This window comes from Streptomyces sp. NPDC055189 (genome assembly GCF_053606765.1).
In genome coordinates this window covers 169,939-227,609 of the sequence record NZ_JBSGSG010000003.1, presented here as the reverse complement: position 1 = coordinate 227,609, position 57,671 = coordinate 169,939, and the positions used below count along the sequence as shown (strand labels likewise).

Below are 57,671 nucleotides of genomic sequence, written 5' to 3'. Positions count from 1 at the left end.
GAAGCGGTGTACTGGGCGATCGAGTCGGCGCAGCGGGCTGCCGTGTCCCGCAACGGACTTGCCCGCAGCGGCGCTGCCGCCGGCGGCGAGATCCGAGCCGACGCAACATCATTGAGTGGTGCCTGAGATGACGTGGGTCGCCGCGGTCGCGCGGTTGCGAGCACGCCGGGAGCCCGGCGTCCTTGTGACCGTCGCGACCGTGCGCGGACACGCACCGCGCGACGCGGGCGCGAAGCTCGTGGTGGGGGAGAGCGAGTCGTGGGGCTCGATCGGCGGCGGCAATGTCGAGGCCGTCGCGATCGACCGGGCCCGGGAGATGATCGCCGCGTCCAAGCCGGATCCGGAGCTGATGGATTTCGCCCTGAACGACAAAGTGGTCAACCAGCACGGCGTGCAGTGCTGCGGCGGCACGGTCTCGGTGCTGCTCGAACCCCTGCCGGTGGTACGGGCGGTGGCCATCTTCGGCGTAGGGCACGTCGGTCTTGAACTGGCGCGCATCCTGGCACGTCAGGACCTGGACCTCCATCTGATCGACACCCGCTCCGACATCCTGACCAAGGAGCGGCTCGGCGTCCTCGCGGACGCGGTGGGGCAGGTGCACGTGCATCACACGCTGCTGCTGCCCGAGGAGGTCCTCGCGGAGTTGCCGCGCGGCACCCACGTCCTGATCATGACCCATGATCACGCCGAGGACGCCGCGCTGTGCGACGCCGCTCTGCGCACCTCCCATCTCGGCTCCATCGGCCTGATCGGGTCGGCGGCCAAGTGGGTGCGGTTCCGCAAGCGCCTCGCCACCGAGGGCGGCCACGACGAGGCGACCATCGACCGGATCAAGACGCCGATCGGCCTCGCGGACGTCACCGGCAAGGAACCGGCGACGATCGCGGTGAGCGTGGCGGCGGACCTGCTGCGCACGTTCGAGGCCGAGGGGAACTGACGAGGCCGAGGGGAACTGACCGGCTCTGCGGCCGGATGAGCGAAATGCCCCGCACTGGTGCCTACGCACGGGTGCGGGGCATAGTACTCCGCCGCCCGATGGCCGAAGTTGCCCCCTCTGGGACCGTGACATGTAACCGGCATGTTTGCATGTGTCCATGATCATTAACGCGCAGCAAATATCTGAGCCCCGCACGTACGTCGACCACATCCTGGAGCACTGGCACCAGGACGAGGACGCCGAGGCGCTCGTCCAGGGTGTGCAGCGCCTGACCCGCGGGCAGGCCCGGCGGCGGCTGTTCCGGCTGGGGCACGCGCTGCGCGCGCAGGGGCTCGAACCCGGCGACGGAGTAGGGCTGTTCCTGGCCAATCGTGTGGACTCCGTCCTGGTGCAGCTCGCGGTGCACCTCATCGGCTGCCGCGTCGTGTTCCTGCCGCCCGAGCCGGGGCCCGGCGAGCTCGCCGCGCTGGTGGAGCAGTCCCGGGTGCGCGCCGTGGTCACCGACCCGCTCTTCGCCGACCGGGCCGCCGACGCGGCGGGCCGCAGCGTCCACGGCCCCGCCCTGCTCAGCCTCGGGCCCTGCGAGCAGCAGTGCGCCGACCTCCTCGCCCTGGCGGCCGACTGCCCGGACGTGCGCCCCGAGGGCGTGCCCGCGCCGGGAGCCGACGAAGCCGTCACCGTCCTGTACACCGGCGGCACCCTGGGCCGCCCCAAGCTCGCCGCGCACAGCCACCGGCTCTACGACGCGCTGGTGGACCTGGCGCAGGACTCTCACGACGTGGTCTTCCCGACCGTGAACCCGGGAACGGAGCGGGTGCTCGCCGCCACGCTGCTCACGCACGGCAGCGGCCACCTCATGTCGGTCCAGGCTCTGGTCACCGGGTCCGCCCTCGTCGTGCTGCCCGAGTTCGAAGCGAGCGCGGCGCTGGCGGTGCTGCGCGAGGAGCGGATCACCGCCACCATGTTCGTACCGCCGATGCTGTACGCGCTTCTCGACCACCCGGAGTGCGTGCCGGGTGCCCTTCCCGCGCTGCGGCGCATCGTCGTCGGCGGCGCGGCCTCCTCGCCCAGCCGGCTGCAGCAGACGGTCGAGGTTTTCGGGCCGGTGCTCAGTCAGGGCTACGGGCAGTCGGAGGCGCTCGGCATCGCCGCGTTCGGCGCGGAAGACCTCGTCTCCAAGGGGGCCCGGCAGCCCGAACTCTGGCGCAGCTGCGGTCGCGCGATATCCGACACCGAGATCGAGATCCGCGGTGAGGACAGCACGGCGGCGCTGCCCGCCAGGCAGGTCGGCGAGGTGTGCGTCCGGGGCAAGACGGTGATGCTCGGCTACTACGAGGACCCCGAGCGCACCGCGCAGGCGCTGCGCGACGGCTGGCTGCGCACCGGAGACCTGGGCTATCTCGACGCCGAGGGCTACCTCTACCTCGTCGACCGGGCCAAGGACATCATCGTCACCGGCAGCACCAGCGACAACGTCTACTCCAGGGTCCTCGAGGACTTCCTGCTCACGCTGCCCGGCGTACGCAACGCGGCGGCCCTGGGCATGCCGGACGAGGAGTTCGGTGAGGCCGTACAGATCTTCCTGGCCACGGCCGATGACGCCGACGTCGACCCGGACGCGGTCGGCGCGGCGGTGACCGCCGAGCTGGGCGAGCTGTACACGCCCCGCAAGACGGTCCTGCTCGGCCGGCTGCCGACGACCAAGGTCGGCAAGGTGGACAAGAAGGCGCTGCGCGCGGCGTGGACGGACGCGGCTGTGGCCACGCCGTAGGCGCTGTCGGCCCGCCCGGTGCTACGCGGAGGCGGCCCGCTGCGGGGAGCGGAGCACCAGCAGCGTGATCTCGCTGGGTGCGAAGACGCGGAACGGCGGGCCCCAGAAGCCGGTGCCACGGCTGGTGTACAGGAGCGTGCGGGCGCCGTGGCGGGTGAGGCCGGCGAGGGCCGGCTGGTCGAGGCGGACCAGGTAGTGGAAGGGCCAGATCTGGCCGCCGTGGGTGTGGCCGGAGAGCTGGAGGTCGACACCGCCTGCGGCTGCCTGGTCGACGAACTTGGGCTGGTGGGCCAGGAGCAGGACGGGCAGGTCGGGGTCGGCGCCGTCGAGGGCTCCGGTGAGGTGGGCGCGGTGTCCTGCCAGGCCGGAGGACTCGGCGGTGACGTCGTCCACACCGGCGACCACGAGGGTGTCGCCGCCGCGTTCGAGCAGCAGATGGCGGTTGCGCAGCGGCTCCCAGCCCAGCTCGTCCATCAGGTCGACCCAGCCCTGGGCCTCGCTGTAGTACTCGTGGTTGCCGGTGACGTAGACCTTGGCCCGGCTGGCGCGCACCGTGGCGAGTGGGGCGGCCTGGGCGCGTCGGCGTTCGGCCGTGCCGTCCGCGATGTCGCCGGTGTGGCAGACCAGGTCGGCCTCCAGGGTGTTCACCGTCTCGCAGACCCGTGCCGACCAGCGGGCGCGGTCGAGCGGCCCGTAGTGCGTGTCGGTGATGAGGGCGACGCGGGTGCCGTCCAACCCGGCTCCCAGACGCGGCAGTTGCACGTCCAGGCGGCGCACGCGCGGCACCCGGCGGGCCTCGGCGTATCCCCAGGCGAGCAGCACGGCGGCGGTGCCGAGGATCGCCCAGGTGACGATCCGGGCCCGCTCCTGGCCGTCGCCGACACCGGCCGCGGTCAGGGCGAGCCGCAGCAGGAGGCCGAGCACGACGGACCAGGTGAACAGGACCCAGCCGATGCCGAGGAGGCTGTCCCCGACGATCGCCGCCCGGTCCTGCTGCCGCTTGCCGTGGCCGCGCATCATCGCGAGCGGCATACCGATCAGGCCGAGGACGAACAGGGCGGTGCCGGCAAGGGCGACGGGCAGCGGCCAGTGCTGGCCGGTGTGCAGCAGCACCAGGCAGGGTACGGCCCACAGCAGGACGGGTGCGATCAGCGGGATGTAGCGCATCACGCGGCGCAGCCGGCTCTGCTCGGTGGCCTGTGCCGCGCCGTCCGCGGGTCGGGTCTCGCTGGTGTCGGCCACGCTTCCCCTCCTTGAGTAATCGGGCTGCCGTCTCCTGGAGTAGGCAGGCTGCCGTCGCGCGCATTCTCGCAGGGCGGAGGAGCCCGGATCACGCTGGGTGTTGCCCGAAGGCGACCCGGACCGGGCCCGCGACCGGATCGGCCCCGAACGGCCGAGACGCCTGAACGGGCACAAGCCCGTTCAAGCGCCCGGCGTCCGGTCACCGGCAGCGTGGATCAGGACACCCAGGGTGCTTCCACGGCCCAGGTCGTGTCCTCGGTGAAGTTGCCGGGGTTGTCCGCGCTGCGGGACCCGCCGGGGACGGCGAGGTACACCTCGGCGTTGTAGTGGCGCAGATACTGGCCCGGATAGTTCTGGGCCATCAGACGGACGCCGCCCTGCCCCGGCACCGCGCAGAACGTGGCGTCCGCGCGGAACAGCGCCGAGCCGTCACCGGCCTCCCGGTGGACCCGGAACTCGCGGTGGCGCAGGTACTCGCCGGGGTAGTTGCGGGACTCGAAGGAGTAACAGGAGCTGTCGGACAGACCCGGCACGATCTTCCAGGTGGCGTCGTTCTTCAGCAGATCGCTGCTGCCGCTGTTCACGACCTCGGTGTAGGCGAGGGCGTCCTTGTGCCGGAGATAGCGGTCCGTGTATCCGGGGGTGGTGACCCGCAGCGACTTCAGGCCGGTGGGCAGGGTCGTCGGCGCCGGAGGGCTCTTCGAGGCGTTGATCAGGGCCTGGTTCGCCGCCTTGACCCGCGCCGCGTCGACCTTGACCACCTGACGGTCGTACGTCAGCAGGCCGTTGACCTCGTTCTCGACGTCGGTGATCTCGGTATAGACCGATGCCGACAGACCGGCCGGCATCTGTTGCAGGCGCAGTGCGTCGATCAGGCCGATGAAGCGGTTGTTCAGGTGGGCGGCGTCGGCCTGGTCCTCGTACGAGAAGCCGTTGCCCGGCGACCACTCGTGGCCCGGCACCCGCAGCCCGAGGCCGCCGTACTCGCCCAGGACGGCGGCCCGGGTCGAGGACGGTTTGGTCACCCCCGGCCCCACATAGATGTGGTTGTCGATGACGTCACCGTTGCCGCCGTCGACCGAGCCGCAGCAGTTGATGCCGCTCATGTTGTTGACCAGGCGCGAGGGGTCGGCCGCCTTCACCTTGTCGGCGATGCGGGCCTGGTCGTACTGGCCCCAGCCCTCGTTCTGGTTGACCCACATCACGAGCGAGGGTGAACTGCGGTGCTCGTCGATGATCTGGTCGTACTCCGCCTCCCACTGGGTGCGGGCGGCCGAATCCGGCGTGCGGGTGTCCATCGCGGGCATGTCCTGCCACACGAGGAGCCCGAGCCGGTCGGCCCAGTAGAACCAGCGCTGCGGCTCCACCTTGATGTGCTTGCGGACCATGTTGAAGCCGAGGTCCTTGTGCTTCTGCAGGTCGTACTTGAGGGCGTCGTCGGTGGGCGCGGTGTAGATGCCGTCCGGCCAGTAGCCCTGGTCCAGGGTGCCGTTCTGGAACACGAACTTGCCGTTGAGCAGCAGGCGTTGCTTGCCGTCGACCGTGCCGCGCGAGATCGACCGCATACCGGCGTAACTGCCGACGGAGTCCGACACCGTGGAGCCCGAGACGAGTTCGGCCTTGACGTCGTAGAGGAAGGGGTCGTCCGGCGACCACAGATGCGGGTTGGTGATGCGGACCGTGAGCTGCGAGCCGACCGCGCCGGTCGCCGTGCCCACCGTGGTGCCGCCGGAGCTGACCGTGACGCGCGCGCTCTGACCGCTGATCCCGGTACCCCGGACGGTGACCCGCAGGGTCGAGTCGGAGAGGTTCGGCACCGTGTCGAGGCGGGTGATGTGGGCCGGGGACGTGGGCTCCAGCCACACGGTCTGCCAGATGCCGGAGGCGGCGGTGTAGAAGATGCCGCCGCCGGGATGCGGCGTCACGTCGTTGATGCGCTGCTTGCCCACGGCCTGGCCGCCGGTCTGGGAAGGGTCGAACACCGACACCACGATGGTGTTGGTGCCGCCGTTGAGCAGGGACGTGATGTCGTAGCCGAAGGCGTCGTAGCCGCCGCTGTGGACGGCGCCCGCCTGCTGCCCGTTCACCCACACCGTCGTACGCCAGTCACTGGCGCCGAAATTGAGCTGGACGCGGCGGCCGTTCCAGTTCGACGGCACGGTGAACGTGCGCTTGTACCAGAGCTTGTCGTTCTGGGTGATCTTGCGCTGGATGCCGGAGAGCGCGGACTCCGCGACGAACGGGACCCGGATCTGCTCGGTGAAGGACGCCGGCTGCCCGGCGTTCGCCGAGGTGACGGCGAAGTCCCAGATGCCGTTGAGATTGGCCCAGTCGGGGCGGGTCAGCTGGGGCCGCGGATATTCCGGCAGCGGATTGTCCTTGGAGACCTGGTCGGTCCACGGCGTGGTCATCGGCGACGGTTTGGGGGTCCAGGCGTCGGGGGCGGCCTGGGCCGCGGGCGCCAGTGCGGTGGTGCCGCACAGGAGCAGGGCGAGGGCGCTCAGCAGGATGCCCAGGGGGTGGCCTGGTCGTAAGACCGAATGCGGACGCGCGGGGCGCGTCGATCTGAGTCGCGTGGGCTGATGCCGCGTGGGCTGGTGGTGCATCGGAGCTCCTCGTGTCGCAGGGCACGGCCGGGTGGCCGCTGGACGACGGAACGGAGGTGCTGGAGCACGTGGAGTGCTCGGTGTGCTTTACAGCGCTGTACAGGAGCGGGGCACATAAGGGGGCAAGGGGTGGATCTGCCCGCCGACTCCGGCGGCTGCCGGGGATGACGGGGCCACTGGGGCCTTTGGGGACGGATCGTGCGCCGCACTCTTACATCGTTGTAAGGAGAGTTCTTAGACACTTGACGAAGGTGCGTCAACGCCTGGAACGCGCCAATCTGCCGCACGCGCAAAATCGATCACTGCGCTGTTTCGCGCAGAAATGAAACTCGCTGTCCGCCCCCGAGCCTCCGGCGAAGCTGCTCGGCACGCGACAGACGTCGTGCACGGCCGACAAAACGAGGACATGACATGGCACTGACGAGTATCAAGCGGCGAGCGACCGCGGTATCCGTTGCCGGCGCGGCGGCTCTGGCGCTGGGCGCCGGCATCGCGCCGGCCGAGGCATCCGCGCCGGCCAAGACATCCGCTCCGGCCGGCGTATCGGTGCAGAGGGACTGCGACTACGGCGCCCTGTGCGTGAAGCTGCGCAACACCGACACCGGGAAGACCAAGTGGAAGGACCTCTACTACTGCAAGAACTGGTACATCAGTGCCAAGTGGGTTCCCACCCGGTACATCAACAACCAGACGCCGGGGACCAAGGGGAAGTTCAAGAATCATGACAGGAAAACGATCATGACGACCAAGGCCCCGTACGCCGACAAGACGGTCAAGAACAGCATCGGTGTCAAGACCTGGTACATCAAGCCCTGCTGATGTCGCCTTCCTGGACGGGCCGTCGCCGCATTCGTCGCGGCGGCGGCCCGCGCCATGAAATCAGTCGGTCTTTCGCGCCACGCCCGCGTAGAAGCCGATCTCCCGGGACCCGTCGGGAAGCGGGCCGTCGGGGCGCCAGAGCGGTGCCTGAGCCAGACCGGGCTCGACGAGGTCGAAGCCGTCGAAGAATCGCTCGATCTCCGCCCGCGTCCTCAAGTTCAACGTGGCGGTGGCATTGTTGTAGACCGCTTGAGCGCCGCTGCGATCGGCGAAGTCGGCCGTGGCGTGTGAAAGCACGAGGAGACTTCCCGCGGGCAGCGCATCGCGAAGGGCGGCGACAATGTGCTCGGGCCGTTCCTCGTCGGTGACGAAGTGGAGAATGGCGACGAGGAACAAGGCCACTGGTTCGTCGAAGTCGATGAGCCGACGGACATCGGGGTGGTTGAGGACGTCCTGCGGTTTACGCAGGTCGGCGAGGACGATGTTCGTCGTGCCGGAGCGGCTCAGCAGGGCATCTCCGTGAGCCTTCACGATCGGATCGTTGTCCACGTAGGCAACGCGCACGTCCGGGGCCACGCTTTGAGCGATCTCGTGGATGTTCGGTGAGGTCGGCAGCCCGGTTCCGACATCAAGGATCTGGCGGATACCGCTGCCGACGGCGAATCGCACCGCGCGTTCCAGGAAGGCGCGGTTCGCCCGGACGCCTATGCGTGCCTCCGGCGCCGCGGAAACGAGTGCGTCACCGGCCGCCTGGTCCACCGGGTAGTTGTCTTTCCCTCCGAGCAAGTAGTCGTACACCCGCGCCGGATGCGGCTTGCTGGTATCGATCCCCGGGGTCCTGGCACCGTCACTCACGCTCTGTTCCTTTCCGCGACCGGGACAGCCACCCGGCGAAATGCCGACAGCATGCCACAGCAACTCACCCACGTGACCGGGGAGTAGCGCGTGATCCCGGAGGCATCGCCTGCTCTGGAGCTGGCCTGGTCGGAGGAAGCCGGCCGCCTGGTCGGAAGAACCCGCCGACCGGCCAGGAAGCCAGGCCGGGCGGCCGACGCGGAGCCGGAGAACGCGGGGTTAGCTTCCTTCTCGCCAGGTGACACCACGGAGAGGGACATCCCATGGAGCAGCGAACGTCCGACCGCGAGGCCCGCGTGACCACCGAGTTCGAGAGGGACGTCGTCGCGTTGTTGCGGGAGACGATGAAGACGGTGGCCAAGCAGGAACGCGAGGACGTCGGTACGGAAAGCGTGCTGTACGTGCTCGTGTCGGGTGACTCGGCCGCGGGTTCCGTGATTGCCCCCGGAATGAAGGCCTCCGGCACGCTCGCCGCTTCGATCGGGTGCCGGGGGACGTCGGTGTGGGTCAGTGGCGACGCAGGTGACGACATCACGGGAACCGAGGACGACGAGCGGGAGATCGACGCCTTCTGGCGGGAGGTCCGGTACGAGGAGGCCAAGAGGCTGCGCTGGAAGAATCGGAAGGAGGAGAAGGGAGACAGGGAGGGAGATGCGGAGGGGGAGGAAAAGCAGGCGAGCGTTGAACTCCCGCCTATGACAAATGCGTTGCGGTCCTGCCTGCGCAAGGCGCTGGAGGCGGCACGGGAGGAGGGCGCCGTTTCGGTGCGCGTCCGCCATGTGGCGCGTGCGATGTTCGAGCTGCCCGATACGCGTGCCCGCGAGGCCATGGTGGTGCAGAAGGTGGATGTCTCGGCTGCCTCGGCCGCGCTCGACGCGTTGCGGGGGAGCGACGAAGCGCCTGAGCCCGCCACAGTGTTGGGACTGCGCAAGGCGGGGACGTTCGGCAAGAGCGGTAATCCGCTGACCCGGAAGTTCATGGCGTGGATCCTCGGGGGTGGCGCGGGGTTCGGCTCTGCGGTCGTGGGCATGGTGCGCTCGGAGGCACGACGAGGGGTGGTGCGCCGTGGGGCCTCGGAGATGGAACCCGTCGATGTGCTCCTGGGTATTCTGGCTCTTGACCGGTCGTTGACCGTCGCGGGGCGAGAGCTGCCCGAGAAGCTGGCGGGAGCGAACCAGGGTGCGGAACTCCTGCGCCGACACGGCGCACGACAGGACGCTGTCGCCCGAGCGCTGCTTCCCTCCACCGGGGTCGTGGAGGAGGAGCCCCGGGAGATCCCCAGCACGGCCGGCTTCGACCAGCGGCTCCTGCACGTCACGCAACTCACCGCCTCCGCTGCGGGCTCGCCCACGGTCGGCACGACCCACCTGCTGGCCGCCCTGCTGGACGAGACCGGGACGGACGCGGCGTCCGCGGCAACGATCGAGCGTGTGCTGACCGAGAGCGGAGTGGACGTCGCCGGGCTGCGGGCAGAGCCGGATCTCCAGGTCCCGGGAGGCACGGCGCACGCTGCCTGAGGTCGCCGCGGTTCGCCGGCACGCAGGACAAGAAGAGCCCACGTACGACAAGAAGAGCCGTTGAGAAGGAAGCCCACGCGTGAGAACGGCACCCACACGGAGCGAGACATTGAGCCCGGCAGTGCGACCGTGGAGGCGGATGCGCCGTGAGGCCGCCGCGATTCGGGATGCGGTGCGCGCCGCGCCCCGGCGGACGGTCGTCACCGAGTCCGTACTGACCGGCCTTGTCCTGCTGTGCGGGCTGGCGCCGTTTCCGCTGGTTCCGCCGGCTCATCCGGTGTCGGCGGCCCTCCTGGGGGTGTGGGCGGCGCTGCTCGTGCCCGCCCGGCGGATGTATCCGGCTCTCACGGTGCTGTGCTGCGTGCCGGTGATCGCCGGAGACAATGTGTGGGCCACGGTGGTGGTGCCGTGCGTCGTGTGGTCCGCCGTGCGCCGCATCACGCCCGCACGGCGTGCCCGGGGGATAGTCGCGGCGAGCTGTGGCGGCGCCGTGCTCGCGTTCATTGCCGCCCAATCCATCAGCGGGCTCCCGACGATGCCGTACGTGGTCGCCGGCGCCGCCGTGGCCGCGCTGTTCATCCTGCTGCCCGCGCTGTCCGGCCTGATGCTGGGGCGTCGCCGTCCGCTGACCGGGTTGCTGCGGGAACGCAACGCCTACCTCGAACAGGCCCGCTTCCTCACCGACGAGGCGGCCCGCATGGAAGAACGGGCGCGTATCGCCGCCGAGATGCACGATCTGCTCGGCCATCGCATCGGCCTCATCTCGGTGCACGCCGGAGCTCTCCAGCTCGCCGCCGAACGGCACTCACCCCCGCTGGCCCCTCAGGCCGAACTCCTGCGCACCACCGCGGCAACGGCCATGGACGAACTGCGCGGCATCCTGGGCGTCCTGCGCCACCACTCCGGCGAGGAGACCGCCGAGCGGGGAAGCCGCGAGGATCTCTCGGCCCTGGTCGCGGACTCCCGGAGTGCGGGGGCGGACGCCGAACTGCACTGGAACGCGACCGGGCCGGTGGACGCGGACGCCCGTACCCGGCAGGCCGTCCACCGTGTCGCCCGCGAAGGACTCGCCAACGCGCTGAAGCACGCGTCCGGCGCGCCTGTCCGTGTGGCGTTCCACGACGAGGGGGACACGGTGGTGGTCGCCGTCGTCAACGATGCCCCGCCGGTGCACCGTTCGCCCGGTGACGGGAGCCGCAGCGGACTCGTCGGCCTCCAGGAAAGGATCAGCCTGCTCGGCGGCACGCTCTACGCCGGACCGCGTCCGGAGGGCGGCTTCGCGCTCCACGCCCGTATACCCGCCCGGCCCGAGATTCCGCCCGTGTACGCCACCTCGTCCAAGCCGGTGTCCGACGGGGCGGGTTCCCGGCCCCCGCTGTCCACGGAGGTCCTCACGTGGCCCCGTCTCCTGGGCGGGGGCTGCGCGGCGATGCTGGTGTTGCTGCCGACGGTCGGCGGCACCATCCTGCTGCTGATCATGGCGGTTCTACACTGAACCGATGATTCGCGTGCTGATTGCCGACGACGAGGCGCTGATGCGCGCCGGGATCCGACTGATCCTCGAGAACGCCGACGAGGTCCGAATCGTCGCCGAGGCGCAGAACGCACATGAGGCCGTGGAGGCCTGCCGCGCCCACCCCGTCGACGTCGCCCTGCTCGACATCCGCATGCCCGGCGACGGCATCACCGGCGCCGCCGAGATCACCCGCCTGTCACCCCGCACCCGGGTGGTGATGCTGACGGCCTTCGGCGAGGAACCGAGCGTCACCCGCGCCCTGCGCGCCGGAGCCCACGGCTACCTCCTCAAGGACACCGGCCCCCGCGACCTCATCGACGCCGTACGCCGCGCCGCCGCCGGAGAACCCGTCCTCGCTCAGCAGGTCACCCGCCAACTCATCGACTTCCGGACCCGGTCGGGCCACGACAGCGAAGCCGCGTCACGTCGGATCGCGGACCTGACACCGGCCGAACGGGACGTCCTGCGGCTGCTCGGCAGCGGTCTCTCCAACGCCGGGATAGCCGCACAGCTCCACCTGAGCTCCGGCACGGTCAAGGCCCACATCAGCAGCATCCTCACCCGCACCGACTGCACCAACCGAGTCCAGGCGGCGGTGCTTGCGCAGGAGGCAGGTCTGCTCCGCTGACGCCCGGCAGGCCGCACGCCGCGGAGCCACACCGGCCCCCGCCCGCGCGTAGGATGCGAAGCCGAAACTGTCGTGACCTGACGGGGATCCTGTGATGAGCGAGAAGGCTCGCAAACTCTTTGACGCTCTCGACCTCAATGGCGACGGGCAGTTGACTCGGGACGAGGTGATCACTGCGCTCCGGACGAAGGGGCCCACGCTTGCCGCCCGGGGGGATCTGCCGTTCTGGGGTGTCCAGGACGCGGAGACTTCGTCGGCTCTGTTCGATGCTGCGGACAAGAATGGTGACGCTGTGCTGACCTTCGAGGAGTTCGCCCACGAGGTGAACCGGAAGTTCGGCTGGTAGGTCCGGCGGGCCGAGCGGTGACGCTGCGGGATGGCATGACCAGGGAAATGAGCGTGCTGGCTCTGTCAACTGCCCCGAAGGCGCCCGGGCGGGATCGCGTTCCTCCTCTTCACGTCCAGGCGGCCGTGGTTGAGCGCGTCGTGCAGCGCGCCGCCCGGCGGACAGGGACAGCTCCACCGGGGCGGCCGCATGGCTTCGGCGGCAGGTGGTAGACGAGCGGAGAGCGCCACGGGTACGGGTGTTCGGCCATGGAGCCGTTGAAGAACCCGGCCGCGGAGCCGTCGAGTCACCGAACCACGGAAACGGAGCACTCCATGCGGGAAGCCACCCAGACCGAAGTACGCCGTGCCTTCGACAGCGGGTTACCGGGGATGCGGCCCCCGCGGTCGGTCATCGTCGTCGGCGCCGGACTCGCCGGACTTGCCGTCGCCCACGAACTCGCCGCCCGGAACTGCGAGGTGACGGTCCTGGAGGCCTCCGACCGGCCCGGCGGGCGCGCGTACACGCTGAGGGAGCCGTTCGCGGACGGCCTGCACGCCGAGGCCGGCGCGATGACGCTCACCCCGCACTGCCACTACGCCATGCACTACCTGCGCGAACTCGGCGTCGAGACGGACACCGCCGACCTCTTCGGCACCACGTTCTCCTACTTCGCCCGGGGCCGCTTCTTCACCCCCGACCCGGACGCGGTCGCCGGAGCCGGGCTCGACCTGCACCCGCACGAGAAGGACCTCGGCGTCAACGGCATGATCGAGCGCTATGTCTCCGCCGTCGCCGACAGCCTCCAGCCCGATCTGAGCGCCCCCGACTGGGCGGTCACCCAGCGCCTCGGCCCCTACGACCACCTCTCCGTGCACGAGGTTCTCACCGACCGGGGCGCCTCCCAGGCGGCCATCGACCTCATGGAGCCGCTCTTCCTGGAAATGCGCGGCGGCGACCTGAAGGCGGCATCCGCGCTGTCCTGGCTGCGCCACGAGGCGAGCCCGCACTCGCTGGGCAACGCCGACCCCCGCTGGGCCAAGGTCAAGGACGGCACCGACCGCTTCCCGCTGGCCTTCGCCGAGCGGCTCAAGAGCCGTATTCACTACCGCCGTCCGGTGGTCCGCGTCGAACAGGACACGGAGCGGGCCCGGGTCACCGTCCTCGCCCACGGCCGCCTGGAGACCCTGGAGGCCGAACGCGTCGTCGTCACCGTCCCGTTCAGCACGATCCGGCACATCGACTTCACCGACGCGGGCCTCTCCGACGCCAAGCACGACGTGATGCGCCGGGTGAAGTACGCCTCGATCGTCCGCGTCTACCTCCAGATGCGCCGCCAGTTCTGGCCGCAGCACAACGCCAGCTTCTCCACCGACCTGCCCATACGCTGGATACGCGACGCCACGCCCCAACTCCCCGGCCCCCGGAAGATACTGGAGTGCCTGATGACAGGATGGCGGGCCCGGGCGGTGTCGGTGATGACCGAGGAGGAGCGCCTCGGCTTTGTCCTCACCGAGGTCGAGCGGATGCTGCCGGGCGCCCGCGACCACTTCGAGACAGGCACGTCCGTCTGCTGGGACCAGCGCCCCTACGCCGAGGGCGCGTACATCCTGCCCGAGCGCGGACACAGTGCCCTGATGCCGGCGATCCGCAGGCCCGAGGGGCGGGTCCACTTCGCCGGTGACCACGCCGGGTTCGAGCCCAACGGCGGCTCGATGACCTTCGCGTTGGAGTCCGCGGCCCGCACCCTGGTGGAACTCGGCGCGGCGGCCGACGTGTCCTGAGCCCGCGCGTACGGGGCCGGGGGAGTCAGCCGAGCAGTCGGCGCAGGACCCCGGCCCCATCGGTGGTCAGCACCGACTCCGGGTGGAACTGCACACCCCGTACGGCCTGTTCGTGCACCGCGATCAGCTCGTGCCGGTCGGGTCCTGAGACGATCGTGAAGGTGTTGCGGAAGGCGGCGGTGACCGGTCGTCCGAAGAAGTCCACCTCCCGCGCCAGTCCGGCGCCGCCGGACCTGGCCACGACCCGGGCGTCCGGCAGGGCGGCCAGCGCCAGCAGCTGGAAGCCGAGGCCCACCCCGGCCACCGGAGGCCCGCCGGGCGGACGGCCCTGGACCAGGAGTGCGGCTGTCCGGCGCAGCGCCGCCATACGCGCGCAGCCGGGGTCGTCGGGGCGGCCGGGACCGGACGCCAGCAGCACGGGCCCCGGGTGCCGGAGCAGGGTGCCGGCCGCGCCGGGGTCGTCGTGGCGGATCACCTCGGAGCGGCCGTGCACGGCGGTCACCAGCTGCAGCAGGGGGTCCAGTTCGGCGCGGGCGTCGCCCCCCGGGTCGAGCACCAGCACGGCCGGGCCGCCCGCGGACGGTGCGGCGGTGCCCTTCGTCCAGAACGACGACAGCGCCGCGTGCCGCCGGGCCAGCGCCTCCTGTACGGCGCTGTGGAGGTCGTCAGGGTCCGGTGCGGCGGGGGTGGGCGGTGTGTGCGCCCGCTCGGCGGATGGCTCTCGCGCCGTGAGGGCGCTCAGCACGGCCCGGGCCTTGGTCCGTGTCTCTGCCGCCTCGGCCTGCGGCGACGACCGGCCGCTTACGGTCGCTCCCACCGACAGGCGTGTCTCGCCCCGGTGATCCACGACCAGGGTCCGGATCACCGCCGCCGAGTCCAGTTCCTCCGCGCCCGCCGCGTCGCGGCCGATCAGCGCGAGGAGACCGCCGTAGTAGCCGCGCCCGGTCGTTTCGTAGCCGTGGATGGTCTCGCACGCCTCCGCGAACGGGCTGCCCACCACCGTCGATGCGGACAGGGCCCGTGCGAGGGTCTCCCGCGCCCCGGCCGCCGCGGGTCCGCTGATCCGGCACTGTGTGTGCAGCAGATGCGCCATCCCGCGCAGGAAAGGCCCCTCCACCCGCACCCCGGGCCCGGCCAGCCGGCACAGCACCGCCAGCTCCGCGTCCACCGTGGTCGCCAGCTCCTCCGCCTCCTTGCGATCGGCGAGGAAGGCCAGCAGGTCCGCGGCGCGCGGCCCTTCTCGCGGGCGCCGGTAGGTGCCGCACAGCGGATTCATCACCACCCGGCCGCCCTCGACGCCCACATGCCCCTGCGGGGTCGCGCCCACCAGGGTCACCGGCCGCGGGCCCCCGGTGTGCACGACGAAGGTCCAGTACGCGCCCGACTCCGCGGTCAGCAGCCGCCGGAACAGCTCCACGGCCACCGCGGGCCGGAATCCCGGCAGTCGCGCGGACCAGTCCCGGCGCAGCAGGACGTTCAGCCCACCCCGGGCGGCGTCCGAGTCGATGAACTCCCGCACCAGGTCCTCGTACTGAGCGTCGCTCGTCGCGAACCCGGCGTCCCGCCAGTGCACCGGCGGTGCCGCGGCGGGGCGCCGGCCGGTGAACGCGTCCTGGGGAAGGACGTGGTGCTCGTGTACCCGCAGCAGCCGCAGCGGCGTGCCGTCGTCGTGGCACGGCAGGCCGTGTTCAGCCAGGTGCCGGAAGGGCAGCAGGGCCAGCAGCCCCGGACCCGGCGCGTCGTTTGGTGCAGCCGCTTCGTCCAGCGACCGGACCGTTTCCATGTCCCCGAACAGCAGCTCGACCGGAGCCCGTCCGCGCAGGCCGGGACGCTGCCTGTGGAGCAGCGCGAAGGGCGGCACGTCCGCCCCGTACAGCCGCTCCAGCACGTCCGCGTCCGTCGTCGGCCTCATCGACCGCGCTCCCTTCGGTCGGCCGCGCGGCGGCGGCCCGCCCGGGGCATTGGGTCCTGGTGCGGCTCATAACTTCGGCCCGACGGGCAACAAGTAGACGATAGGAGGGGCCACTTGACGTCCCCCTCGCACACCCCGCCACCCGACCGAGTACCCGTGAGGTGTCATGCGAATCGCGATCAGCGGAGCCGGACCCGGCGGCCTTTACACGGCTGCGCTCGTCAAACGGCTGCGGCCGCGAAGCGAGATCGACGTCTGGGAAGTGAACGCCCCCGATGACACCTTCGGCTTCGGCGTCGTCTTCTCGGAGGGTGCGCTCGGCGGTATCGAGGCGGCCGACCCCGCGCTGTTCGCCGCGCTCGGCGACGAGTGCGCCCACTGGTCGAGGATCGACGTCCACCACCGGGGCCGCACCTCGCGCAACGGCGGCTACCGCTTCTCGGCGATCGGCCGCCGCGCACTGCTGGCCATGCTGCGCGACCGTTGCGCAGACCTCGGCGTCACCATCCGCCACGGCACCCGCGCCCCCGAGGCGGACGTGCTGGCCCGGACGTACGACCTGGTGGTGGCGGCCGACGGCGTCAACTCCGCGATCCGCGAGGCCCGTCGGGAGGAGTTCGGTACCGAGACCACCCGACGCGGCTCCCGCTACCTGTGGCTCGGCACCGAACGGCCCTTCACCGCCCTGACCTTCGCCGTCGCCGAGACGGAGCACGGCACGCTGCACGCCCACGCCTACCCCTACGCTCCCGGCCTCAGCACCTTCATCGCCGAGGTCGACGACCGGGTGTGGGAGGCCGCCGGGTTCACCGAAGGCGACACCGGCCTGCCGGACGCCTCCGGCAGGAGTGACACGGACCGGCTCGCCGACCTCTTCGCCGACGTCCTGGACGGGCACGGGCTGCGCACCAACCGGTCGCGCTGGGGCCGCTTCGTCTCCGTCCGCAACCGGCGCTGGAGCCACGGCCCCATCGCTCTCCTCGGCGACAGCGCGCACACCACCCACTTCTCCGTCGGCTCGGGCACCCGGCTCGCCATGGAGGACGGCCTGGCGCTCGCCCTGGCGCTGGACGACCACGGGTCGGTTCCCGAGGCGCTCGCCGCCTACGAGGCCGCGCGCCTGCCGGAGGTCGAGGACATGCAGCGCACCGCACGGACGAGCCAGGAGTGGTTCGAGGAACTGGATCGGTACGCGGACCTCGAACCGGAGGCGTTCAACGCCCACCTGATCACCCGCAGCGGCCGCCTCACCCGCGACGACCTGGCCTCCTGGTCCCCGGAGCGCGTCGAGCGGGTCCGGGAGCGCTTCGCCCGCGCCGACCGCAGCTCGCGCGGGGCCTCCGTCCGCTGAACCGGCGGCTGCGGGGAGCGTCACGAGGGGGAGGCGCGCCGCTCGGCCATGGACCGGCCCCCCACGAACCAGTGGCTCGCGGGCGCCTCCTCCACGATCACCCGGACGGCCTCCGCGGGTGTTCCCAGCGCCTCGTGCGCGGCGGCCGTGAGTGCCTCGCCGAGCGCGGCCACCTCCTGCGGGGACCGGCCCTCCAGCAGGGTGACCCGGATGAGCGGCATGTCCGACTCCTTCCGATTTCCGTTGCGGTCCCGGGACGACGTCTCAGGACGGGAGTTGACTGCGGGCGGTCCGCAGGTCGGCCGCGAGGCTGCGGCCCGTGTGCGAGTCCTTCGCCCCGGCCAGTTCGGCGGGCGTGCCCTCGAACACCACCCGGCCGCCCTGGCTGCCCGCCTCCGGGCCGAGATCCACCACCCAGTCGGCGTGCTTGACGACGTCCAGGTCGTGCTCGATCACCAGCACCGTGTTGTCTCCGTCCACGAGACGGTCGAACAGGCACAGGAGCCGGCGCACGTCGCTCATGTGGAGCCCCGTGGTCGGCTCGTCGAAGACGTAGACGGTGCCGGTCTCCTTCAGGCGGTGCGCCAGCTTGAGCCGCTGCCGCTCGCCGCCGGAGAGCGTGGACAGCGGCTGGCCCAGGGTGAGGTAGCCGAGTCCGACCTCGGAGAGCAGGGCCAGCTTGCGCCGTACGGGCGCGTCGTCGAAGAAGTCCGACGCCTCGTCGGCGGTCATGGCGAGGACATCGACGACCGTCCGGCCGTGCACGGTGTGGCGCAGGGCCTCGTCATTGAACCGGCGCCCCTCGCAGCGTTCGCACACCGTGGTCACCGGGTCCATGAAGGCGAGGTCGGTTTCGATGACGCCCTTGCCGCCGCACGCCGGACAGGCGCCCTCGGAGTTGAAGCTGAACAGCCCCGGCTTCTCGCCCGAGGCACGCGCGAACCGCTGGCGCAGGCTGTCCATGATGTCGGTGTACGTCGCCGGGTTGGACCGCGTGGAGATGCCCACCGACGACTGGTCGATCACCACCGCATCCGGGTGCTGCGCGAGGAACACCTTCGATACGAGCGTGCTCTTGCCGGAACCGGCCACGCCGGTCACCGCGGTGAGCACCCCGGTGGGGAAGCCGACCGTCACGTCGTGCAGATTGTGCAGATTCGCCGCCCGGACGGTCAGCTCGCCGGTGGGGGAGCGGACCGCCTCCTTGAGTCCGGTCACGCTCCGCAGTTGCTTCCCCGTGACGGTGCCGGAGCGGCGCAGCCCCGCCGGGGTGCCCTCGAACGTCACCTCGCCGCCGTCGCGCCCGGCCCCCGGACCCATGTCGACGACACGGTCGGCGATCGCGATGACGTCCCGGTCGTGCTCCACGACCAGCACGGTGTTCCCCTTGTCGCGCAGGGCGAGCAGGATGTCGTTCAGCCGCTGTACGTCCCGCGGGTGCAGGCCGACGCTGGGTTCGTCGAAGATGTACGTCAGCCCGGTCAGGCTGCTGCCCAGGTGGCGCACCATCTTCAGCCGCTGGGCCTCGCCGCCGGACAGTGTCCTGGTCTGCCGTCCGAGGCTCAGATAGCCCAGTCCGACCGACCGGACGCGCTCCAGTGCGGCCCGCGCGCCCATCACGGCCGGCTTGACGGAGGGCGCGTCGATCCGGGCGAGCCGCTCGATCAGGTCGGTGATCTCCATGGCCGAGAAGTCCGCGATGTTGTCGCCGTCGATGCGTGAGGCGAGGGCGGCCTCGTTCAGCCGTCCGCCGTGGCAGACGTCGCAGGGGCCCTGGGTCACCACCCGCTCGATCTCCGCGCGCTCCTTGCTCTTCGCGTTGTCGAGGCCGGGGGTGATGTACCGGCGGGTGAAACGCTCGACGATGCCCTCGTACTCGTTCTTGTAGACGCCGTTGCGGCCCGCCCGGTCGACCGTGAACCCCTTTCCGTGCAGCAGGAGTTCGCGGTCCTTCGCGGAGAAGTCGCGCACCGGCCTGTCGGGGTCGAAGAGCCCGGACTCGCCGTACAACTGCCATTGGAAGGTGCCGACCGCGAACGACGGGAAGCGGATGGCGCCTTCGTTGAGGCTCTTGTCCTCGTCGAGGAGCTTGCCCAGTTCCAGGCGGACCGTCGTGCCCAGGCCCTGGCACTCCTCGCACATGCCGCGCGGGTCGTTGGGCGAGTACATGTGCGAGGGGCCCGCGCTTGGCGTGCCCGCGCGGGAGAACAGCACCCGCAGCGCGGGCAGGATCTCGGTCATCGTGCCGACCGTGGAACGGGCGTTGCCGCCGACCGGCCGCTGGTCGACGACGATCGCCGTGGAGAGGTTCTCCATCACTCCCGCGTTCGGCCGTTCGTACTTCGGCATCCGGTTGCGGACGAAGGCCGGCAAGGTCTCATTGAGCTGCCGCTGCGACTCGATCGCCAGGGTGTCGAAGACCACCGAGGACTTCCCCGACCCGGAGACCCCGGTGAAGACCGTCAGCTTCCCTTTGGGGATGCGCAGGTCGACGCCCTTGAGATTGTTCTGCCGGGCTTCGCCCAGCACGATGAAGTCCTCGTCGTGGTTCTTCCGGTGAGCCGCCATGTCAGCACCTTCCGCCTAGGACGGGTGATTTCCCTCGGGAAACCATTCCATGTCCTCCTCTGCTACCCCGCTACCGCGTATGCCTGCGCGCCGCGCGGACTGGCCGCGCCCAGCACAAGACCGTCGCCGGTGAGCCCGGTGGCGCACACCTTGCTGAGCGAGTAGTCGGCCGCCAGGTCCACCTGGTGCCCCCGCCGCCGCAGCGCCTCGACCTCCGCCGTCGGCCAGCCGCCCTCCAGGACCACGGTCCCCGGGCGGAACCGGCGCGGGGCGAAGGACGTGGGCACGTGGTCGGTGTGGAAGGTGCGCGCCTCGATCGCCGCCTGCGGGCCCATCCCGTGCTCCGTGTGGTGCAGGAAGAAGCTCAGCGTCCACTGGTCCTGCTGGTCGCCGCCGGGCGTCCCGAACGCCAGGTACGGCCGGCCGTCCCGCAGCACCAGGGTCGGGCTGAGTGTGGTCCGCGGGCGCTTGCCCGGCGCCAGCGTGTTCGGGTGGCCGGGGGCGAGGGTCGCCATCTGCCCCCGGGTGCCCAGCGGGAAGCCAAGACCCGGCACCACCGGGGAACTCTTCAGCCAGCCGCCGCTGGGCGTCGCCACCACCATGTTGCCCGCCGCGTCGGTGACGCTGACGCAGCACGTGTCGCCGGTCGCCGCGGTCAGCTTCATGATCGCCGGAATGCCCTGTTCCAGCTCGCCAAGCCAGGCCGGGTCCGCCGGTGCGACGCTCTCGTCGTGCAGCGGCGGCAGCAGCGGCTCGCGCCCGCCGGGCCGCCCCGGCCGCAGTTCCCGCGAGGCCCCAGCGCCGAGCAGCGCCCGCCGCGCGGCGGTGTACGCCGGGTCCAGCAGGGCGTCGACCGGCACATCCGCGTGGTCCGGGTCGCCGTACCAGGCCTCGCGGTCGGCGAAGGCGAGCTTGGCGGCCTCGACCACCGTGTGGACGTACTCCGCGCTCTGCGGACCCATCGCGGCGAGATCGGCGTCGGCCAGCAGGGCGAGTTGCTGGAGGAAGACCGGGCCCTGTGACCAGGGCCCCGCCTTGTGCACGGTGAGAGAGCCGTGATCGAGGGTCAGCGGACGCTCCACGTGCGGCCGCCACGCCGCGAGGTCCTCGCCGGTGAGCAGGCCGCTGTTGCGGCGGCCGGTGGAGTCCATCTCCTCGGCCTTGGCGAGATAGGTGTCGATCGCCTCCGCCACGAAGCCGCCGTAGAACGCCTCCGTCGCCGCGTCGATCTGCCCCTCGCGGCCCGGGCCGGACGCCTTCGCCTCGGCGACCAGCCGCCGGTAGGTGCGCGCGAGCGCCGGGTTGGTGACCCGCTCCCCGGCACGCGGGGCGCGGCCGCCCCGCAGATAGGTACGGCCCGACTCCGTCCAAGTGTCGCGGAACAGCTCCGTGAGCGCGCCGATCATGGCGGCGCACTTGGGCAGCACCGGATAGCCGTCCTGTGCGTAACCGATCGCCGGTTCCAGTACGTCCTCCAGAGGCAGCGTGCCGTACTCCTTCAGCAGCCGGAGCCAGGCGCCGACGGCGCCGGGGACGACGGCGGGCAGCAGTCCGGAACCGGGAACGACGGCCAGACCCCGTTCGGTGAAGGTTTCCACGGTCGCCGCCGCCGGCATCGGGCCCTGCCCGCAGACGACGTCGACCGAACCGCTTCCGGAGCGGTGGGCGAGGATCGGCACGTCGCCGCCCGGCCCGTTGAGATGCGGTTCCACCACCTGGATGACGAAGGCGGCGGCGGTCGCGGCGTCGAAGGCATTGCCGCCGCGGTTCAGCATGGACATGCCCGCTGTGGAGGCCAGCCAGTGGGTGGAGGCCACCGCGCCGCGGGCGCCGTGCAGTTCTGGTCGGAAGAGCACCTGGGAGGATCCTTTCTCGTCGCAGGGTCGTACGGGTCGTACGGTCGTACCGCGTGGGGCCTGGCGGCTCAGGGCCGTCCGGGGGGCGTCATCCGGCCGGACGCGGTGGCGGTGACGTGGCCGTGGACCGTGGCGGCGTGGGCCCGGCCCTCGATGAGGTCGACGGTGCAGGAGAGGGTGGCAGGGCGGCCCAGGTCCTCGCCCTGGCGGACCTGGTAGCTGTGGCGGCCGTCGGTGCCGGGCAGCGCCTTCTCCCGGCCCAGCCAGACGCCAAGACCCAGCGCGGCGGAGGCGCAGGCGGGGTCCTCGGGCATGCCGTAGCCGGGGGCGAACACCCGGACGCGGGCGGTGCGGTTCGCCGGGTCCCACGCGAGGAGCACCGCGTCCGGGCAGTCCTCCCAGACCGGGTCCCTCAGGTCGGCCGCTGCGCGGGCCAGGGCCTTTGGGCCCACCGGCAGGACGTGGAACGCCGGCCCGAAGCCGGTCAGGTGCGGGGTGCCCGCCAGGTCGGCGTCCGTCAGACCGCACGCCGCCAGCAGCGGGGCGGGGTCCCACTCCGGCCGCAGGAGCGGCTCGCCCACGACGGACACGGTGGAGCCGTCGGCCCCCGCGGTCACGGTGAGCTGCCGCCCGCCGCACTCCTGCACCGCCTCCCCGGCCGCCAGCCGTCCCGCGCGCACCAGCGTGCTCGCGGTGCCCACCGCGCTGTGGCCGCCGAACGGCGACTCGCCGTCCGGGGTCATCACGCGCACCCCGTACGTCGACCCCGGCAGGCGGGGCGGCACCACGAAGACCGTCTCGGTCAGGGCGGTCTCCCGGGCGACGGCGAGCATGTCCGCTGCCGAGAGATCGGCGGCGTCGGGGACCACCCCGAGGGCGCAGCCGTTGTACGGGGTTTCCGTGAACATGTCGACGATCTCGTACGCGATCAACGTCCCTCTCCTTCGTCGTAGGGGCCAGCGCCCGCTCCGCCGCCCGGCGGGGCCGTCACGGGCACGGTCCGTGGCGCCGCTTCCCGCCCGGGGCGGAGCACTTCCTCCGCCACGGCCTCCAGCACCCGCGGGTCCCCCTGGTACGGGAAGGACGCGCGCGGCCAGTGCACCACCAGGTCGGTGATGCCCAGTTCGCCGAAGCGGCCCACCGCGTCCCGGTAGGACTCGACGGAGTCGAGCACCCCGCCGACCAGGGCGCCGGTCAGCAGCAGCCGGTTCAGCGTGGCCGGGTCCCGGCCGGTCGCCTCGCACGCCGTGTCAAGGCGGTCCAGTTGCCGGGTGATGTCCGGCAGCGCTTTCTCGTAGGGCAGGGCGTCGAAGCGGCCCGGGGGACCGGCGGTGACCCAGGTGTCCGCCCGCCGGGCCGCGAGCCGCATGCCGCGCGGGCCGGTCGCGGCGACGGCGAACGGCACCCGGGGCCGCGTCAGGCACCCGGGATTCACCGGCACGTCGTCGAAGGCGTAGTGCTCGCCCGCGTACGAGGTGCTCCGCTGGGTCAGCAGCCGGTCCAGGGCCTCGACGAACTCGGCGAAACGGTCGGCGCGTTGGCGCGGGGTCCGCTCGGTGGGGTCCACCACCCGGTCGTCCAGGCCGCCCGCCCCCGCGCCAAGGCCGCAGACGAAGCGACCCCCGGCGATGTCCTCCAGCGACATCACCTCCTTGGCCAGCGTCACCGGGTGGCGATAGGTGGGCGTGGCGACCATCGTGCCCAGAGTGATCCGCGAGGTGACGGCCGCCGCGGCGGCCAGGGTGGGCACGCCGGCGAACCAGGGCTCGTCCCGTAGCCACCGCCACATCAACTGGTCGTAGGTCCAGGCGTGGTCGAAGCCCAGTTGCTCGGCCAGGACCCACTGGTCGCGCGCCCGCGACCAGCGCCGCTCGGGCAGGATCACCACTCCGTGCCGCACGCGTACTCCTCCTTCGTTCCTTCGTCGTGTCGTGCTCGGTCGTGTCCCACGCCGTCCGGTCAGGGCGCGCTGTGGTGCAGCACCCTCGGCCTGAGCTGCCCGGCGGCGGCGTCGATCCGGCCCAGGACGGTCGCGAAACCCTCCTCGTAGCCCCGCCGGACCTCTTCGCTGCGCAGCTCCTCGGGGAAGGCGGCGTCCTCCTGCGGGGTGAGGCCGGGATAGAGGCCGTTGGCCGCCACGTCCTGCGTGATCGCGCGCAGCCGGGACCGCAACTGGTCGACCAGCTCCGTGGCGTCGACCGGCGCCCGCAGGGTCAGGAAGTAGTGGTCGTAGATGAGCGCCTGGGTCTCGGGACGGGTCGGCGTGATCTCCGCGGCCGACTCCTGGAGCAGCGACCGGCCACCCGGCACCAGCTTGGCCGCCACCCCCGCGTGCACCGTGTGGTACATCCGCACCGCCTTCTTCAGCCGCTCCGCCTCGGGCGTTCCCTCCCACTCGGTCTTCTTCCCCCGCAACAACGAGCGCACGGGCACGAAGTCGGGGGCCCAGGTGCCGCTGAAGCTGCGGTGCTGGAGATACATGCTGGGCCGGATGACGGTGCCGTAGACGTCGGCGGGGCAGGAGCTGGTGTACAGCAGCATCGCGGTGTAGGCGTCGGTGAGGTCCGTCATCGCCCGCAGGGAGGGGGCGGGATCGGAGTGGGAGCGGGCCTGGTGCAGGGCGTGCGCGGTCAACTGCCAGATGGCGAAGGTCGCCTGGTGGCCCGTGATCCAGCGGAACCAGAACAGCTGGTGGGCGATCTCGTCGGCGGCGAGGGCAGGGCCGGTCCGCGGGCCCGGCCCGCTGCGGTCCACGCGGGAGGGGTCGGCGGGCCGCACGTCGGATATCGCGGTCTCGGTACCCGGCTCCGGCGGCTCGGGCAGCGTCAGCGGCTCCAGGCCGTAGGGGAAGTCCCCGAAGTCCCAGTCGTCGGGCACCGGCAGTTCGGTGACGGTGCGGTGAACGCGCGTGCTCATCGGTCTCCTCCTGGTGGTGTGTAGGCGAACTCGAACTCCAGGCCGTTGACGTCCAGGACGTAGCAGCTCTGGACGCCGTCCGCGTCGATGACGATGTCGGTGGGCAACTCGTCGCCGGCGAAGCTGAACCGGCCGGACTCGTACAGCCGAAACCAGCGCTCGCGCCAGGCCCGCAGCTCTTCCGGGGAGTCGGTGGCCAGGCAGATGTGCTGGAACTGGCGGGTGTTGGCGCCGGGGACGGCGTCGTCGTGCCCGGTGCGTTCGAAGAGGTGGAAGCGCAGACCGGCCACCATCACCTCGGTCAGCCGGGTGATGCCGGGCAGGCGGCTCAGCGTCAGGTCGCAGAAGGTGTCCAGCGTCCAGTTGGTCCGGCAGCCGAAGAACTCCTCGTACCAGGCCGCGCAGTTGTCGAGGTCGTCCGTCTGCACGCCCACGTGGTGCAGTTCCGGTACGAGGTGGAGGTCCGTCGGCCGCTCTTTCGTGGTCCCGGTTCGCGGCAAGATACTGCGCTCCTCTCATTTCGGTCATGTCATTGCGGTCATGTCATGGCGGTCGTGCCAGAAAGAAGGGATCGAAGGGATTTCTTTTTTCTCGTTCAGGCTCGTTCAGACAGGCGATTTCCCGGAATTTTTTCCGTCCGGGTACCGAATGTTCTCCTCGCGGGGAACACTGGAGTCATGACACAGAATCAATGGAGTGCGGTGGACGGCTACTTCGACGCGGTTCTCGGTGACGAGGATTCCGCGCTTGCCGCCGCCGCCCAGGCGCACATCGGATTCGATCTCCCCGATATCGGGGTCTCCCGCTCCCAGGGAAAGCTGCTGCATCTGCTGGCCCTCGTCCAGCGCGCCGAGCGCATTCTGGAGATAGGCACCTTCGGCGGGTACAGCTCCATCTGGCTCGCCCGCGCCCTGCCGCCCGGCGGACGGCTGGTCACCATCGAGTGGGAGCGCTCGTTCGCCGAGACCGCCGCAGGACACCTGGAGCGGGCCGGCGTCGCCGACCGTGTCGAGCAGAAGGTGGGCCGGGCGCTCGACATCCTGCCCGATCTCGCGAAGACCGCGGAGCAGCCCTTCGACCTGGTCTTCATCGACGCCAACAAGCCCGACACCCCGGAGTACTTCGACTGGGCGCTCGAACTCTCCCGGCCCGGCGGCGTGATCGTCGTCGACAACGTGGTGCTCGGCGGCGCGGTCGCCGACGCCGACAACCCGGACGGCGGCGTCCGCGGAATGCGGCGCTTCCACGAGAAGGTGGCCGCGGAGCCCCGGGTGAGCGCCACCACGATCCAGACGGTGGGCGCCAAGGGCTACGACGGCTTCACCCTGGCCGTGATCCTGCCCTGACGCCCGGCGGGAGGCCGGCCCCGCGGGGGCGGCGGCGCGGACACCTGCCGCCCGCCGCCCCCGTCGCCGTGCCGCCCCGGCGCTCATGCCTGGTCGGGCCCGATCAGGTCCGGCGCCGTCCAGCCGTCCAGGTCGTACTCCGCCATGCACTCCTCGGCGAAACCCCGGTAGTCGTCGACCAGGCCGGATGCCGTCTGCGCCATGAGGAGCTCGATACGCACGTTCTCGTGGCTGCCCGAGTAGTTGCGCTCGTACAGCTCGTGGCGGCCTGCGAACTCGGTGCCCACCGAGTCCCAGATCAGCTTCATCAGCTTGACCCGCTCCACCGAGTCGTATCCGTTCGAACCGCGCATGTACCGGTCCAGATGCGGCCGCAGTTCGGGGTTCTTGAAGTCCTTGGCGTGTGAATTCAAGTAGATGAGGCCGCTGCTGAGGTCTTGGAGGATGATCTCGCGGACCCGCGGATATCCGATCGTCATGAACCAGCGGTACGCCATTCCGTAATCCAGGTTCGGCAGCAGTCCGCCGTCGTGCCAGCCGTTCGGATTGCGCGCCATCGCGTCGCTGAGGCCCCAGAACATGTTCCGCCAGGCGAGCACTTCGCCCACCCGGGTCTGAATGCCCCGGAAGTCCTTCGTCCCGGTCACGTCCAGACCCTTGAGCAGCAGACCGGCCAGGAAGTCGAGTTTCACCGCGAGCCGGGTCACCCCGTGGAAGGTGAGTCGGTGCGTGAACCCGGAGGTGTTCAGGAAGGTGCCGGCCTTGGCAGTGTCGCCGTAGATGAAGACGTTCTCCCAGGGGATCTTCACCTTGTCGAGGATGAAGACGGTGTCGTTCTCGTCGAGGCGGCTCGACAGCGGGTAGTCGAACGGGCTGCCCATCCGGTTCGCGGCCAGCTCGTAGGACTGACGGCAGATCAGCTTCACCCCCGGCGCGTCCATCGGCAGCGTCGCGACGAGCGCGAACTCCTTCTTCTTCACCGGCAGTCCGTAGTGCGCCACGAAGTTGAAGTGGGTCAGCGCCGACCCTGTCGCCACCACCTTCGCGCCGCTGACCACCAGGCCGTCGTCGCACTCCTTCTCGACGTGCACGAACACGTCGCCGACGTCGTCCGGCGCCCGGTCGCGGTCCACCGGGGGGTTGATCACCGCGTGGTTCCAGAACAGCACCCGCTCCTGCGCCTCCGCGTACCAGCGGCGGGCGTTGTCCGCGAACTCCCCGTAGTACTCCGGGTTGGCGCCCAGCGTGACGAGGAAGCTCGCCTTGTAGTCCGGGCTGCGGCCCATCCAGCCGTACGTCATGCGGGCCCACTTGGCGATCGCGTCCCGGTCGCCGACCATGTCCTCCACGCTGCGCGGCACCCGGAAGAACTTGTGCGTGTAGCCGTCGCTGCCGGTGTCCGTCGGCGTGGTCAGCGTGTCGTGGTGCTCCGGGTCGTGCAGCGCGTCGTACAGCCGCGCGGTCATCCGGGCCGTGTTGCGGAACGCCGGATGCTTGGTGACGTCGTCGACCCGCTCCCCGTACGCCCATATCTCCCGTCCGTCACGGATGCTCTCCAGGTACTCGTCACCGGTCATCGGCCGCGTCGTGCGGCGCGGTCCGGTGTCCCCGGTGGTGCCGGGGGCGCCGGCCGTGTCCGTGCTGTGCGTCGTGTCCGTCATGTGTGTCAGTCCCCTGTCCTGTCCGCCCTGCTGGGCTCGTCGTGTAGCGGGAGGTGTGCCACCGGGTCCATGCCGTCCAGGCACAGCGACCAGGCGCCGGGCGAGTCGTCCGGCACCAGCTCCGGGAAGGCGCCGCCGTGGAACAACAGCGGCCGCCCCGGGCGGCTTTCGAACTCCTCGACGCACCCGATGTGCAGCGTGTGGTCGCCGCCGTCGTGGATCTGCCAGGGCCGGCAGACCAGATGGGCCACCGTGCCCGCCAGTCGCGGGTGCGGCCCCCGCTCGTCCACCCACGGCACCGGCTCCGCCATGGGCCGTCCGGCGAAGTGCATCGCCAGGTCGCGCTGCGAGGCGTCGAGGATGTTGACGACGTAGTCGCCGTCCTCCCGCAGCAGTGCGCCCGCCCGGCTGCGCCGGTCCAGCGCCACCAGGGCCAGCGGCGGGTCCAGCGACACCGAGGTGAAGGCATTGACCGTCGTGCCGTGTACGAGGTCGCCGCGGCGGCAGGTGACCACCGTCACCCCGGTCGCGAACTGGCCCATGCAACTGCGCAGGGCACGTGGGTCGATGGGGCGGGGCGCGGTGTCCACGCCCCCTCGCTCAGGCATGCTCATGGCTCCCCCTGGACTCCCGGGGGCCGGTGCCGCGTTCACCGGGTATGCCGGCCCCGTAGCTGTCGTGGACGCCGGGCCGGTGTGCCGCGGCCGGTGCCAGGGCGCCGGTCAGCAACTCGGCCAGGATGCCGGGGCCGTCCTGGGTCAGGAACGACTCCGCGTGGAACTGGATCGTGGACAGGGCAGGACCGCGCAGCGCGATCACCTCGTCGCCGTCGCGCTGCACCTGGACCGGGCCGCCGGCGAACTGCGGGCGCAGCCAGTCCTTGTCGGTCCGCGCGACGTAGCTGTTGTAGAAACCGGCCATGCGCGGCTTGCCCCACAGCGGGACCCGCAGTCGCCTGCCCTGCGCCGGGTCGGGCAGCCGGGTGACCCGCAGCCCCAGCAGGGTGCATACCGCCTGGTGCCCCAGGCAGACCGCCGCCAGCGGCAGTCCGGCCGAGAGTCGTTCGGCGGCCGTGGCCCGCAGGGCGCGCACCCGGGGGTTCGCCGCGTCCCGCGGGTCGCCAGGTCCCGGACCGAGCAGGACCACGCCCGGCGCTCCGGCGACGCCCGCACGCGCTGCCCGGGGCCAGGGCACCAGCCGCACCGCGCAGCCCAGCGCCCGCAGTTGGTGGGCGAGCATCGAGGTGAAGCCGTCCTCGGCGTCGACGATCGTGACCCCGGTGCCCGCGACGGACCGGGCGGCAGGTGCGTCAGCGGTTCCCCGCAGCCAGAAGGCCGCAAGACCGTCGTTGCGGGCGGCCAGCGCGCCGCGCACCGGACCGGCCTCGGCAAGACCGGCGGCGGACGCCGGGACGGGGACCTTCGCCGACCGCCGCCCCGACAGGGCGTCCAGCAGGCCCGACAGCTTGGCGGTGGTCTCGGCCGTCTCGTGCGCCGGCACCGACTCCCGCACGACACTGGCGCCCGCCGTCAGCCGCACGGTGCCGTCCGCCCCGAGGTCCGCCGTGCGCAGCGTCAGCGCCGCGTCCAGCTGCCGCTGCCCGCCCGCGCGGCCCAGCAGGGCGATGACCCCGCTGTAGTAGCCCCGGCCGTGCGGCTCGTACCGTTCGATCACCCGGCAGGCGTTCTCCACCGGGCTGCCCGTCACGGTCGGCGCGGGCATCGTGGTGCGCAGGATCTCGGTGAGCGGGCGGTCCGAGTGGCCAAAGAGGTAGTACTCGGTGTGCGCGAGGCGGGACATCCACTTCAGGGACGGTCCGCTGACCCGTACGCCGTCGCCGCACAGGGACGCCATCATCTTGAGTTCCTCGTCGACGACCATGTAGAGCTCGTCGGTCTCCTTGGGGTCGCGCAGGAAGCGCAGCAGCCCCGGCAGGTCGGCGCCGGTCCGCGGGTACCGGTAGGTCCCGCTGATCGGGTTCATCTCCACCCGGTCGCCCCGCACCCTGACCTGCTGCTCCGGGGTGGAGCCGATGAAGTACCGGTCGCCGGTGAAGAGCAGGAACGTCCAGTACGCGCCGGTCTCCGCCGTCATAAGGCCGCGCAGCACCGCGAGGGCGGCGGTGCGGTCGAAGGCGCGGATCCTGCCGTGCAGACTGCGGGCCAGGACGAAGTTGGAGCCCTCGCCGCTGTGGATCTCGCGGTGGACGATGCCGTCCACCGCGGCCGCGTAGCCGTCGTCGTCGATGTCGAAGCGGGTCTCCTCCACCTGCGGCGCCCGGTCCGGCAGGCAGGCCAGCAGCCGGTCGAGCGGGACCCGCCGGTGCTCGCGCACCTCCATGGCGAGCAGCGGCTCGCCGTCGTCGGGGTGCGCGAAGCCGCGCTCCCTGATCTGCCGGTAGGGGGCAAGGACCAGGGTCTCCGTGTCGTCGTCCGGGCCGCCGTCCAGGTCCAGTCCGAGGGTGTCCAGGTCGCCCGCGCGCCGTACCGGGCCACTGAGGATCTCCACCGGTGCCGCGCGGTCGGCGCCGGGGCGGTGCAGCACCGCGAAGGGCCGGCCCGGCGGTGGCAGCAGCACGTCGTGGGCCTGCGCCGGAGCGGTGGTGAGGGTCGTGGTCATGCCACGGCTCCCACGGGAAGCCGCCAGTGCGCGGCGGCGGCGACGGCCTGGACCAGGCTCAGCCGGGGATCGCACAGACTGCGGTAGCCCGGCCCGCGGGCCGGGCTGCGGCCCGCGCCCTCGCACTCGGAGATGTCGTCGGGGGAGGCCTCCAGATGGAGGCCCGCGCACCGCCCCGAGTTCTCGGCCAGGACGTCCACGCACTGCCGGATCTCGGACATGATCGCGTCGAGGCGGCGCGTCTTGAGTCCGTCGGGCGTCTTCACGGTGTTGCCGTGCATCGGGTCGCACATCCACAGCACCGGGTGCCCGGCCTGCCGGACCGCTCGTACCAGCGGGGCCAGTTCGGCGACCCGACTCGCTCCGAACCGGGCGATCAGGGTCAGCCGGCCCGGGGTGCGGTGCGGGTCGAGCACCGCGCACAGGTCAAGGACCTCGTCGGCCGTGGCCTCGGGCCCGATCTTGCAGGCCACCGGGTTGTCCAGCTCGCCCATCAGCCGCACGTGCGCGAAGTCGGTCTGCCGGGTGCGCTCGCCGATCCAGGGCCAGTGCGTCGATGCCAGGTAGCTGCCGCTGTCCGCGTGCCGCCGTACCTGGGGGAGTTCGTAGTCGAGCAGGAGTGCCTCGTGGCTGGTCCACACCCGGTCCTCGGGTGCGGCGCCCTCGCCGCGGCCGAGCCGGTCGAGGGCGGTGACGGCGCAGCGGGCGGCCTCCAGGCCGGTGACGACGCGGGAGGGGTCGGGGGTGCGGTCCTCCTCGCAGGCGTCCGGCGCGTTGACGACCGGGCCACGGAACACCGGGAGCCGCCCGCCGGGCACGGTCTCCCAGTCGTCGGAGCGGGGTTTGGCGAACTGCCCGGCCATCCGCCCGACGCGTACCACGGGCAGTCCGGAGCCGGTGCGCATGACGTCGCCGAGGACGTCCAGCATCTCCACCTTGCGTGCGACGTCGCGCGGTTCGCACTCGGTGGTCAGCTCCACGCAGTCACCGGCCTGGATGAGGCAGAAGTCGCCTTCGGCGGCCCGCGCGAGGAGCGCGTGCAGTTCGCTGACGCTCGCGTACGACACCAGCGGGGCCTCACGGGCCAGCCGGTCGTGGACGGGGGGCAGGAGGGAACGGTCGGGCCATCGGGGCTGCTGGCGGGCGGGGAGCCCGGCCACCATGGAGGCGATCAACGGGTCGTGTCCGGCGCCCGGAACGGGGTATCGAGGCATGCTGTCGGCCTTCGTTCGGAGGCGGCCCGTGGGGGGCCTGCGGATGTCTGGGTGGGGGGAGCCGCTGTGCGGCCCGCTCTACGCGCTCTGGCGCCCGGGGGGCCGGCGGTCCAGTTCGCCGGCCGCTTCGAACCAGCGGATCATGCGGGTCAGGGAGCGGCGCTCGATGTCGGGCCAGTGCAGTCCGAGCCGGTCGAGGAGCCGGGTCGTCCGCTCGTTGGCGTAGGTGTTGTCGCCGAGTTCCAGCGCGCCCTCCCGGAACAGCGGCACGGCCGCGGCGAGGGCGTTGCCCCCGGGGCGACGGGCCGAGTCCTCCAGGCGGGTCAGCCACTCCTCGGTCGGAACGGTGTCGAGCGGGTGGCCGCAGTCGCGGACGGCGGCGTGCACGGGCGTGAAGTCGGAGCCGTGCGGGTGGAACAGGTGGTGGGTGGCGCCGTCGGCGGAGGGCTCGCGGGACAGGGCGTGCACGGCCCTGGCGACGAAGTCGACCGGCAGCAGGTCGGTGGTCAGCTCCTCGGCGGGCGGGGCCGAACCGAGTTCGATGAAGCTCTTGATCTGCCGCCACAGGAAGTCGTCGGCCTGGCAGGCGCCGGTGACGCTGTCGCCGGAGATCCGGCCGATGCGGTAGACGGTCATCGGCATCCCGCGCTCGCGGGCAAGACGGGCGATGCCCTCGGCCACCCACTTGCTCTGCGTGTAGCCGATGCCGAGCCCTTCACACGTGTCGGGCACTGCCTCCTCGGTGATCGGCCCGCCCTCGCGGCCGGGGGCGAACACGGCGACGGTCGACATGTGGTGCACGTGCTTGAGCCGTCCCGCGGCGGCGAACTCCAGGACGGAGCGCAGTCCGTCGACGTTGGCCGGCTTCACCGAGGCGTACGGCAGGACGAAGTTGATGTGCGCCGCCGCGTGGTGGACCGCCTCGACCGACTCGGCCAGGTCGGCGTGGTCCGCGTCGGACAGTCCCATCCGGTCCCGGGCGAGGTCGCCGGGGACGGCGCGTACCCGGTCCCAGGCGATGCCGTCGGCGATGCCGTACCGGTCGGCCGTGGTGTGCAGCCGGGCCAGGGCGGCGTCCGCGTCGTCGGCGCGCACCAGGCAGGTGACCGTGTGCCCGGGGACGGCCGCGAGTTCGCGCAGCAGCCAGCTGCCGAGGAAGCCGGTTGCCCCGGTGAGCAGGAACCGGGTCGCGGCGTTCGGCGCGACCGGTTCGCGGTTGCCGGGCCGGACGGCGTCCGGCAGGGTCACGTCGGCGCGCAGGTCGGCCGCGGGCTCCGTGAAGGCATCGGTGCCGCCCGCCCGGCGCTCGTCGATCCGCGCGGCCATTCCGGCGACCGTGGGGTTGTCGAACAGGGCGCGCAGCGGGATGTCGACCTCGAACAACGTCCGCAGTCGGTAGACGAGTTCGGTGGCGATGATGCTGTTGCCGCCCAGTGCGAAGAAGTCGCCGTCGCGTCCGGGGGAGCCGCTGCCGAGGACGTCCGACCAGGCGTCGGCGATCGCGCTTTCGGTGCCGGCCCGCGGTGGCTGGGCCGTCTCCGAGCCTTCGTCCGTGCGCCGGTCGCGCACCTCCCGGGCCAGTCGCCCGGCCAGCCCGGCCCGGTCGATCTTCCCGCTCGGCGTGGTCGGCAGCCGGTCGAGGCGGACGAGGTGCGCGGGCACCAGGTACTCGGGCAGCCGCTCGGCCAGTGCGGCCCGCAGCCGTATGCCGTCGTCGGCGCCGTCACCCGTGACGGCGGCCACCAGCCGCCGGTCGCCGGGCCCGAACTCGACCGCGACCACGGCCGAGTCGCGTACGCCGTCAAGGGCGTCGAGGCGGGCCTCCACCTCGCTGGGCTCCACGCGGTAGCCGCGGATCTTGATCTGGTCGTCGGCGCGGCCCAGGTACTCCAGGTCGCCGCGCGGGTTCCACCGCACGAGGTCGCCCGTACGGTAGACCAGCTCGCCCTCGGCGCCGTAGGGGTCGGGCAGGAAGCGGCGCGCCGTCTCCTCGGGGCGGCCCCGGTATCCCGGCGACAGGTGGGGGCCGCCGATGTACAGCTCACCCGTGACGCCCGGCGGGAGGAGTTCGCGGTCCGGGCCGAGGACGCGCAGCCGCATTCCGTCGACCGCCCGCCCGATCGGCGGGGCCTCGGGCCAGTCGGCGGGTTCGCCGGACAGCTCGTGCCAGGTGGCGAGGTGGGTCTCGGACGGACCGTACATGTTGAGCAGCCGGGCCCGGGGGTGCCGGGCGAAGAACTCCCGGATCTGCGGGGAGACGACCAGCGCCTCGCCCACCGAGGTCACCTCGCGCAGCGCGTCGCAGCGCAGGTCCTCTGCGACGGCGAGGGCCGCGAACCTCTGGAGCGCGATGTACGGCAGGTACAGGCGGGTGACGTCGTGTTCGGCGACGAAGGCGGCCAGCCGGTGCAGGTCCTTCTGGAGTTCGTCCGGGATCAGGGCGAGTGTTCCGCCGACGCAGAGCGTCCCCAGGATCTCCATCACGGAGACGTCGAAGGAGAGCGTCATGTACTGGAGGGTGGTGCCCCTCGCCCCGCACGGGGAGACCCGGTCCTGTGCGGCGACCAGGTTGCCGACCGTGCGGTCGTTGATGACGACGCCCTTGGGGGCGCCGGTCGACCCGGAGGTATGGATCACATAGATCTCGTCGTCGGGCGTGCGGGTGGGGCCGAGCGGCGCGGGGTCGGCCGCTGCGATCCTCTCCGCCTGTCGGTCGGTCTCCAGCAGCCTTGTCCCGGGCGGGAGTTGTGCACCGGTGGCGCTGTCGGTGAGGACGAGGAGTGCCGCGGTGTCGTCGAGGACGTACGCCACCCGTTCCGGCGGGTGGGACGGGTCCAGCGGGACGTAGGACGCCCCGGACTTCACGACCGCGAGCAGTCCCGCGACCATGTCGGGAGAGCGGGGCAGCGCGATGGCGACCCGGCGGCCCGCCGCCGCGCCCTCCTCGCGCAGGACCCGTGCGAGCCGTCCGGCCCGCTCGTCGAGTTCCCGGTACGTCCACCGGTGGCCGCCGTCGGTGACGGCCACGGCGTCCGGGGTGGCCGCCGCCTGCCGCTCGAAGAGCTCGGCCACCGGCACCGGGGGCGCGGAGCGGTCCACGCGGTCGTCGTGGGCCAGCACCTCCCGCTCCTCGTCGGCGGTGAGCAGCCCGAGTTCGCGGACCGGGGTGTCCGGCGAGGCATCGGCGAACCGGGACAGCAGCCGGCCCAGCTGCTCGCCCATGCTCCGCGCCGTCGCCTCGTCGAAGAGGTGCGTGTCGTACTCCAGGCTGCAGCGCAGCCCGTCCGCCTCCCGGGCGCACACCACCGACAGGTCGTACTTGGCGCCGTGCGCCATGTCCCGCCGGATGCTCAACGGCGTTCCGTCGTAGGTGACCTGCGCGGAGCCGGGGTCGGTGAGGACGAGCATCGTCTGGACGACGGGCGTGTGACCGCCGCCGCGGTCGGGCCGCAGCCGCTCGACGACCTTGTCGAAGGGGGCCCACTTCAGCCGCAGCGCGTCGGCCACCTCCTCGCGCGCCCGCCCCAGCACCTCGCGCACGGTCATCGAGCCCGCCACGTCCTGGCGCAGCACGACCATGTTGACGAAGTAGCCGACGAGGTCCTTGGTCTGCGGGTCGTCCCGCAGGGAGACGGGTGAGCCGACCAGGACCCGTTCCTGACGGGTCAGCTTGGCGAGGAACGTGCCGTACACCGCGAGCAGCGTCATGAACAGCGTGACGCCCTCGCGTTCCGCGAGCCGTTCCAGCTTCTCGGTCACGGGGGCCGGAACGTGCAAGGGAACGGTGCCGCCCCGGTGTTCCTGCGTGGCGGGCCGGGGCCGGTCCGCGGGCAGGGCGAGCACGGGCAGCTCCCCGGCGAGCCGGTCGGCCCACTCGTCGAGCAGGCGCGTGGTGCGTTCGGGTGTGAGGTGCGTGCGGTGCCAGTGCGCGAAGTCGGCGTACTGCGGGCGTCCCGGCACGGTCTCCACCGGCAGGCCCCGTCCGATGCGGTCGTAGGCGTCGATGAGTTCGCGCAGGAAGACACCGGCCGAGGCGGCGTCGGAGGCGATGTGGTGGATGTTGCAGACGATCGCGCTCTCCTCGCCCGGCCCGAGCGCGCAGGTCACGGAGAGCACCGGCCCGTGCTCCAGGTCGAGGCGGGTGTTGGCCACCCGCTGGGCGAGCGCGTCGAGTTCCTTGTCGTCGCCGTAGTGCTCGATGCCGTAGTGGAAGGCCGTGTCGTCGTCGGAGACGACCTGGAGGAGTCGGGCGTCACGTAACGCGTAGGTGGTGCGCAGGACTTCCTGGCGCCGCAGCACTCCGGCGACGGCCCGGCGCAGCCGGTCCCCGTCGAGCCGGAACGGCAGCCGCGCCAGGAACGGCCCGTTGTACGCCTGCGGGGTCGGCAGGTACTGGTCGATGAGCCAGATGCCGCTCTGGCCGAACGAGGCCTCCGCCGTGCCGCCGCTGCGCGGCGCGGACCCGGCCGTCACCTCCTGCCCGTCCTGCCCGGTGGAGCCGGACCGGCTCTGTGCGAGCCGGTCGGCCACCGCCGCCGCGCTCTGCCCGCCCGGTCCACCGTCGGACGCCGAGTCGACGCCGAACACGGACCGCAGCACCGCGTCCAGTTCGTCCAGCAGCGCGGGATCGTCGCAGTGGTCCAGGAAGGGCTCGTCCGGTCCCAGGTCGGGAGACCGGAGTGTTCTCCGTGCCAGGTTCAGAATTGCCGTGATCAAGGGGTCGTTCACGGGTTTGCCACCCTCCTCGGACGTCGGGCGACCGGCCCGACGTGCCGGTCGCTGTCCGGCGCTCCGTCAGCCCTGCGACGACGAAGAGGTGGTGGCTGCCTGGTCGCGGGACTCGTCGATGAAGCGCGCGAGCTGCTCGACCGTGCCGTGCCGGAAAACCGACTCGGTGGTGATCTCGATTCCGAATATCTTCTGGAGGCGGGAGGCCAGCTGCACGAAGTGCAGGGAATTCCCGCCGTGTCCCAGGAAGGAATCGGTGGTCGAGAAATCGTCCATTCCGGAGATTTCGATCCAGGCCTGGAGGACGACACTTTCGAGGGGGTTCTGCATGGCCTTCTTGCCTTTCTCTGAATTCTCGTTCCGGTTCTTCTGGATTTTCTTCTTCTGGGATTCCACGGTGAGCGCGGTGCGGTCGATCTTCCCGTTCACGTTCGTCGGCATCTTCTCCAGGTGCCGGAACGTGGAGGGGACCATGTGGGAGGGCAGGTCCGCAGAGAGCCTCTGGACCAGATCGCCCGTGGCGGCCGGGCGGCCGTCGGGGGTGGTGTAGAAGGCGACGAGGCGCTTCTCGCGGGTGTCGTCGTCCTCGAACGCCTTCACGGCGGCGTCCGCGATCCCGTCGAGGGCGCGCATCGCCAGCGTCACGGCGCTGGTCTCCACCCGGAACCCGCGGATCTTCACCATGCTGTCGGACCGCCCGACCAGCACGATGTCGCCGTTCCTGTTCCGCCGTGCGAGGTCTCCGGTGCGGTAGAGCAGCCCGTCGCCGTCCGGGTCCCTGGTGAACTTCTCGGCGGTCAGCTCCGGCTGGTCGGCGTACCCGAGCGCCACACCGGTGCCGCCCACGCACAGTTCGCCCACCTCGTCGGTGGCGCAGGGGTGCATCAGCGGGTCGTAGACGTCCAGCGTGACCGCCGGCAGTGGCCGTCCGATCGGGACGACGCCCGCGCCGTCGACGTCTGAGGGCGAGGTCAGCGGGTGCAGGGCGGTGATGGAGGAGTTCTCGGTGCAGCCGTAGCCGTTGTAGAGGACCGCGTCGGTGTGCGCCAGGGCCCGTCGCAGGTGGTCGGGGGAGGGGAAGTCGCCGCTGAGCAGGACGATCCGCACCGAACGCAGGCATTCGGGTTCCTGGTCGACCAGGGCGTTGAACAGGCCGCAGGGGAGGCTGAGCACGGTCGCGCCGCGTTTCTCGACGGCCTCGCGCAAGTCCGGCAGCGAGGGCAGTCCGGGGGGCATGGGCAGCAGGGTGGCGCCGTGGAGGAACGCCAGCCAGATCTCGATGGTCGACGCGGCGAACGAGAACGCGGCCGACTGGGTAAGGCCGTCCTCGGGGGTGATGTCGAGGGGACCGCTGTGCGGTCCAAGACGCGCCAGTCCGCGGTGCGCGATCCGTACGCCCTTCGGCCGGCCCGTGGAGCCCGAGGTGTACATGAGGAACGCGGTGTCCTCCGGGCCGGTGCCGGGGTCCGGGTCGTCGTCGGGGAGGCTCTCGCTGCCCCTGACCAGGTCGTCCCGGGCGAGCGCACCGTCGCGGACGTCGGGGGGCAGAACGGTGGGGTCGTCGCAGATCACCGGCGACGGGCGGGCCTCGCGGAGGATGCGGGCGAGGTACTCCGTGGGATACGCGGGGTCGAGCGGGACCACGCAGCCCCCGGCCTTGAGGACCGCCAGGAGGACCGCGTAGAGGTCGGGGGACCGGCGCATGTGCACTCCGACGCGGTCGCCTCTGGTGACACCTCGGTCCCGGAGGTGCCGAGCCATCCGGTTGGCCTGCCGGTTGAGGTGGTCGTACGTGACCCGTTCCGTGCCGTCCGCAAGGGCGACGGACCCGCCGTGTGCGCGGACGATCCGTTCGAAGAGGGTCGTCAGGACGAGAGGGGGTGCCGAGTTCGGTGGACTTCCCGTGCGTAATAAGGACGGGACATCTACGTTATTTTCCATGATCGCTGATCTCCTCGGGGTGGGGGTCCGGAGGGAGGGCTCCCGCAGTTCCACGGACGCGCGCCGCGCATTCCATGGAGAACCTGATTCGGGCTTGTGCATTGTCAGCGGAGCGGAATAAAAATGTAATTTCTTTCCGGAAATCGATGCTAACCACGATTTTGTGTCGATGTCAAACACTCGTGCTGTTCCGCAGGTTGAGTGGGTTTTTCCGCGCGTTACACGCGCACGTCGGCCGACGGAATTGGGCATGAAGCACAGCCCCGTCCCCGTATCGTCTGCCCTGACCGTCCGGTGCGGGTCGACCGGTACGTCTTCGCGACCGGCCCTCGCACCCCGGTACCCGCGGTTGGCGTGTTCACGCCCCAAGATGGTGTCCTCAGGGAAAACATCTCCCGGCCACCGCGACGGCCCGGGCCCGCGACCCCTTGATATCTTGGGGTTCCCCCCCACCGGTTATCCCCGTACCGGAAGCGCTCATGACTCCACGAGACGGCTTGATCCCCACCCATCATCCGCAGCCGACCGTTCTGCAGGCGGCCCTGACCCACCTTCAGTGCCTCTTCGTCGCGCGCCGGTCCCGCGTCAACCCCGAGGGCGTCAACTGGCACCAGTACGACACGCTCGAACTTCTGCGGGCGCACGGTTCCATGCGACCCTCCGAACTGAGCGACGTGCTGGAGGTCTCCCGGCAAACCACGTCGAAGGCCCTGCGCGTGCTGAAGGACCTGAACCTGGTGCAGCAGGTGGCGGCCGGAGAGGACCGGCGCGAACTGAGCACCTCCCTCACCCCCGAGGGCCACCTGTTCCTCGCCCGGATCGCCCGCGGCCACCACGACATCGGACAGATCGCCGCCTCGGTTCTCACCGAGGGCGAGAGCGCCCTGTTCGCGGAACTCTGCGAGAAGGTGTCCGCGGCCATGGAGGCCGATCAGGGACGGTGACGGGCCCCGGTGCCTCAACGGGACTTCTCTCGTTGCACCGGGCATGCATGACGCACCCCCCACCACTCCCCACGCCCCGGTTCTCGTCCTCGGCGCCCGCGGCACCACCGGCCGCCGGGTCGCCGCCCGGCTGCGCGAGGCCCACCACCCGGTCCGGGCCGCCTCCCGGAATTCCGACGTCCCCTTCGACTGGCACGACGACACCACCTGGGAACCGGCGCTCGCCGGCGCCGAACGCGTCTACCTGATGCTCCCTCACGAACTGCCGCTGGCACCGGACTTCGTCCATCGCGCGCTCGCGACCGGCGTACGGCGGTTGGTCCTGCTGTCCAGCCGCGCCATCGAGGAGATGGGCGACGAGCGGCTGATGGCCGCCGAGCACCTCGTGCGTGACTCCGGGGCGGACTGGACAGTCGTACGGGCCGACTGGTTCAACCAGAACTTCGACGAAGGCATCTTCCGGGAGGCCGTCCTCGACGGCTCGCTGGCGCTGCCGCTGGGCGAGTGCCGTCAGACGTTCGTCGACGCGGACGACATCGCCGCGGTGGCCGTCGCCGCGCTCACCGAGGACGGGCACACCAGCCGCACGTACGAGGTGACCGGCCCCGAGGCCCTCTCCTTCGCGGATGCGCTGGCGACGATCGGCCGCGCCGCCGAACTCTCCGTCGCATTCCACGGAGACCAGGACACCTACCGCGCCACCGGCCGCGCCGAGGGCCGCGCTGTGGAGGACGTCCAACGCGAGATCAGCGCCTTCGCCGCCCTCACCGCTCTCGGGGACGCCCACCCCACGGATACCGTCCACCGCCTCACCGGCCACCCCTCGAAGCGCTTCGCCACCTATGCGAAGGAGGCAGCGGCGATGGGCGCGTGGTCGGGCAAGGAATGAGAGCCGGGTAGGAAGGAGAGGCCGTCTCGTGGAGGCAGCGCCGACGGTGGACTTCTGGCGAACTTACGTAACTTACGGGATCTTGGCCCGGGAATGGTCCTACTCGTTAGCGTGGACGGGGGCTGGAGGGAGCCAGGTTGATGCCGACGTTGGTCGTGGGGTATCGGTTGGGCAATGACACAACCAGTCGCCAAGTGACGGCGCTGGTGACCGAGTCAGGTGTTCTGCACCGTGCCCACGGTATTGATCGGCCATCACTTCCCCGCAACGACTGCCGGTTGGCTGGACAGTCACAGGTGAGGGAAAATCCGAAGGGACCACCGACTGAGCGAAAGCCCCTACGTGGACTGAGAGCTCTTCCGGCCGTGGTGGAAGGCGAGGAATCCGGAGGGATGCTCAAGCCGGTGGCAGGTACCCGTCCGTAACGTGGTGAGGTTGTCGTCGGCCCGGGCGACGAATGAGCTGTTGATCAGCGGGCTCTGAGTGGGCCGAGCGGAAGGCGCCTGACGGGTAAAAGAACAGGTCAGGCGCCTTTTCTCGTGCCTCTGGAAGAATGCCTCTAGAAGAAGCCGAGCTTCTTCGGAGAGTACGACACCAGGAGGTTCTTCGTCTGCTGGTAGTGCTCCAGCATCATCTTGTGCGTCTCGCGTCCGATCCCGGACTGCTTGTAGCCGCCGAACGCCGCGTGCGCGGGGTACGCGTGGTAGCAGTTCGTCCAGACCCGGCCTGCCTGGATCGCGCGGCCCGCGCGGTAGGCGGTGTTCATGTCGCGCGTCCACACTCCGGCGCCCAGGCCGTACAGCGTGTCGTTGGCGGTCTTGATGGCGTCGTCGAAGTCGTTGAACGACGCGACCGCGACCACCGGGCCGAAGATCTCCTCCTGGAAGATCCGCATGCGGTTGTCGCCTTCGAAGATCGTCGGCTGGACGTAGTAGCCGCCTGCCAACTCGCCGTCGTACGTGATGCGCTGGCCGCCGGTGAGGACCTTTGCGCCCTCCTGCTGGCCGATGTCCAGGTAGGAGAGGATCTTCTCCAACTGGTCGTTGGAGGCCTGGGCGCCGATCATCGTGTCGGTGTCCAGCGGGTGGCCGGGCACGATCTTCTCGGTGCGGGCGACCGCCGCCTCCATGAACTCGTTGTAGTGACCCCGCTGGACGAGGGCACGCGACGGACAGGTACAGACCTCGCCGTTGTTGAGGGCGAACATGGTGAAGCCCTCGAGCGCCTTGTCGCGGAAGTCGTCGTTGGCGGCCCATACGTCGTCGAAGAAGATGTTCGGCGACTTCCCGCCCAGCTCCAGCGTCACCGGCTTGATGTTCTCCGAGGCGTACTGCATGATCAGCCGCCCCGTCGTGGTCTCACCGGTGAAGGCGACCTTCGCGACCCGCGGACTGGAGGCGAGTGGCTTGCCCGCCTCCACGCCGAAGCCGTTGATGATGTTGACGACACCCGGCGGCAGCAGGTCGGACACCAGGCTCATCCAGTAGTGGATGGAGGCCGGGGTCTGTTCGGCGGGTTTGAGGACGACCGCGTTGCCCGCCGCGAGCGCGGGCGCCAGCTTCCACGTCGCCATCAGGATGGGGAAGTTCCACGGGATGATCTGCGCGACGACACCGAGCGGCTCGTGGAAGTGGTACGCGATGGTGTCCTCGTCCACCTCGCTCAGCGACCCCTCCTGCGCGCGGAGGACTCCCGCGAAGTAGCGGAAGTGGTCGATGGCGAGCGGGATGTCGGCGGCCAGCGTCTCGCGGACCGGCTTGCCGTTCTCCCAGCTCTCGGCCACCGCGAGCTGTTCGAGGTTCGCCTCCATGCGGTCGGCGATCTTCCGCAGGACGTCCGCGCGTGCGGTGGGAGAGGTACGGCCCCAGGCGGGCGCGGCGGCGTGCGCCGCGTCCAGGGCACGCTCCACGTCCTCGGCCGTGCCACGGGCGATCTCGGTGAAGGGCTGGCCGTTGACCGGGCTGGGGTTCTCGAAGTACTGGCCGCGGGCGGGCGGCACGTACTCGCCGCCGATGAAGTGGTCGTAGCGGGCCTGGTAGGAGACAACTGCGCCGTCGGTGCCGGGCGCTGCGTAACGGGTCATCTTGCTGGCCTCCCGGGGAAGGCTGCCCGCCGTTGGGCAGCTCTCGCCCGGAGAGTAGGAGCACGGACGTTGCAGATACGTTGCGTGAGGCGCCCGGTGCGCTCAGCTCGCCTGCCCCGCGTCCGTCAGCTCCGTGTCCAGCTCCCGCAGGCGGGCGAGAACCGGTGGGGTCGCCCGTACCTGCGCCAGCGCGCGCCACACCGGCAGATCGTCCTCGCCCCACGGACTGTTCGCCCAGTCGCTCAGGAGGTCGGGATCGCGGCGTGCGATCAGCGCCGCCCGCAGCTGATCGGCGAGCCTGCGCCGCAGCCGCGCCACGGCAGGGGCCTGCGAAGCGGGCAGGAGCGGGCCCGCGTACGCGGCGGCGGCCGCGGTGACCGCCCCCGAACCGAGCCGCCGCTCGACGGCGTCGACATCCGACTCGACCGGCACCGCGAGCCGGTAGGGGCGCGATCTCAGCAGCTCCGGCCCGAGGAGGCGCCGCAGCCGGGCCAGCTCGGCCCGCAGTGTCACGGGCGTCACCGACTCGTCCTCGTACAGCGCGCACAGCAGCTCGTCGCCGGTCAGTCCCTCCGGGTGGCGGGCGAGCAGGAGGAGCATCTCGCTGTGCCTGCGGCTCAGCCGCACTTTGCGGCCGCCGATCAGCACCAGCGCCTCGTCACGGCCGAGCGCGGTGAGCCCCACGGTGTCGCCGGCCCGCACCGGCGGCGCCAGCAGCGCCAGCTGTGACTCCGCCGCCCGGGCCACCGCCTGCACGAAGGCCAGACTGTGCGGATGCGCCAGACGGTCGCCCCCGGTGATGTCCACCGCCCCGAGCAGCCGCCCGGTACGGGGATCGTGCACCGGAGCCGCCGCGCACGTCCACGGCTGGACGCGCCGGATGAAGTGCTCGGCGGCGAACACCTGCACCGGCCGGTCCACCGCCACCGCCGTACCCGGAGCGTTCGTCCCCATCGCGGACTCCGCCCACCGCGCGCCCGGCACGAAGTTCATCCGCCCCGCCTTCTGCCGGGTCGCGGGGTGTCCCTCGACCCAGAGCAGCCTGCCGTGCGCGTCGCACACCGCCAGGAGGTGTTCGCCGTCCGTCGCGAACGTGCCCATCAGCTCGCGGAACAGCGGCATCACCCCGGCCAGCGGATGCTCGGCCCGATACGAACCGAGGTCACCGTCGGTGAGATCCACCGCCGCGCCGGTGTCCTCCGGGCTGACCTGGGCCCTGGCCGATCGGCGCCACGAGTCGGCCACCACGGAGCGCACGGGCCGCGTGACCGTCCCTGCCTCGGTGAACCTCTCGTGGGCGCGTCGCAGTATCCGCACCCGTTCGGCAGGATCTGCGCCGGCCTCCAGGGCCACCCATGGTTCGGTCAACTCGGCCTCCCGAGACGGCGATGCGGTGCAGCCATCGTCGCCCCGAGAGCGTGCCCCGACAAGCACCCCGACGAGCACCTGACGAGCACCTGACGAGCACCTCGGAAAGCGCCCCGACGAGCGCCCCACCGAGCGCCACGGCTTCAGCCGGGCGGCATCAGGCCGAGTTGACCAGGCGGATGTAGCGCGTCCAGTCCCAGTGCGGGCCCGGATCGGTGTGGTTTGCGCCGGGCACTTCGACGTGGCCGAGGATATGTTTGCGGTCCTTGGGAATGTCGTACTTATCGCAGATGGCCGCGGTCAGCAGCGCCGACTGCTCGTACATCGCGTCGGTGAAGTACTCGGGTTGATCCACCCATCCCTCGTGCTCGATACCGATGCTGCGGGTGTTGTAGTCCCAGTTCCCCGCGTGCCAGCCGACGTTGCGCTCGCGGACGCACTGGGCGATGCGGCCGTCCTTGGAGCGCACCACGTAGTGCGCCGAGACCTTCTTCGCCGAGTTCTGGAAGATGGCGAGCGTGTCGGCGTAGGTCTCCTGGGTGACGTGGACGATCACGTAGTCGACTGGGTAGGTGGCGGGGCGGTTGGCGGCCGTGTAGTTGGAGGTGCTTGCCGGGACCCATTCGGCGAGGGGGTAGTCGACTGCCCGGGCGCCGGCGGTGGCGCGGGTGGCGGGGAGGAGCGCGGCGGGGACGGCGGCCAGGGCCGCTCCCTGCAACAGCGCACGCCTGCTGGGGAATCGTCTTGCTCGATCCATGGCCGTCCTGCCTCTCGGTGGGGGGAAAGCTGGACTTCTCAGTGGGGCAGCAGCGTGGCCGCCTCTCGCAGCCGCGCGTGCAGCCCTCGGTGAGTCTCGCGCGCCGGCAGCCACTCCTTGCGGAGCTTGGCCACGCAGGTGTAGTTGGTGTCGCAGACGTTGGCGAGCGGCGACTCGACGGTCTGCGTCGCGAACTGGTAGGCGTCCAGCTCGCTGAAGCCGTAGTCGCGCACCAGCCACTGCACCAGGTCGAGTTGCGATATTCGGAAGGCGTCCTCAAGGGGGCGTGCCGAGCCGGTGGAGATGATGTGGGTGTCGGACTCCAGGCGCGGCCAGGGAGTGCTGATCCCCTTCAGGAGTTCGACGATCACGACGGTGTTCATGGCGCACTCGACGGCGACCCCGCAGGTCTCGCCCTCGCCCTGCCGTGCGTGCCCGTCACCAAGGCTCAGGAGCGCGCCCTCCACGTTCACTCCGAGATAGCAGGTGACCCCGGCCCGCATCTCGGGCGTGTCCATGTTGCCGCCGTGCGCGTCGGGTACCAGCGCCGAGCGCACCTCCAGGTTGGCCGGTGCGACGCCGACCGTGCCGTGCATCGGATCCATCGGCAGCGCGATCTCGAAGTCGCCGTCACGCGCGCTGAAGTGCGCGGTGCGCCGGTCGCGGTCGAGTTGCCATATCCATACGGTCTCGGGCAGCGGCGGCTGGAGCGATGCGGTGGTGTGGGTGGAGGTGAGGGCCCCGAAGAGCGGGACCGTGGTGGACGCCGCCCAGTCGCGGGCGGGTTCGATCGATACGAAATGCACGGCGATGGTGTCGCCGGGCTCGGCGCCCTCGACGTGGAAGGGGCCGGTCTGCGGGTTCAGGTACGGGAACTGGCAGACCTCGGACACCAGGTCCTTCTCGGAGCGCACGTTCCCCGCGAAGCAGTCTTCCGTGAACAGGTCCAGGACCGTACCCGGAGCGATCCGTGCCACGGGAGGCGCACCGCCGAACGTCCACGCGTACTGGCCCGGTTCGGGCCGCACGGTCAGGATTCGTGGCTGACTCATGGCAGGGCTGCTCCGCTCTCTCGCTCGCTGGGGAAGCCGGAGGCCGCGTACGGCCCGATGGCTCCGCAACGCGGCAGCCCCGGACTACTTGCCCTCGACACCTGAATCCCCCGATCCATGCGGACACGAAACCGCCGGCAGGGCGATGATGTCCCGCGCCAATTACGTTACGGCGCAGGCAGGTTGAGGCGGAAGAGCTCGATCTGAATCTGTGTACAGCACCGTGACTGTGGATAACACGGTCACCCTTGAGGGGGACGGGCACGGGCTGAAGGGGACGGCCATGGGCTGGGGGACGGGCATGGGCGAGGAGCGGCGTGGCTGCGGGGTCAGCCCAACGCGGCGGCCCCGACAGCGGCCTGTTCCTCGGCGCGAGCCGTGGCGGTCCCGGCCTCAGACGTGTCGCCGAGCCGATCGGCCAGCCGGGCACGGGCCCGCCAGTTGTAGGGGCAGATGGGACGCAGGTTGATGCGTTCGCTGAGCAAGGTGCGCGCCAGATCGTGCCGGCCGGAACGGATGGCCGCCTCCACCAGCGTGCGCTGGACGGCGTCGCGCTGGGCGTGGCTGCCGCCGAAGGAGTTGAGGTCATAGCGGATCGGGGCGAGCAACTCGACCACGCGGGCGTACTGCCGCTGCCGGTAGGCGATGAGCGCGCGGCACACCGGGATCCCGATCTCGCGTGTCATCGCGTGGTTCGACACGACAGGATCAGTCCGGTCGAGCCACTGCTCGCGGTCCTTCACCAGCCGTTCTGCATCGGAAAGCCGCCCGGCTCCCGCGTACGCCATCACGGCATGGACGTCGTTGAAGGCGTAGTAGGCGCCGTCCTCGCGCCCTGCCCACGCCTCGGCGAGCGCCGCCCACCGGGGCTCGACCTCGATGTCGGCCAGGAGCAGCCGCCACAACAGGGCCGAGGCGTCCAGGAGTTCCATGGCAACGGGCTGCGATGCCTCGTTGTGGAGCGTGCTGTCGTAGACGCCGAGGACTCGTTCGACGCTCCCCGCCTCGAGCGCGTACAGGGCGTAGTGCCACGCGTTGTGGACGGAGAGGTAATTGCCCTCGGCCCAGTCCTCGGTCCGTGCGTCCAGGTAGCGGATCCCCTCGCCGAACAGCCCCCGCATCTCGTACGTGTGGACGACGGCATGGATGCCCCACACGTCCCGCGGATGCCGTTCGACCGCCCGCAGCCCGATCTCCTCGGCGTGCCCGTAGTGCCCCGCCTCTTCGAGGCCGAAGGCGTACATCCCCAGCAGCGGGCCGTAGTGCGGGTCGTCGCTGTCCCACGCGGAGAGCGCGCCGCCGATCCGGTCGCGCAGCCGCCGGGCGTCGCCCGTGAAGAAGTCGATCTGGTGACCGACGGCGAGGGCCAGGGCGTCGCGGGGGAACGCGGTGCTGACCTCGCCGAGGATCTCGCCGGCGCGAAGCATGTCCCCGTCCAGCCACGCCTCGGCAGCCGCCGCGTGCATCTTCTCGCGAGGCGAGAGCCCGGCAAGATCGACGGCGCCCCGGAACGCGCCGAAGGACCGCCGGGCCTCGGCGGCTTCCTTCTCCTCGGTGCCAAGAAGCCCGAGATAGGCGCCGAAAACGTGCGCCATCGCCGAATCGGGAGACGCCGCCACCATCGCCTGCGCCTCGTCGGCGACTTCCCCACGGAAGAACAACAACGCGTCGAGCGCCCGCTCATAGTGGCGCGCGGCTTCGTCCCCGGTGCCACTCAGGACGTGAGCGTGTCGGTCCGTTTCCATCGCAGTCCCCTCTCCCGTCGGCTTCGTCCAGTCTCGCGATTCCGTGCGCACGACACGAGGGCGACGGCGCTCGATTCACCGGAACGACACAGTGCCGCGACGCGCTGCGGCCGTTCCTGAGCCACGGATCCGTCACGGCTGCTTCCCCGAAGGCGTGCTCCAGCCGATTGCAGCGGCCAGCAGGGCGACGGCCGGTATCAGCAGCAGCGCCGTTCTGCTTCCCTCGCCGGCCGCGACGTGTGCGAACACCGCCGCGCCCACCGCACCACCGACCATGTCTAGGCTGCTCAGCCAGGACATCGTCTCGGTCACGCGTCCCTCCGGGGCGAGGTCGCCGCCCCTCGTGCGCAGCGCCGCGAAGGTGCAGCCGATCGCAAGGCCGGCCAGCGGGCAGACCGCGAGCACCGCAAGAGGCGACATCCCCGCGGCCGGCGTCAGCGCAGCGGTCCCTGCCGCGAACACGCCGAGCAGTACGGAGATCTTCGGACCGCGGGACAGCAGATTCGGTACGGCGCCCAGGGCGAGGCTGCCCAGAACACTGCCGACGGACAGGACACCCAGGTACAGGCCGGTGAACCCGGCCGCGTGGTACTCCCGTGCGTAGAGCGGCAGCACTACGTCGACCGCGGTCACCGTCATGACGAAGAGGGCGTCCGCGGCCAGCAGACGTCGCAGGGGAGCCGATGCCAGAGGGCCGAGCCAGTGCCCGGGCCGCGTGGAACGCAAGGGCGGATGCGGCGAGTTGACCAGCAGGCCGACTGCGGCGGCCGTCAGCACCGCCACGACTGCGAAGGGCGCCACAGGTGAGACCGAAAGGCTCAGCCAACCGGCGAGCACAGGACCGGCGATCAGCGCGGTGCCCATCATCGACGAGTCGAGAGCCATCGCGGTGGCCAGCGTCCCGGAGTCCGCGGACCGGTGCCACACCGACCGCATCATGACGGCGACCGGCGGGGCGCTCGCCCCCATGGCCGCGGCGAGCGCCAGGACCACAGGCAGGGATCCGCTGCCGCGCACCGCCAGGACCAGTGCAAGGGTGGCCGTCAGATACCCGGCAAGGCAGCCAAGCAGGACCGGAGGGACGGCGCACCGGTCGATGAGCCTTCCGCGCAGGGGAGCGGTGGTGCCCTGGCCCACCGCCAAGGCGCTCACCGCAAGGCCCGCGGTGCCGTACGAGTGATCGCGGCCGACCAGGAGCAGCAGGCTCAGACCGACCATGCCGGGCGGCAGTTTCGACGCCATGCCGACTGCGGCGAGGCGCCAGAAGTCCGGTAGGTCCATCAGGTCCCGGTAGCCGGCAAGGAATCGGCGTGGTGCGACATCAGCCGTTTCGGCGCGGATCGCGTCGTGACGTACCACTACCGAGGAATTCGGGCGCGTACGGCCTGGACCGCCCAGTGGAGTATCGGTGCCAGACTCTCCGGCGCGGACCACCCGTTGATCACCGCGAGCAGGGTGAGGTACCGGTCCCTGCGGGGGTCGTCCATGGTTTCCAGGCGGGTCACCAGACGATCGCGAAGGGCGCTGTCGTCGGGGAGGCCGAGGATGTGCGCGTAGTGCCCCGCGAGTGCCGTGACGATGGGCTCGGCTTCGGGCGAGGTGGGATCGATGCCTGCCGTGACGGCCGGTGTGACCTGTGCCCGGACGGCCTGGGCGAGGACGCGTGGCAGGCCGGTGCTGTCGTCCGGGGCGCGGTCGGCCGCCAGGTCTCTGGCCATGCCCTGCATGGTGGAGCGGAATTCCGGGTCCTGGAGCATCCCGGCCAGCTCCACCCATGCCTCGACCTGCTCGGTCTTGGGGTCGTCGGGCAGTTCGGGAGTGAGGGAGCGGGTGACCGCGGCGAAGGAAGGGTGGTCGTACAGGCCGTCGAAGACGGCGGCCAGGAAGTCGTCGATCAGACGTTGGCGTTCGTCTTCGGAGAGCTTGGCCAGTTTGTGCATGAGATCCAACTCCTCAGGGGTGGAGCCGCGTCTGGCCACCGCTGTCAGGACCGCGCGCCGCAGCCGCAGCACGCGGATCTGCACCTCCAGGGCGTCCGCGTGCGCCGCGGCCACCTCGGGCAGCGAGACCTCCCGGTCCACGACCTTTCGGATGGTGGGAAGGTCCAGGCCCAGGTCACGCAGGGTGCGTACGAGGTCGAGGCGGGCGACGGCATCGGTGCCGTACAGGCGGTAGCCGGCCGGGCTGCGGTCGGCGGGCGGCACGATTCCCGCGTCGGAGTAGAACCGGACGGTCTTGACCGTCAGTCCGGTCCGCCGCGCCAGATCACCGATCGAATAGAGCGTGTCGCCGTTCATGCCCCCACCTTCATGTCTCCCCCTACTGGAGACTCAAGCTCCGTCGCCAATGGGGACAGAGTGCAGCGTTTCTTGCTTGCTCACCGGTTTCAGGACCGCGAGCAGATGCTGGATCGCGGGGGACAGCGGCCCCGCCCGCACGGCGAGGCTGACGGCCGAGCGCGCGCCGAGCAGCGGACGAAAGGCGATACGGCGGGCCGGGGGCAGTTCACCCACGATGTCGAAGACGGTCCAGGACGCAGCGCCGCCCGCTGCGTCCGTGGCGATCGCCGCCAGAGTCTCTTGCAAGGTGGTGAAGTGCGGTCCCGCCGGTACGTCGACGGCCGAGTCCCGCAGCAGCCCCGTCACCAGATCGTGAAACGCGGGATTGCGGTCCCGTGGCGCCAATCGCAGCGGCAGACCCGAGAGATCGGCGGGCTCGAGGCGGGGCAGGGCTGTCAGCGGATGCGTCACGGGCAGCGCGACGAACAGCGGATTGTCCCAGACCCGCACCGTCGTCAGGCCCGGCAGCGGCCCGTCGCCCCGGACGAGCGCGGCATCCAACTCGCCGCTCCGTAGTGCGTCGATACGCCGCTCACGGGCGTCCTGGACCAACCGGACCCGAAGCCCCGGAACCCGGTCGGCCAGCGCGTCGAGTGCCGGATGCACCCGTTCCGCGAACGCCCTGGCGGTACCGAGCCGCAGCACACCCTGCTCGCCGGAGACGATCTCGGCGGCCACCTGGCCCACGTGCGCGGCGGCGGCCAAGGCGGCCCGTGCCTCCGGCAGCAGCCGTTCCCCGGCAGCGGTCAGACCCACTCGACGGGTGGTCCGGTCGAAGAGGCGTACGCCCAGCTCCCGTTCCAGACGGGCGATCTGCTGGCTCACCGAGGCCTGCACGACGTGCAGCCGCCCGGCCGCCCGGCCGAAGCCGCCCTCGTCCGCGACCGTCACGAAGTACTCGAGCTGTCGAAGCTCCATGCAGGCGCCCCTCCCGCGATCAGTCCGCACCCTCGCCCATTCATCAGCGCAAGTGATCACTGTCTTCATGAACGGCTTCTTGGACGCGCTGAGTTCCCGCGATGGACTGGCCTTCACGCACACGATCACGACCACCACCACGGCACCGGAGGAGTACGAGATGGAGCGCACCCCGCAGGCCCTGATCGTCCACGAACGAGACGCGGAAGAAGTGCCCTTGCCCGGAGGCGGCCGGTTCCGGCTGCTGGAGGACAGCCGGGCGACCGGCGGTCTTCTGGGCGCCAACCGGCTCGCCCTGCCCGCCGGCGCCGACGGCACGCGTCCGCACCACCACCGCCTGTCCACAGAGCTCTTCCATGTGCTCGACGGAACCATGGAGTTCCTGCTCGACGGCGCCGTGACGGCCGTGGGCAAGGGCGGTCTGATCGTGGTGCCGCCCGGCACGGTGCACGCCTTCGGAGCGTCGGCCGACGGCCCGGCGGAGTTCTTCGCCGTGCTCACTCCGGGGATCGAACGGTTCGGCTACTTCCGCCAGCTGGGGCGCATCGCGCGAGGCGAGGCAGGCTGGGACAGCATGGACGAACTGCACGACAAGTACGACGTGCACTTCGTCGGGGGACCGCAGTGGCGCTGACGAGGGGAGAGTCCCCGGAATCGGTGCACAGGGAGTCGGCCTGCAGACAGACGGACCATAAGAAGAGGCCCAACAGCCACGTGGTGCGCCGCGGACGGACAGAGAGGCGCCGCTAGCCGGCCGCCCCCGCCGGATCGTCGAGCACCGCCCGTACGACCGAGTGCGCGGCCCCCAGCAGCGGGCCGTCGGACCCCAGCCCGGAGACCGCGACATCGCAGGTCGTGCCCGCCGTGCGGCCCCTCAACTCGCCCTCCAGCGACGGCAGCAGCCAAGGAGCGAGCCGCGACAGGGCCCCGCCGAGCACCACCGACCGGGGATCGAGCAGATTCACCGCGCCGGTGAGCGCGATGCCCAGTGCGGCCCCGGCATCCTGCAGTGCCCTGCGTACGTCCTCATCGCCCCGCGCGGCGCGCTCCGCAAGGAGCCCGACACGATCGGCGCCCGGATCGAGGCGTGCCGCGCGCAACACGGCTTCCTCGCCCGCGTACTGCTCCAGGCAGCCGCGGCCGCCGCACGGACACGCCGGGCCGTCCGGCCACACCGGCACATGCCCCAGCTCGCCCGCGAAGCCACGGGTCCCGCGCAGCAGCAGCCCGTCGACGACCAGGGCGGCGCCGATACCGATCTCCGCCGATACGTGGAGGAAGTCCTGCGGTACCTCGTGGCCGAGCCACAGCTCGGCCAGGGCGCCGAAGTTGGCTTCGTTGTCCACCGCCAGCGGCAGCCCGCCCGGAAGCAGTGCGCCGAGATCGACGTCCTGCCAGTCGAGGTTGGGCGCCCGGACCACCGTCGCCGTGCCGCGGGCGACGAGGCCCGGTACGGCGATGGCCAGTCCGGCCGGGCGCAGACCTGCCTGGCGGGCCTCGTCGCTCACCTGCCCGATCAGCGCGACGAGTTCCTCGATGACCGGTCCGGGGGCGCGTCCCCGGTTGTCGCCCTGGCGCACGGCACGCGCGCGTACCTCTCCGCGCAGGTCGACCGCGCACACCGAGAGATGGTCGACGCCCACTTCGGCGCCGATGCCGGCCGGTCCGCTCCCGCTGACCGCGAGCGCGGATCCGGGGCGCCCCACCTTGTTGCCGGGGCGCTCGGGGCCCAGCTCGTCCAGGAGCCCGGAGCGGATCAACTCGTCCACCAGGGTCGAGACGGCGGCCCGCGTCAGCCCGATCCGGGTGGCCACGGCGGCACGGGACAGCGGCCCGTGCGCCGCCACGGCGTGCATGACGCGCGCGAGGTTGCGGCGGCGCATCCCCTGCTGGGTGTCGGGCAGCGGAGCTCCGGTCGTCCCCCGGCGCGCGTCGTGCGGTGGTGCGGTCATGCCCCCGTCAGTCCCTGTTCTTCCGTCCTCACGGCCGTTGGTCCTCCTGGCCGGTGGCGCCGATCAGCGGCGCCGCGTCGGAGACTACCCCGGCGATCCGGGCGAGCGCCGATTCGTCCCGCTCCACAGGGGGCAGTACGGGCCCCTCGGCCGTACCCCAGCGGCGTGCGACAGCCGCGGGATCCTCGCCCGTGAGGAGGCCGGCGGCCTGGGCGGCGGCGCCGAGCGCGACCAGTTCCTTCGCCTCGGGTACCTGAACGGCTCGTCCGGACAATCGCCGCACGGTGTCCTGCCAGGCCGTGCCACGTGCCCCGCCGCCGATGAGCAGGAGCGGAGCCGAACGGTCCGCGTCCGTGTCCAGGACGAGGTCGAGGGCGCCGAGCAGCGAGTGCACGGCCCCGTCGTAGGCAGCCTGCAGCACCTGTCCCGGGGTCGTGTCGTGCTGCAGCCCGTGCAGCAGCCCCGAGGCGTGCGGAAGGTCAGGGGTGCGCTCGCCGTCCAGGTAGGGCAGCAGAGTGACGGCGCCGCCCGCCTCCACCGCCTCTCGATCGAGGCTGAGGAGTGCGGCCACCCGGTCCACGGCCTGGGTGCAGTTGAGGGTGCAGGCCAGCGGCAGCCAGTCGCCGCGTGCGTCGGCGAACCCGGCCACCGTCCCCGTCGGGTCCGCGGGGCGCCTGCCGGAGACCGCGTAGACGGTGCCCGACGTTCCCAGGCTCAGCACCGGGGTGCCGGGGAGCAGGCCGAGTCCGAGCGCGGCCGCCGCGTTGTCGCCGGTGCCGGGGGCGACCAGCGTGCCCTTGGAGAAGGGCAGTTCGCCGCCTGTGCGCACGGTGCCGGCGACCTCGCCGGGGCGGACCACGCGCGGCAGGAGTTCGGGGTCCAGGCCCACCAGTCCCAGGATCTCCTCGTCGTACGCCTCTGTCCCCGATGCCCACCACCCCGTGCCGGAGGCGTCGCCCCGGTCGGTCGTGCCGGATCCCGTGAGGCGTTCGGTGAGGTAGTCGTGGGGGAGTCGCACGGCCGTGGTGGCACGGGCTGCTTCGGGCTCGTGCTCGCTGAGCCAGGCCCACTTGGTCACCGTGAAGGAGGGCCCCGGCACGCTGCCGACGCGCTCGGCCCACGCCTTCGGGCCCCCCAGGCGGTCCACCAACGAGCGGGCCTGCTCCGCCGAGCGCACGTCGTTCCACAGCAGCGCGGGCCGCACCGGCCTGGACTGCGCGTCCAGCGTGACGAGCCCGTGCTGCTGCCCGCCGACCGAGACTGCGGCGGCCTCGCGTGCCGCGTCGCCGCACTGATCGAGCGCCGAGCGCAGGGCGTTCCACCACTCCTCGGGGTCGCTCTCGCGGGCGGTGCCCGAGCTGACGCGGTGCGGGGCCTGACCGCTTGCCACCACCCTGCCCGTGGCGGCGTCGACGACCAGGACCTTGGTGGACTGCGTGGAGCTGTCCACGCCGACGACGAGGGGCCCGTCGGCTGCTGGCGCTGATGACATCGGGGGTCTCCGTTCCCGCGGCTCTTTCCGGGCTCGCCCGGACTTCTTTCCGTCCGACCTTCCCAGGGATGCTTCCGGATACTAATTTGTTAAGTGCCATGACGAAATAGTCGCGGCAGATGCACATCCATGGGCACGCAGGGTGCCCGCGTCGGCCGCACGGCCGTGCACCAGTCATCCAGGGAGCCGCACATGTCGTACCAACCCACTCCTGAGGACAAGTTCACCTTCGGCCTGTGGACCGTCGGCTGGCAGGGAAGGGACCCGTTCGGCGACGCCACAAGGGAGGCCATCGACCCGGCCGACTCCGTGCGTCACCTGGCCGAACTGGGTGCCTACGGAGTGACCTTCCACGACGACGACCTGATCCCCTTCGGCGCTTCGGACACCGAGCGCGAGTCGCACATCAAGCGATTCCGCCAGGCGCTCGACGCGACGGGCCTCGTCGTGCCGATGGCGACCACCAACCTCTTCACCCACCCCGTCTTCAAGGACGGCGGCTTCACCGCCAACGACCGGGACGTGCGCCGCTACGCGTTGCGCAAGACGATCCGCAACATCGACCTCGCGGTGGAACTGGGCGCCCAGACCTACGTCGCGTGGGGCGGCAGGGAAGGCGCGGAGTCCGGCGGGGCCAAGGACGTGCGTGTGGCGCTCGACCGCATGAAGGAGGCCTTCGACCTGCTCGGCGACTACGTCACGGAGCAGGGCTACGACCTGCGCTTCGCGATCGAGCCCAAGCCGAACGAGCCGCGCGGCGACATCCTGCTGCCCACCGTCGGGCACGCCCTGGCCTTCATCGAGCGCCTGGAGCGCTCCGAACTCTTCGGCGTCAACCCCGAAGTGGGCCACGAGCAGATGGCCGGCCTCAACTTCCCGCACTCCATCGCCCAGGCCCTGTGGGCGGGCAAGCTCTTCCACATCGACCTCAACGGCCAGACCGGCATCAAGTACGACCAGGACCTGCGCTTCGGCGCGGGCGACGTGCGCAGCGCCTTCTGGCTGGTCGACCTCCTGGAGAGGGGCGGTTACGAGGGACCGCGGCACTTCGACTTCAAGCCGCCGCGCACGGAGGACTACGCGGGCGTGTGGGCGTCGGCGTCCGGCTGCATGCGCAACTACCTCATCCTCCGGGAGCGCGCTGCCGCCTTCCGCGCCGACCCGGAGGTCCAGGCGGCCCTGCGGGCATCCCGCCTGGACGAGTTGTCCCTGCCGACCGCCGAGGACGGCCTGTCCGGGCTGCTCGCCGACCGCAGCGCCTTCGAGGACTTCGACGTGACGGCCGCCGCCGACCGCGGCATGGCCTTCGAGCACCTCGACCAGCTGGCCATGGATCACCTGCTGGGGGCGCGGGGCTGACCGGAGGCGCTTACTCCGGAGGCATCAACTTTCGCACAGGGGTCGCATCTTGACCCTTTCGAGGCGACTCTTGACGGTATGGCCATGCCGCCCGTACCGCCGCCGCCCTCTCCTCCGCCGGGTGACCCGCCGCCTCCGGGCGACGGGGGCTTCGGCCCGCCGGGGGGAGGGTACGGCCCGCCTCCCGGGGGCGGGTACGGGCCGCCGCCGGACGGCGGGGGATGGCCTCCTGGCGGCGGCGGTGTACCTCCCGGCGGAGGCGGGGTGCCCCCTGGCGGGTGGCCGCCTCAGCCGCCGCCGGGAGGGCCGTCGGGGCGGAGCAGGGGGTTCGTCGTGCTCGCCGTGCTCGTGGCGATCGGTGCCGTCGTCGCGGTGTTCCTGGTCGTCAGCAGCGGCGACGGCTCCGGCGACGACAAGGGCCCCTCCGAGAGCAGCAAGAGCCCGGACGGCAAGCCCACCCCGTCGCTGAGCATCCCGTCGAAGATTCCTTCGGAGCTCCCTTCCGAACTCCCCTCCGAGGTGCCCTCGGAAGTGCCTTCGAACCTGCCCACCGACCTGCCGTCGGACTTCCCCAGCGATCTGCCGAGCGACCTGGATCTCCCCGATCCCGTCACGCACGGACAATGAGAGCTCTTGTACGGACAATGAGGGCTCTTTAATGAGGGCTCTCGTTCAGATGCCCTTCGGCAGCCGTACGTACGTCACCGTGGTCTCCGCGTTGCTGTCCACGAGCCGGCCGTCCTTGTCGAAGGCCCCCGCCCCGTCCGTCATCCCGAAGTCGTTGTCGTTGATCAGGGCGAGGGTGTGACTGTTCACGCGGGCCACGCCTTCGATCTTGTCGGGAACACCGTCGAGGCCGCCCAGGTCGACCAGAAGACGCTTCTTGAGGACCGGCACTCCGGAGGCCGCCGGATCGTCGAGCTGCTCCAGGGAAGGCCTCGTGGCGGCGTCGTCCCAGCGCTCGCCCAGGATGTCGGCCCGGCGGTCCAGCTTCACCGTCTGCAGCCGCGCGGCCTTGTCGGTGCGCTCCTCCACGAGGAGCCGGTCACGGCCGACGGCCACCACGGAGGAGATCTTCAGCTCGGACGTGTCGTCCTCGCCCGGGTCGACGACGCCCACCGCGTCGAAGCGGTAGGCGTACTCGGCGGTGACCGCCTGCTTCTTCGGCGAGAAGCGCAGCAGCCGCGCCGTCCGTGACGCTTCACCCGCGTCCTCGTCGGGGAGAGACAGCGGGCTCTGCACCGCCATCACCAGGTCACCGCCAGGCAGCTGGGCGAGCCCCTCGAAGCCGCGGTTGCCCTTGCGGTGCAGCAGCACGCCGGGCAGTGCCTCGACGACCGGATAGTCGGCACCCGACAGCTTCAGCCCCAGGGGGACGTAGCGCTTGAGCACCTTCCCGTGCGCGGAGACGTGGACGAGCGAAGGACCGTACTCGTCGACCAGCCAGAAGCTGCCGTCCTGCGCCCGCACGATGCCCTCGGTGTCCAGGCCGTTCGGGTCGTACGTCAGCGCCGTCTTCGCGTCGTAGGTGTACGGCGCCTCGTCACGCCCCTCCTGGTTGGGCAGCCCGGTGACGGGCTTCCCGGACGACGTCGTCAGGGGGAGCGCGTCGACGACCTTCACGGTGTCACCGGCCACGCGGACCTTCACGATCGCCGGATCGAAACCGGGGACGGGGAAAGTGCGCCGCTTCTTGCCGTCCACCTTGATCTGCCCGTTGGGCCCCCGGTCGGTGACCGTCCAGAACTCGCCCTTGCGGCCCGCCGGGTAGATGTCGCTGCCTATGCCGCCGAGATCCACACCGCGGTCGTCCTGCACCGTCCCGGGCAGCAGGGAGTTGCTGAAGGTGCCCAGGGGGACCTCGCCCAGCGTCGCCGTCGAGGTGATCCGGGCCGTCTTCTCCTTGCCGCCGGTCTGGGCGCCCGTGGCGGTCCCGGTCACCGCGATCGCGGCGAGCACGGCGAGGGGCACACCCGCGGCGACGGAACGGCGGACGCGACGCTTACGGGCGGCGTGCGGGGACATGGGTGCCTCCTGGGGCGCAAATGTTCGGTGACAGCGATCAGACTTCGCCGTCGCCGCGAACACAGGGAGGCAGAGAGGTGAACGTGAGGGGGCATGCTGACGGCGCCTCCAGCGAGGGGCAGGAGGCGCCGCCGTCACCCACAGGCCGGTCAGCGGTAGTTGGGCGCCTGGCCCTTCTCTTCCCCCTTCGTGTGGATCGCGCTGACGCTCTCAATCACTCCGGGGCCCTGTGGGGCGGGGGAGTCCAGTCGCGGTAGGCACCCCCTGAACCGGTGTGATCCACACTCGCGGATGTCATGCCCGCGCTCAATCGCTGGTCAGAGGGAGTGCCCGCGCCGGTGTTCCCGGCGTGTGCGGGAGCGGCATGGATGCGCCGGTGGTCGCGGTGCGCATTCCGGCCGGAAGGCGCGCTTCGGGGGCGTGAAGGCGCCGGGGGCGCGAACGCCTCCCTGCGGGCTGGGGGCTGCGGGCTGCGGCTGTGGTCGAGCCGTCTTCCCGGGTCCGGTGCGGGCGCGCGGGGAGCCCGCACCGGACCTGCCTGCCCTATTCGCCGCCGGTCGCCACGGCCAGTGCCGTCGCGGGGTCGTGGGCCGCGGGGCCGGCCGGGGCCCAGCGCCCGCGCTCCTTGCGGTAGGG

The 57,671-nt window shown here is 71.2% G+C and carries 45 protein-coding genes (2 of these 45 only partly in view); 16 read left to right on the top strand and 29 right to left on the bottom strand.

Translation table 11 applies throughout. The features are described from left to right. The 3 genes from xdhB to ACWFR3_RS04195 form a co-directional block, all read left to right on the top strand. Positions 1–126, top strand: partial view of a xanthine dehydrogenase molybdopterin binding subunit gene (gene xdhB, locus ACWFR3_RS04205; protein ID WP_453732991.1) — the 3' end only. 2,286 nt of this gene lie to the left of the window's left edge; the window shows 126 of its 2,412 coding nt (coding positions 2,287–2,412); the start codon falls outside the window, past its left edge; it ends in the stop codon at positions 124–126. 1 nt (position 127) lies between these two features. After that, the gene (gene xdhC / locus ACWFR3_RS04200; protein WP_453733021.1) at positions 128–937 is read left to right on the top strand and encodes a xanthine dehydrogenase accessory protein XdhC; all 810 of its coding nucleotides are present in this window, start codon (positions 128–130) and stop codon (positions 935–937) included. A gap of 157 nt (positions 938–1,094) precedes the next feature. Beyond that, on the top strand, positions 1,095–2,708 hold the full coding sequence (locus tag ACWFR3_RS04195; protein ID WP_453732990.1) for a class I adenylate-forming enzyme family protein: 1,614 nt from the start codon (positions 1,095–1,097) through the stop codon (positions 2,706–2,708). A gap of 21 nt (positions 2,709–2,729) precedes the next feature. Here ACWFR3_RS04195 and ACWFR3_RS04190 read toward each other — a convergent pair whose 3' ends face one another. Beyond that, positions 2,730–3,950, bottom strand: coding sequence for a metallophosphoesterase (locus ACWFR3_RS04190; protein WP_453732989.1), 1,221 nt, complete (start codon positions 3,948–3,950; stop codon positions 2,730–2,732). 215 nt (positions 3,951–4,165) lie between these two features. Beyond that, complete coding sequence (locus ACWFR3_RS04185; protein WP_453732988.1) at positions 4,166–6,556, bottom strand: AbfB domain-containing protein; 2,391 nt, start codon at positions 6,554–6,556, stop codon at positions 4,166–4,168. A 411-nt stretch (positions 6,557–6,967) separates the two neighbouring features. Here ACWFR3_RS04185 and ACWFR3_RS04180 point away from each other — a divergent pair, with 411 nt between their 5' ends. Then, complete coding sequence (locus ACWFR3_RS04180; protein ID WP_453732987.1) at positions 6,968–7,375, top strand: hypothetical protein; 408 nt, start codon at positions 6,968–6,970, stop codon at positions 7,373–7,375. Positions 7,376–7,435: 60 nt separating this feature from the next. Here the strand turns inward: ACWFR3_RS04180 and ACWFR3_RS04175 are convergent, their stop codons facing one another. Further along, a complete protein-coding gene (locus tag ACWFR3_RS04175) occupies positions 7,436–8,230 on the bottom strand; it encodes an SAM-dependent methyltransferase (protein WP_453732986.1) in 795 nt (264 codons plus the stop codon). A 263-nt stretch (positions 8,231–8,493) separates the two neighbouring features. On the opposite strand from ACWFR3_RS04175, the gene ACWFR3_RS04170 reads away from it, so the two are divergent. The 5 genes from ACWFR3_RS04170 to ACWFR3_RS04150 all read left to right on the top strand — a co-directional run bounded on the left by ACWFR3_RS04170 (position 8,494) and on the right by ACWFR3_RS04150 (position 14,000). After that, positions 8,494–9,747: a Clp protease N-terminal domain-containing protein gene (locus ACWFR3_RS04170; protein WP_453732985.1), complete on the top strand. Its 1,254-nt coding sequence runs from the start codon at positions 8,494–8,496 to the stop codon at positions 9,745–9,747. A 139-nt stretch (positions 9,748–9,886) separates the two neighbouring features. After that, positions 9,887–11,242 carry a sensor histidine kinase gene (locus ACWFR3_RS04165; RefSeq protein ID WP_453732984.1) on the top strand — a complete coding sequence of 452 codons (1,356 nt, stop codon included), beginning with the start codon at positions 9,887–9,889 and terminating at the stop codon, positions 11,240–11,242. A 4-nt stretch (positions 11,243–11,246) separates the two neighbouring features. After that, the gene (locus ACWFR3_RS04160) at positions 11,247–11,891 is read left to right on the top strand and encodes a response regulator (protein ID WP_453732983.1); all 645 of its coding nucleotides are present in this window, start codon (positions 11,247–11,249) and stop codon (positions 11,889–11,891) included. A gap of 94 nt (positions 11,892–11,985) precedes the next feature. Next, positions 11,986–12,237 carry an EF-hand domain-containing protein gene (locus tag ACWFR3_RS04155; protein WP_453732982.1) on the top strand — a complete coding sequence of 84 codons (252 nt, stop codon included), beginning with the start codon at positions 11,986–11,988 and terminating at the stop codon, positions 12,235–12,237. Between the two features lie 314 nt (positions 12,238–12,551). Beyond that, on the top strand, positions 12,552–14,000 hold the full coding sequence (locus ACWFR3_RS04150; protein ID WP_453732981.1) for a flavin monoamine oxidase family protein: 1,449 nt from the start codon (positions 12,552–12,554) through the stop codon (positions 13,998–14,000). 25 nt (positions 14,001–14,025) lie between these two features. On the opposite strand, the gene ACWFR3_RS04145 is transcribed toward ACWFR3_RS04150, so the two are convergent. Next, complete coding sequence (locus tag ACWFR3_RS04145; RefSeq protein WP_453732980.1) at positions 14,026–15,912, bottom strand: chorismate-binding protein; 1,887 nt, start codon at positions 15,910–15,912, stop codon at positions 14,026–14,028. A gap of 166 nt (positions 15,913–16,078) precedes the next feature. Here ACWFR3_RS04145 and ACWFR3_RS04140 point away from each other — a divergent pair, with 166 nt between their 5' ends. Further along, complete coding sequence (locus ACWFR3_RS04140; protein ID WP_453732979.1) at positions 16,079–17,263, top strand: FAD-dependent monooxygenase; 1,185 nt, start codon at positions 16,079–16,081, stop codon at positions 17,261–17,263. Positions 17,264–17,283: 20 nt separating this feature from the next. Here ACWFR3_RS04140 and ACWFR3_RS04135 read toward each other — a convergent pair whose 3' ends face one another. The 7 genes from ACWFR3_RS04135 to ACWFR3_RS04105 form a co-directional block, all read right to left on the bottom strand. Then, the gene (locus ACWFR3_RS04135) at positions 17,284–17,484 is read right to left on the bottom strand and encodes a tautomerase family protein (RefSeq protein ID WP_453732978.1); all 201 of its coding nucleotides are present in this window, start codon (positions 17,482–17,484) and stop codon (positions 17,284–17,286) included. A gap of 43 nt (positions 17,485–17,527) precedes the next feature. Then, positions 17,528–19,831, bottom strand: coding sequence for an ATP-binding cassette domain-containing protein (locus ACWFR3_RS04130; RefSeq protein WP_453732977.1), 2,304 nt, complete (start codon positions 19,829–19,831; stop codon positions 17,528–17,530). Positions 19,832–19,893: 62 nt separating this feature from the next. Continuing rightward, on the bottom strand, positions 19,894–21,687 hold the full coding sequence (locus tag ACWFR3_RS04125; RefSeq protein WP_453732976.1) for a gamma-glutamyltransferase family protein: 1,794 nt from the start codon (positions 21,685–21,687) through the stop codon (positions 19,894–19,896). Between the two features lie 68 nt (positions 21,688–21,755). Next, complete coding sequence (locus tag ACWFR3_RS04120) at positions 21,756–22,619, bottom strand: PhzF family phenazine biosynthesis protein (RefSeq protein WP_453732975.1); 864 nt, start codon at positions 22,617–22,619, stop codon at positions 21,756–21,758. Beyond that, positions 22,616–23,587, bottom strand: a complete 972-nt coding sequence (locus ACWFR3_RS04115) for an LLM class flavin-dependent oxidoreductase (RefSeq protein ID WP_453732974.1) — start codon at positions 23,585–23,587, stop codon at positions 22,616–22,618. Before ACWFR3_RS04115 ends, ACWFR3_RS04120 begins: the two co-directional genes overlap by 4 nt. A gap of 59 nt (positions 23,588–23,646) precedes the next feature. Next, positions 23,647–24,603 carry a hypothetical protein gene (locus tag ACWFR3_RS04110; protein ID WP_453732973.1) on the bottom strand — a complete coding sequence of 319 codons (957 nt, stop codon included), beginning with the start codon at positions 24,601–24,603 and terminating at the stop codon, positions 23,647–23,649. Further along, positions 24,600–25,103 (bottom strand): VOC family protein, encoded by a 504-nt coding sequence (locus tag ACWFR3_RS04105; protein WP_453732972.1) that lies wholly within the window; start codon positions 25,101–25,103, stop codon positions 24,600–24,602. Before ACWFR3_RS04105 ends, ACWFR3_RS04110 begins: the two co-directional genes overlap by 4 nt. A 177-nt stretch (positions 25,104–25,280) precedes the next feature. Here ACWFR3_RS04105 and ACWFR3_RS04100 point away from each other — a divergent pair, with 177 nt between their 5' ends. After that, positions 25,281–25,949, top strand: a complete 669-nt coding sequence (locus ACWFR3_RS04100; RefSeq protein WP_453732971.1) for an O-methyltransferase — start codon at positions 25,281–25,283, stop codon at positions 25,947–25,949. Positions 25,950–26,032: 83 nt separating this feature from the next. On the opposite strand, the gene ACWFR3_RS04095 is transcribed toward ACWFR3_RS04100, so the two are convergent. The 6 genes from ACWFR3_RS04095 to ACWFR3_RS04070 form a co-directional block, all read right to left on the bottom strand. After that, entirely contained in the window at positions 26,033–27,526 is a 1,494-nt protein-coding gene (locus ACWFR3_RS04095; RefSeq protein WP_453733020.1) for a 4-hydroxyphenylacetate 3-hydroxylase family protein, read from the bottom strand. A gap of 89 nt (positions 27,527–27,615) precedes the next feature. After that, entirely contained in the window at positions 27,616–28,218 is a 603-nt protein-coding gene (locus ACWFR3_RS04090; protein WP_453732970.1) for a flavin reductase family protein, read from the bottom strand. Continuing rightward, positions 28,211–30,229, bottom strand: a complete 2,019-nt coding sequence (locus ACWFR3_RS04085; protein WP_453732969.1) for a chorismate-binding protein — start codon at positions 30,227–30,229, stop codon at positions 28,211–28,213. Before ACWFR3_RS04085 ends, ACWFR3_RS04090 begins: the two co-directional genes overlap by 8 nt. After that, positions 30,226–31,443, bottom strand: a complete 1,218-nt coding sequence (locus ACWFR3_RS04080; protein WP_453732968.1) for a 3-deoxy-7-phosphoheptulonate synthase — start codon at positions 31,441–31,443, stop codon at positions 30,226–30,228. Before ACWFR3_RS04080 ends, ACWFR3_RS04085 begins: the two co-directional genes overlap by 4 nt. 78 nt (positions 31,444–31,521) lie before the next feature. Next, positions 31,522–36,171 carry a non-ribosomal peptide synthetase family protein gene (locus tag ACWFR3_RS04075; protein ID WP_453732967.1) on the bottom strand — a complete coding sequence of 1,550 codons (4,650 nt, stop codon included), beginning with the start codon at positions 36,169–36,171 and terminating at the stop codon, positions 31,522–31,524. Positions 36,172–36,237: 66 nt separating this feature from the next. Beyond that, positions 36,238–38,112, bottom strand: coding sequence for a non-ribosomal peptide synthetase (locus ACWFR3_RS04070; RefSeq protein WP_453732966.1), 1,875 nt, complete (start codon positions 38,110–38,112; stop codon positions 36,238–36,240). Positions 38,113–38,591: 479 nt separating this feature from the next. On the opposite strand from ACWFR3_RS04070, the gene ACWFR3_RS04065 reads away from it, so the two are divergent. Then, on the top strand, positions 38,592–39,056 hold the full coding sequence (locus ACWFR3_RS04065; RefSeq protein WP_453732965.1) for a MarR family winged helix-turn-helix transcriptional regulator: 465 nt from the start codon (positions 38,592–38,594) through the stop codon (positions 39,054–39,056). Between the two features lie 43 nt (positions 39,057–39,099). Then, positions 39,100–39,945 carry an SDR family oxidoreductase gene (locus tag ACWFR3_RS04060; protein ID WP_453732964.1) on the top strand — a complete coding sequence of 282 codons (846 nt, stop codon included), beginning with the start codon at positions 39,100–39,102 and terminating at the stop codon, positions 39,943–39,945. A gap of 559 nt (positions 39,946–40,504) precedes the next feature. Here the strand turns inward: ACWFR3_RS04060 and exaC are convergent. From exaC to ACWFR3_RS04020, 8 genes are all read right to left on the bottom strand, one after another. Further along, positions 40,505–42,028 (bottom strand): acetaldehyde dehydrogenase ExaC, encoded by a 1,524-nt coding sequence (gene exaC, locus ACWFR3_RS04055; protein ID WP_453732963.1) that lies wholly within the window; start codon positions 42,026–42,028, stop codon positions 40,505–40,507. Between the two features lie 102 nt (positions 42,029–42,130). Continuing rightward, complete coding sequence (locus ACWFR3_RS04050) at positions 42,131–43,396, bottom strand: GAF domain-containing protein (RefSeq protein ID WP_453732962.1); 1,266 nt, start codon at positions 43,394–43,396, stop codon at positions 42,131–42,133. A 157-nt stretch (positions 43,397–43,553) separates the two neighbouring features. Continuing rightward, positions 43,554–44,153: an N-acetylmuramoyl-L-alanine amidase gene (locus ACWFR3_RS04045; RefSeq protein ID WP_453732961.1), complete on the bottom strand. Its 600-nt coding sequence runs from the start codon at positions 44,151–44,153 to the stop codon at positions 43,554–43,556. Between the two features lie 38 nt (positions 44,154–44,191). Further along, complete coding sequence (locus ACWFR3_RS04040; RefSeq protein ID WP_453732960.1) at positions 44,192–45,205, bottom strand: acetamidase/formamidase family protein; 1,014 nt, start codon at positions 45,203–45,205, stop codon at positions 44,192–44,194. A gap of 329 nt (positions 45,206–45,534) precedes the next feature. Further along, a complete protein-coding gene (locus tag ACWFR3_RS04035) occupies positions 45,535–46,950 on the bottom strand; it encodes a tetratricopeptide repeat protein (RefSeq protein WP_453732959.1) in 1,416 nt (471 codons plus the stop codon). Positions 46,951–47,082: 132 nt separating this feature from the next. Next, a complete protein-coding gene (locus tag ACWFR3_RS04030; protein ID WP_453732958.1) occupies positions 47,083–48,231 on the bottom strand; it encodes an MFS transporter in 1,149 nt (382 codons plus the stop codon). Positions 48,232–48,308: 77 nt separating this feature from the next. Further along, positions 48,309–49,247: a MerR family transcriptional regulator gene (locus ACWFR3_RS04025; protein ID WP_453732957.1), complete on the bottom strand. Its 939-nt coding sequence runs from the start codon at positions 49,245–49,247 to the stop codon at positions 48,309–48,311. Between the two features lie 33 nt (positions 49,248–49,280). Then, positions 49,281–50,207 (bottom strand): LysR family transcriptional regulator, encoded by a 927-nt coding sequence (locus tag ACWFR3_RS04020; protein WP_453732956.1) that lies wholly within the window; start codon positions 50,205–50,207, stop codon positions 49,281–49,283. Positions 50,208–50,274: 67 nt separating this feature from the next. Here ACWFR3_RS04020 and ACWFR3_RS04015 point away from each other — a divergent pair, with 67 nt between their 5' ends. Further along, positions 50,275–50,841: a cupin domain-containing protein gene (locus ACWFR3_RS04015; protein ID WP_453732955.1), complete on the top strand. Its 567-nt coding sequence runs from the start codon at positions 50,275–50,277 to the stop codon at positions 50,839–50,841. A 112-nt stretch (positions 50,842–50,953) separates the two neighbouring features. Here the strand turns inward: ACWFR3_RS04015 and ACWFR3_RS04010 are convergent, their stop codons facing one another. Then, positions 50,954–52,159 carry an ROK family protein gene (locus ACWFR3_RS04010; RefSeq protein ID WP_453732954.1) on the bottom strand — a complete coding sequence of 402 codons (1,206 nt, stop codon included), beginning with the start codon at positions 52,157–52,159 and terminating at the stop codon, positions 50,954–50,956. A 28-nt stretch (positions 52,160–52,187) separates the two neighbouring features. Beyond that, on the bottom strand, positions 52,188–53,651 hold the full coding sequence (xylB, locus tag ACWFR3_RS04005; RefSeq protein WP_453732953.1) for a xylulokinase: 1,464 nt from the start codon (positions 53,649–53,651) through the stop codon (positions 52,188–52,190). 192 nt (positions 53,652–53,843) lie between these two features. Between xylB and xylA the strand changes: the two genes are divergently transcribed. After that, positions 53,844–55,010 (top strand): xylose isomerase, encoded by a 1,167-nt coding sequence (gene xylA / locus ACWFR3_RS04000; protein ID WP_453732952.1) that lies wholly within the window; start codon positions 53,844–53,846, stop codon positions 55,008–55,010. A 333-nt stretch (positions 55,011–55,343) separates the two neighbouring features. Next, positions 55,344–55,637: a hypothetical protein gene (locus tag ACWFR3_RS03995; RefSeq protein WP_453732951.1), complete on the top strand. Its 294-nt coding sequence runs from the start codon at positions 55,344–55,346 to the stop codon at positions 55,635–55,637. Between the two features lie 45 nt (positions 55,638–55,682). Here ACWFR3_RS03995 and ACWFR3_RS03990 read toward each other — a convergent pair whose 3' ends face one another. Together ACWFR3_RS03990 and ACWFR3_RS03985 are read right to left on the bottom strand one after the other, a co-directional pair. Next, entirely contained in the window at positions 55,683–57,035 is a 1,353-nt protein-coding gene (locus ACWFR3_RS03990) for an esterase-like activity of phytase family protein (RefSeq protein WP_453732950.1), read from the bottom strand. A 543-nt stretch (positions 57,036–57,578) separates the two neighbouring features. Further along, positions 57,579–57,671, bottom strand: partial view of an SWIM zinc finger family protein gene (locus ACWFR3_RS03985; RefSeq protein WP_453732949.1) — the 3' portion only. Its footprint extends 1,248 nt past the window's final position; the window shows 93 of its 1,341 coding nt (coding positions 1,249–1,341); its start codon lies beyond the right edge, outside the window; the stop codon is at positions 57,579–57,581.

Excerpts from the sequence above, each read along its gene's own strand:
- xdhC (WP_453733021.1), top strand. The coding sequence starts at position 128 with ATGACGTGGGTCGCCGCGGTCGCGCGGTTGCGAGCACGCCGGGAGCCC.
- ACWFR3_RS04195 (WP_453732990.1), top strand. The coding sequence starts at position 1,095 with ATGATCATTAACGCGCAGCAAATATCTGAGCCCCGCACGTACGTCGAC.
- ACWFR3_RS04185 (WP_453732988.1), bottom strand. The coding sequence starts at position 6,556 with ATGCACCACCAGCCCACGCGGCATCAGCCCACGCGACTCAGATCGACG.
- ACWFR3_RS04180 (WP_453732987.1), top strand. The coding sequence starts at position 6,968 with ATGGCACTGACGAGTATCAAGCGGCGAGCGACCGCGGTATCCGTTGCC.
- ACWFR3_RS04170 (WP_453732985.1), top strand. The coding sequence starts at position 8,494 with ATGGAGCAGCGAACGTCCGACCGCGAGGCCCGCGTGACCACCGAGTTC.
- ACWFR3_RS04165 (WP_453732984.1), top strand. The coding sequence starts at position 9,887 with ATGCGCCGTGAGGCCGCCGCGATTCGGGATGCGGTGCGCGCCGCGCCC.
- ACWFR3_RS04160 (WP_453732983.1), top strand. The coding sequence starts at position 11,247 with ATGATTCGCGTGCTGATTGCCGACGACGAGGCGCTGATGCGCGCCGGG.
- ACWFR3_RS04155 (WP_453732982.1), top strand. The coding sequence starts at position 11,986 with ATGAGCGAGAAGGCTCGCAAACTCTTTGACGCTCTCGACCTCAATGGC.
- ACWFR3_RS04150 (WP_453732981.1), top strand. The coding sequence starts at position 12,552 with ATGCGGGAAGCCACCCAGACCGAAGTACGCCGTGCCTTCGACAGCGGG.
- ACWFR3_RS04145 (WP_453732980.1), bottom strand. The coding sequence starts at position 15,912 with ATGAGGCCGACGACGGACGCGGACGTGCTGGAGCGGCTGTACGGGGCG.
- ACWFR3_RS04140 (WP_453732979.1), top strand. The coding sequence starts at position 16,079 with ATGCGAATCGCGATCAGCGGAGCCGGACCCGGCGGCCTTTACACGGCT.
- ACWFR3_RS04135 (WP_453732978.1), bottom strand. The coding sequence starts at position 17,484 with ATGCCGCTCATCCGGGTCACCCTGCTGGAGGGCCGGTCCCCGCAGGAG.
- ACWFR3_RS04130 (WP_453732977.1), bottom strand. The coding sequence starts at position 19,831 with ATGGCGGCTCACCGGAAGAACCACGACGAGGACTTCATCGTGCTGGGC.
- ACWFR3_RS04110 (WP_453732973.1), bottom strand. The coding sequence starts at position 24,603 with ATGAGCACGCGCGTTCACCGCACCGTCACCGAACTGCCGGTGCCCGAC.
- ACWFR3_RS04100 (WP_453732971.1), top strand. The coding sequence starts at position 25,281 with ATGACACAGAATCAATGGAGTGCGGTGGACGGCTACTTCGACGCGGTT.
- ACWFR3_RS04095 (WP_453733020.1), bottom strand. The coding sequence starts at position 27,526 with ATGACCGGTGACGAGTACCTGGAGAGCATCCGTGACGGACGGGAGATA.
- ACWFR3_RS04090 (WP_453732970.1), bottom strand. The coding sequence starts at position 28,218 with ATGCCTGAGCGAGGGGGCGTGGACACCGCGCCCCGCCCCATCGACCCA.
- ACWFR3_RS04085 (WP_453732969.1), bottom strand. The coding sequence starts at position 30,229 with ATGACCACGACCCTCACCACCGCTCCGGCGCAGGCCCACGACGTGCTG.
- ACWFR3_RS04080 (WP_453732968.1), bottom strand. The coding sequence starts at position 31,443 with ATGCCTCGATACCCCGTTCCGGGCGCCGGACACGACCCGTTGATCGCC.
- ACWFR3_RS04070 (WP_453732966.1), bottom strand. The coding sequence starts at position 38,112 with ATGGAAAATAACGTAGATGTCCCGTCCTTATTACGCACGGGAAGTCCA.
- ACWFR3_RS04065 (WP_453732965.1), top strand. The coding sequence starts at position 38,592 with ATGACTCCACGAGACGGCTTGATCCCCACCCATCATCCGCAGCCGACC.
- ACWFR3_RS04060 (WP_453732964.1), top strand. The coding sequence starts at position 39,100 with ATGCATGACGCACCCCCCACCACTCCCCACGCCCCGGTTCTCGTCCTC.
- exaC (WP_453732963.1), bottom strand. The coding sequence starts at position 42,028 with ATGACCCGTTACGCAGCGCCCGGCACCGACGGCGCAGTTGTCTCCTAC.
- ACWFR3_RS04045 (WP_453732961.1), bottom strand. The coding sequence starts at position 44,153 with ATGGATCGAGCAAGACGATTCCCCAGCAGGCGTGCGCTGTTGCAGGGA.
- ACWFR3_RS04040 (WP_453732960.1), bottom strand. The coding sequence starts at position 45,205 with ATGAGTCAGCCACGAATCCTGACCGTGCGGCCCGAACCGGGCCAGTAC.
- ACWFR3_RS04035 (WP_453732959.1), bottom strand. The coding sequence starts at position 46,950 with ATGGAAACGGACCGACACGCTCACGTCCTGAGTGGCACCGGGGACGAA.
- ACWFR3_RS04030 (WP_453732958.1), bottom strand. The coding sequence starts at position 48,231 with ATGGACCTACCGGACTTCTGGCGCCTCGCCGCAGTCGGCATGGCGTCG.
- ACWFR3_RS04025 (WP_453732957.1), bottom strand. The coding sequence starts at position 49,247 with ATGAACGGCGACACGCTCTATTCGATCGGTGATCTGGCGCGGCGGACC.
- ACWFR3_RS04020 (WP_453732956.1), bottom strand. The coding sequence starts at position 50,207 with ATGGAGCTTCGACAGCTCGAGTACTTCGTGACGGTCGCGGACGAGGGC.
- ACWFR3_RS04015 (WP_453732955.1), top strand. The coding sequence starts at position 50,275 with ATGAACGGCTTCTTGGACGCGCTGAGTTCCCGCGATGGACTGGCCTTC.
- ACWFR3_RS04010 (WP_453732954.1), bottom strand. The coding sequence starts at position 52,159 with ATGACCGCACCACCGCACGACGCGCGCCGGGGGACGACCGGAGCTCCG.
- xylB (WP_453732953.1), bottom strand. The coding sequence starts at position 53,651 with ATGTCATCAGCGCCAGCAGCCGACGGGCCCCTCGTCGTCGGCGTGGAC.
- xylA (WP_453732952.1), top strand. The coding sequence starts at position 53,844 with ATGTCGTACCAACCCACTCCTGAGGACAAGTTCACCTTCGGCCTGTGG.
- ACWFR3_RS03990 (WP_453732950.1), bottom strand. The coding sequence starts at position 57,035 with ATGTCCCCGCACGCCGCCCGTAAGCGTCGCGTCCGCCGTTCCGTCGCC.